Annotated in this window: 40 protein-coding genes, 1 tRNA gene and 2 rRNA genes (2 of these 43 only partly in view); 31 read left to right on the forward strand and 12 right to left on the reverse strand. The window is 43.8% G+C overall.

Going from position 1 to position 57,671, the window contains the following annotated elements:
• From D0907_RS01845 to D0907_RS01855, 3 genes are all read left to right on the forward strand, one after another.
• A 23S ribosomal RNA gene (locus D0907_RS01845) occupies positions 1-2,316 on the forward strand (it extends 568 nt beyond the left edge of the window).
• 121 nt (positions 2,317-2,437) lie between these two features.
• Positions 2,438-2,552: ribosomal RNA gene (gene rrf / locus D0907_RS01850) — 5S ribosomal RNA — on the forward strand.
• Positions 2,553-2,923: 371 nt separating this feature from the next.
• Entirely contained in the window at positions 2,924-3,958 is a 1,035-nt protein-coding gene (locus tag D0907_RS01855) for an IS110 family RNA-guided transposase (protein ID WP_118843859.1), read from the forward strand.
• Between the two features lie 825 nt (positions 3,959-4,783).
• Here D0907_RS01855 and D0907_RS01860 read toward each other — a convergent pair.
• The 8 genes from D0907_RS01860 to cysG all read right to left on the reverse strand — a co-directional run bounded on the left by D0907_RS01860 (position 4,784) and on the right by cysG (position 13,481).
• Positions 4,784-6,046 carry an aromatic amino acid transport family protein gene (locus D0907_RS01860; RefSeq protein WP_118843942.1) on the reverse strand — a complete coding sequence of 421 codons (1,263 nt, stop codon included), beginning with the start codon at positions 6,044-6,046 and terminating at the stop codon, positions 4,784-4,786.
• Positions 6,047-6,199: 153 nt separating this feature from the next.
• Positions 6,200-6,391: a hypothetical protein gene (locus tag D0907_RS01865; RefSeq protein WP_036971594.1), complete on the reverse strand. Its 192-nt coding sequence runs from the start codon at positions 6,389-6,391 to the stop codon at positions 6,200-6,202.
• 157 nt (positions 6,392-6,548) lie between these two features.
• The gene (gene cysQ, locus D0907_RS01870) at positions 6,549-7,319 is read right to left on the reverse strand and encodes a 3'(2'),5'-bisphosphate nucleotidase CysQ (RefSeq protein ID WP_036971592.1); all 771 of its coding nucleotides are present in this window, start codon (positions 7,317-7,319) and stop codon (positions 6,549-6,551) included.
• A 3-nt stretch (positions 7,320-7,322) separates the two neighbouring features.
• Positions 7,323-7,919: an adenylyl-sulfate kinase gene (gene cysC, locus D0907_RS01875; RefSeq protein WP_036971590.1), complete on the reverse strand. Its 597-nt coding sequence runs from the start codon at positions 7,917-7,919 to the stop codon at positions 7,323-7,325.
• A 21-nt stretch (positions 7,920-7,940) separates the two neighbouring features.
• Positions 7,941-9,668: an SLC13 family permease gene (locus D0907_RS01880; RefSeq protein WP_036971588.1), complete on the reverse strand. Its 1,728-nt coding sequence runs from the start codon at positions 9,666-9,668 to the stop codon at positions 7,941-7,943.
• Between the two features lie 32 nt (positions 9,669-9,700).
• The gene (cysN, locus tag D0907_RS01885; protein ID WP_036971586.1) at positions 9,701-11,125 is read right to left on the reverse strand and encodes a sulfate adenylyltransferase subunit CysN; all 1,425 of its coding nucleotides are present in this window, start codon (positions 11,123-11,125) and stop codon (positions 9,701-9,703) included.
• On the reverse strand, positions 11,125-12,024 hold the full coding sequence (cysD, locus tag D0907_RS01890; protein WP_036971584.1) for a sulfate adenylyltransferase subunit CysD: 900 nt from the start codon (positions 12,022-12,024) through the stop codon (positions 11,125-11,127). Before cysD ends, cysN begins: the two co-directional genes overlap by 1 nt.
• Positions 12,025-12,059: 35 nt before the next feature.
• A complete protein-coding gene (cysG, locus tag D0907_RS01895) occupies positions 12,060-13,481 on the reverse strand; it encodes a siroheme synthase CysG (protein ID WP_036971795.1) in 1,422 nt (473 codons plus the stop codon).
• Positions 13,482-13,753: 272 nt separating this feature from the next.
• Here cysG and deoC point away from each other — a divergent pair, with 272 nt between their 5' ends.
• Complete coding sequence (deoC, locus tag D0907_RS01900; protein ID WP_036971793.1) at positions 13,754-14,497, forward strand: deoxyribose-phosphate aldolase; 744 nt, start codon at positions 13,754-13,756, stop codon at positions 14,495-14,497.
• Positions 14,487-14,987, forward strand: coding sequence for a hypothetical protein (locus D0907_RS01905; protein ID WP_036971583.1), 501 nt, complete (start codon positions 14,487-14,489; stop codon positions 14,985-14,987). The genes deoC and D0907_RS01905 overlap by 11 nt, the downstream gene beginning before the upstream one ends.
• 127 nt (positions 14,988-15,114) lie before the next feature.
• Here the strand turns inward: D0907_RS01905 and D0907_RS01910 are convergent, their stop codons facing one another.
• Both D0907_RS01910 and D0907_RS01915 read right to left on the reverse strand, forming a co-directional pair.
• Positions 15,115-16,257, reverse strand: coding sequence for a CsgG/HfaB family protein (locus D0907_RS01910; protein ID WP_075594522.1), 1,143 nt, complete (start codon positions 16,255-16,257; stop codon positions 15,115-15,117).
• Positions 16,258-16,380: 123 nt separating this feature from the next.
• Complete coding sequence (locus D0907_RS01915) at positions 16,381-20,328, reverse strand: two-component regulator propeller domain-containing protein (protein WP_244223138.1); 3,948 nt, start codon at positions 20,326-20,328, stop codon at positions 16,381-16,383.
• 167 nt (positions 20,329-20,495) lie between these two features.
• Between D0907_RS01915 and D0907_RS01920 the strand changes: the two genes are divergently transcribed.
• The 20 genes from D0907_RS01920 (at position 20,496) to D0907_RS02015 (ending at position 47,614) form a co-directional block, all read left to right on the forward strand.
• Positions 20,496-20,572, forward strand: a tRNA-Trp gene (locus tag D0907_RS01920).
• Between the two features lie 132 nt (positions 20,573-20,704).
• Entirely contained in the window at positions 20,705-21,082 is a 378-nt protein-coding gene (gene secE / locus D0907_RS01925) for a preprotein translocase subunit SecE (protein WP_036971579.1), read from the forward strand.
• 4 nt (positions 21,083-21,086) lie between these two features.
• Entirely contained in the window at positions 21,087-21,644 is a 558-nt protein-coding gene (nusG, locus tag D0907_RS01930; protein ID WP_036971577.1) for a transcription termination/antitermination protein NusG, read from the forward strand.
• A gap of 214 nt (positions 21,645-21,858) precedes the next feature.
• Entirely contained in the window at positions 21,859-22,287 is a 429-nt protein-coding gene (gene rplK / locus D0907_RS01935) for a 50S ribosomal protein L11 (RefSeq protein WP_036971575.1), read from the forward strand.
• 4 nt (positions 22,288-22,291) lie between these two features.
• The gene (rplA, locus tag D0907_RS01940) at positions 22,292-22,996 is read left to right on the forward strand and encodes a 50S ribosomal protein L1 (RefSeq protein ID WP_036971573.1); all 705 of its coding nucleotides are present in this window, start codon (positions 22,292-22,294) and stop codon (positions 22,994-22,996) included.
• 319 nt (positions 22,997-23,315) lie between these two features.
• A complete protein-coding gene (gene rplJ / locus D0907_RS01945) occupies positions 23,316-23,810 on the forward strand; it encodes a 50S ribosomal protein L10 (RefSeq protein ID WP_036971571.1) in 495 nt (164 codons plus the stop codon).
• A gap of 81 nt (positions 23,811-23,891) precedes the next feature.
• The gene (gene rplL, locus D0907_RS01950; protein WP_036971568.1) at positions 23,892-24,254 is read left to right on the forward strand and encodes a 50S ribosomal protein L7/L12; all 363 of its coding nucleotides are present in this window, start codon (positions 23,892-23,894) and stop codon (positions 24,252-24,254) included.
• 272 nt (positions 24,255-24,526) lie between these two features.
• Complete coding sequence (gene rpoB / locus D0907_RS01955; protein WP_036971565.1) at positions 24,527-28,552, forward strand: DNA-directed RNA polymerase subunit beta; 4,026 nt, start codon at positions 24,527-24,529, stop codon at positions 28,550-28,552.
• Between the two features lie 97 nt (positions 28,553-28,649).
• Positions 28,650-32,822: a DNA-directed RNA polymerase subunit beta' gene (gene rpoC / locus D0907_RS01960; protein ID WP_036971561.1), complete on the forward strand. Its 4,173-nt coding sequence runs from the start codon at positions 28,650-28,652 to the stop codon at positions 32,820-32,822.
• Between the two features lie 193 nt (positions 32,823-33,015).
• Complete coding sequence (rpsL, locus tag D0907_RS01965) at positions 33,016-33,390, forward strand: 30S ribosomal protein S12 (protein ID WP_002958885.1); 375 nt, start codon at positions 33,016-33,018, stop codon at positions 33,388-33,390.
• Between the two features lie 97 nt (positions 33,391-33,487).
• Positions 33,488-33,958 carry a 30S ribosomal protein S7 gene (rpsG, locus tag D0907_RS01970; RefSeq protein ID WP_036971557.1) on the forward strand — a complete coding sequence of 157 codons (471 nt, stop codon included), beginning with the start codon at positions 33,488-33,490 and terminating at the stop codon, positions 33,956-33,958.
• A 27-nt stretch (positions 33,959-33,985) separates the two neighbouring features.
• Positions 33,986-36,100 carry an elongation factor G gene (gene fusA, locus D0907_RS01975; protein WP_036971554.1) on the forward strand — a complete coding sequence of 705 codons (2,115 nt, stop codon included), beginning with the start codon at positions 33,986-33,988 and terminating at the stop codon, positions 36,098-36,100.
• A gap of 60 nt (positions 36,101-36,160) precedes the next feature.
• Positions 36,161-37,345 (forward strand): elongation factor Tu, encoded by a 1,185-nt coding sequence (gene tuf, locus D0907_RS01980; protein WP_036971551.1) that lies wholly within the window; start codon positions 36,161-36,163, stop codon positions 37,343-37,345.
• A gap of 545 nt (positions 37,346-37,890) precedes the next feature.
• Entirely contained in the window at positions 37,891-39,480 is a 1,590-nt protein-coding gene (locus tag D0907_RS01985) for an alkaline phosphatase (RefSeq protein WP_118843943.1), read from the forward strand.
• A gap of 11 nt (positions 39,481-39,491) precedes the next feature.
• On the forward strand, positions 39,492-41,291 hold the full coding sequence (locus D0907_RS01990) for an alkaline phosphatase (RefSeq protein WP_118843944.1): 1,800 nt from the start codon (positions 39,492-39,494) through the stop codon (positions 41,289-41,291).
• Positions 41,292-41,361: 70 nt separating this feature from the next.
• Positions 41,362-42,078, forward strand: coding sequence for a hypothetical protein (locus D0907_RS01995; protein ID WP_118843945.1), 717 nt, complete (start codon positions 41,362-41,364; stop codon positions 42,076-42,078).
• Positions 42,079-42,247: 169 nt separating this feature from the next.
• Positions 42,248-42,913, forward strand: a complete 666-nt coding sequence (locus D0907_RS02000; protein WP_074989869.1) for an SDR family oxidoreductase — start codon at positions 42,248-42,250, stop codon at positions 42,911-42,913.
• A 139-nt stretch (positions 42,914-43,052) separates the two neighbouring features.
• A complete protein-coding gene (locus D0907_RS02005; protein ID WP_036971539.1) occupies positions 43,053-43,433 on the forward strand; it encodes a hypothetical protein in 381 nt (126 codons plus the stop codon).
• Positions 43,430-45,766 carry a fatty acid cis/trans isomerase gene (locus D0907_RS02010; protein ID WP_036971537.1) on the forward strand — a complete coding sequence of 779 codons (2,337 nt, stop codon included), beginning with the start codon at positions 43,430-43,432 and terminating at the stop codon, positions 45,764-45,766. The genes D0907_RS02005 and D0907_RS02010 overlap by 4 nt, the downstream gene beginning before the upstream one ends.
• Before the next feature lie 99 nt (positions 45,767-45,865).
• Positions 45,866-47,614 carry a response regulator gene (locus D0907_RS02015; protein WP_118843946.1) on the forward strand — a complete coding sequence of 583 codons (1,749 nt, stop codon included), beginning with the start codon at positions 45,866-45,868 and terminating at the stop codon, positions 47,612-47,614.
• Positions 47,615-47,632: 18 nt separating this feature from the next.
• Here D0907_RS02015 and D0907_RS02020 read toward each other — a convergent pair whose 3' ends face one another.
• Positions 47,633-48,256 carry a DUF4097 family beta strand repeat-containing protein gene (locus D0907_RS02020; RefSeq protein ID WP_118843947.1) on the reverse strand — a complete coding sequence of 208 codons (624 nt, stop codon included), beginning with the start codon at positions 48,254-48,256 and terminating at the stop codon, positions 47,633-47,635.
• Between the two features lie 128 nt (positions 48,257-48,384).
• Here D0907_RS02020 and modF point away from each other — a divergent pair, with 128 nt between their 5' ends.
• A complete protein-coding gene (modF, locus tag D0907_RS02025) occupies positions 48,385-49,842 on the forward strand; it encodes a molybdate ABC transporter ATP-binding protein ModF (RefSeq protein ID WP_257473669.1) in 1,458 nt (485 codons plus the stop codon).
• 24 nt (positions 49,843-49,866) lie between these two features.
• On the opposite strand, the gene D0907_RS02030 is transcribed toward modF, so the two are convergent.
• A complete protein-coding gene (locus D0907_RS02030; RefSeq protein WP_118843948.1) occupies positions 49,867-50,745 on the reverse strand; it encodes a TraB/GumN family protein in 879 nt (292 codons plus the stop codon).
• Positions 50,746-51,271: 526 nt separating this feature from the next.
• On the opposite strand from D0907_RS02030, the gene ilvG reads away from it, so the two are divergent.
• The 5 genes from ilvG to D0907_RS02055 all read left to right on the forward strand — a co-directional run.
• Complete coding sequence (gene ilvG / locus D0907_RS02035; protein ID WP_118843949.1) at positions 51,272-52,921, forward strand: acetolactate synthase 2 catalytic subunit; 1,650 nt, start codon at positions 51,272-51,274, stop codon at positions 52,919-52,921.
• Positions 52,918-53,163 carry an acetolactate synthase 2 small subunit gene (ilvM, locus tag D0907_RS02040; RefSeq protein ID WP_036971521.1) on the forward strand — a complete coding sequence of 82 codons (246 nt, stop codon included), beginning with the start codon at positions 52,918-52,920 and terminating at the stop codon, positions 53,161-53,163. The genes ilvG and ilvM overlap by 4 nt, the downstream gene beginning before the upstream one ends.
• A 109-nt stretch (positions 53,164-53,272) precedes the next feature.
• Positions 53,273-55,129 carry a dihydroxy-acid dehydratase gene (gene ilvD, locus D0907_RS02045; RefSeq protein WP_036971518.1) on the forward strand — a complete coding sequence of 619 codons (1,857 nt, stop codon included), beginning with the start codon at positions 53,273-53,275 and terminating at the stop codon, positions 55,127-55,129.
• Between the two features lie 2 nt (positions 55,130-55,131).
• Positions 55,132-56,685: a threonine ammonia-lyase, biosynthetic gene (ilvA, locus tag D0907_RS02050; RefSeq protein ID WP_065978247.1), complete on the forward strand. Its 1,554-nt coding sequence runs from the start codon at positions 55,132-55,134 to the stop codon at positions 56,683-56,685.
• A gap of 118 nt (positions 56,686-56,803) precedes the next feature.
• Positions 56,804-57,671, forward strand: the 5' portion of a protein-coding gene (locus D0907_RS02055) for an ABC transporter substrate-binding protein (RefSeq protein ID WP_118844777.1). Its footprint extends 137 nt past the window's final position; only the first 868 of its 1,005 coding nucleotides appear in the window; the start codon lies at positions 56,804-56,806; its stop codon lies beyond the right edge, outside the window.

Below are 57,671 nucleotides of genomic sequence, written 5' to 3' on the forward strand. Positions count from 1 at the left end.
GACTTATATTTTGTAGCGAGGTTAACCGATTAGGGTAGCCGTAGGGAAACCGAGTCTTAACTGGGCGTTGAGTTGCAAGGTATAGACCCGAAACCCGGTGATCTAGCCATGGGCAGGTTGAAGGTTGAGTAACATCAACTGGAGGACCGAACCCACTAACGTTGAAAAGTTAGGGGATGACCTGTGGCTAGGAGTGAAAGGCTAATCAAACCGGGAGATAGCTGGTTCTCCCCGAAATCTATTTAGGTAGAGCCTCGGACGAATACTTACGGGGGTAGAGCACTGTTAAGGCTAGGGGGTCATCCCGACTTACCAACCCTTTGCAAACTCCGAATACCGTAAAGTACTATCCGGGAGACACACGGCGGGTGCTAACGTCCGTCGTGAAGAGGGAAACAACCCAGACCGCCAGCTAAGGTCCCAAAGTCATAGTTAAGTGGGAAACGATGTGGAAAGGCCCAGACAGCCAGGAGGTTGGCTTAGAAGCAGCCACCCTTTAAAGAAAGCGTAATAGCTCACTGGTCGAGTCGGTCTGCGCGGAAGATGTAACGGGGCTAAACTATGCACCGAAGCTGCGGATTCAAAATTTATTTTGAGTGGTAGGGGAGCGTTCTGTAAGCCGTTGAAGGTGACCCGGGAGGGTTGCTGGAGGTATCAGAAGTGCGAATGCTGACATGAGTAACGATAATGCGGGTGAAAAACCCGCACGCCGGAAGACCAAGGGTTCCTATCCCATGTTAATCAGGGTAGGGTAAGTCGACCCCTAAGGCGAGGCCGAAAGGCGTAGTCGATGGGAAACGGGTTAATATTCCCGTACTTGGTATAATTGCGATGGGGGGACGGAGCAGGCTAAGCAAGCATGGCGTTGGTTGTCCATGTGAAAGTGAGTAGGTTGAGAGTTTAGGAAAATCCGGACTCTTAAGACTGAGACACGAGACGAGCACCTAAGGGTGTGAAGTTGTTGATGCCATACTTCCAGGAAAAGCCTCTAAGCTTCAGATTATACCGAATCGTACCCCAAACCGACACAGGTGGTCAGGTAGAGAATACTAAGGCGCTTGAGAGAACTCGGGTGAAGGAACTAGGCAAAATCGTACCGTAACTTCGGGAGAAGGTACGCTCCGATTGGTGATGAGACTTGCTCTTTAAGCTGATTGGAGCCGCAGTGACCAGGTGGCTGGGACTGTTTATTAAAAACACAGCACTGTGCAAAATCGCAAGATGACGTATACGGTGTGACACCTGCCCGGTGCCGGAAGGTTAATTGATGGGGTTAGTTTTCGGACGAAGCTCTTGATCGAAGCCCCGGTAAACGGCGGCCGTAACTATAACGGTCCTAAGGTAGCGAAATTCCTTGTCGGGTAAGTTCCGACCTGCACGAATGGTGTAACCATGGCCACGCTGTCTCCACCCGAGACTCAGTGAAATTGAAATCGCAGTGAAGATGCTGTGTACCCGCGGCTAGACGGAAAGACCCCGTGAACCTTTACTACAGCTTGGCACTGAACATTGAACCTACATGTGTAGGATAGGTGGGAGGCTTTGAAGCAGAGACGCTAGTCTTTGTGGAGCCGTCCTTGAAATACCACCCTTGTAGTTTTGATGTTCTAACGTTGGCCCCTAATCGGGGTTACGGACAGTGCCTGGTGGGTAGTTTGACTGGGGCGGTCTCCTCCCAAAGAGTAACGGAGGAGCACGAAGGTTGGCTAAGTACGGTCGGACATCGTACGGTTAGTGTAATGGTAGAAGCCAGCTTAACTGCGAGACAGACACGTCGAGCAGGTACGAAAGTAGGTCATAGTGATCCGGTGGTTCTGAATGGAAGGGCCATCGCTCAACGGATAAAAGGTACTCCGGGGATAACAGGCTGATACCGCCCAAGAGTTCATATCGACGGCGGTGTTTGGCACCTCGATGTCGGCTCATCACATCCTGGGGCTGAAGTCGGTCCCAAGGGTATGGCTGTTCGCCATTTAAAGTGGTACGCGAGCTGGGTTTAGAACGTCGTGAGACAGTTCGGTCCCTATCTGCCGTGGGCGTTTGAGAATTGAGAGGGGTTGCTCCTAGTACGAGAGGACCGGAGTGAACGAACCGCTGGTGTTCGGGTTGTCATGCCAATGGCATTGCCCGGTAGCTACGTTCGGAACTGATAAGCGCTGAAAGCATCTAAGCGCGAAGCAGGCCTCGAGATGAGTTCTCACTAGACTTTTAAAGTCTCTGAAGGGCCGTTGAAGACTACAACGTTGATAGGCAGGATGTGGAAGTGGTGTGAGCCATTAAGCTAACCTGTACTAATTACCCGTGAGGCTTAACCATACAACGCCAAACGCGTTTTATGACAGCGTAACAGACAGAAGTTAGTATACTAAAGTAGATTTACGATTATCAGAATTCCGAATTTTAGTTAATTGCAGATGCGATTAACGACCAGAATATGCTTGGTGACAATAGCGTTTTGGACCCACCTGACCCCATGCCGAACTCAGTAGTGAAACGAAACAGCGCCGATGATAGTGTGGCATTTGCCATGTGAAAGTAGGACATCGCCAGGCTCCTAATTAAAGAAACCCGTTGCAGCAATGCAGCGGGTTTTTTGTTGCCTGTAGAAAAATAAAATACCCAACCAAGACCCCTACGACCTATATCTTTGTAAGCATCGTGTGGCATTGACCATGTGAAAGTAGGACATCCTACTGCGTAGCGCACCATGGCTCCTAATTAGAGAAACCCGTTGCAGCAATGCAGCGGGTTTTTTGCGTTCAGGGCTAAATCGTCCAGTATCATACTGAGATTGCATACAGAGATAAAAGACGCATCAGCGCAAGATGAAGAGACGTAGGAGATGTATGGACTCCTCCCCTAAATAGGGTAAGTACGGTATAAAGAAATTGCAAAACCACTTTTACCAATAAGGAATCCATACATGTCAAAATTTAACTTAATTTGTATCGACTTGGCAAAAAATGTTTTTCAAGTCGGTCAATTTTTTCATCAAAAACTACAAAGTAATAAAGCGGTAAGCAGAAAAGAGCTACTGTCGATACTCACCACGTCTCCTCGTTGTAAAGTTGTTATGGAATCATGTGGCGGTGCTCATTATTGGGCACGCAAAGCGCGTAGTGTTGGTCATGAAGTCGTGATTCTAGACCCTCGATTTGTCAAAGCATTTAGGATTGGCCAGAAAACAGATGCAAACGATGTTATTGCAATAGCTGCGGCTTCTTTCTCACCCAATGTTCGCCCGTGTAAATCACTGACACAAGCACAGCAAAGCCTACAGTCGATAGAGCGAATGCGTGCGTTAGCTGAAAAGCAGAAACGGCAGTTGGCGAATCAAATCAGAGGCTTGTTACTTGAATTTGGAATTGTAATCAAGCAATCAGAATGCGCGTTTAGGCAGGCTATCCCTGAGATTTTAGAAGATAGCGATAATGGGTTAACCGCTGGTTTAAGGCAGTGTATAGCGCAGTGCTATGAATTATTTAAAGCCCAATCAACATTAAAAGAAACATTAAATGAGTTACTGACAGGCTTAGTAAAACAAGATGAGCAATGTGAACGCTTACTGGCTCTTGAGGGCGTAGGGCCTATCACTGCGGTTGGTTTATTAATTAGCTTAAGTGACACAACCCATTTTACGAGCGGACGTAATGCAGCAGCCAATATTGGCGTCACCCCACGTCAGCACTCAAGTGGTGGAAAAGTGCGAATAGGCCATATAGCCAAATACCGCGGAGAGATGATATTACGAAGTCACTTATTTCTGGGGGCCAGAGCGGTCATCAATCAGTTAAAGCATCGCGAGCCAAAAACGAAAAAAGAGCAATGGCTCAAAGCATTAGTTGAAAGACGCGGTGTGAAGTGCGCCGCCATTGCGTTAGCAAATAAAACAGTTCGGACGGCGTATGCCATGCTGAAAAAGGGCACGCGTTATGAACCAAGCCTACTAGCAAATTAACATTTAGTCTTCGATAACAGAAATAACTGTATTGACCAAGAACCTGCGTTAAGCGGTTAGACCCACCCTTGATAGCCTGTAAAGTGATTAGTGTGTTAAAACACCGAGTAGGAGAAGAGGCACAAGGGCGCGAATACATCATAGGGCCGAGGTAGCTCCTCATTATGAGCCCGCATATAAGTACGCAGTCTAACAAAATTAACGAAGGGTATTGTGCAATAGGAGGAGTCCATATAAGGCACTTTAGTGCCGAAGTGTCTGATATGCCCTTCACACATAACCACTGACATTCACGGCTAAAGCCGTTCCCACGCTTCTTAATCACAATGACAGAAGTGCAAGGGGCTCTAAATCGCTCATTTCACTTCTGGCTCAAACAATTAGGACGTAGGAGGCACTTGAGTGCCGAAAGTGTCTGATATGCTCTTCACACATAACCAGAGACATTCACGGCTAAAGCCGTTCCTACGCTTTGTAATCACGATGTTCAATCACGCTTTCCATGTTGTTTAATCATGATGACAAGGTTGAAGGCTCTAAAATTGGCTACTTCACTTTACGCTAACCTAATTAGCGCGTAGGAGGCACTTTAGTGCCGAAAGTATCTGATATGCCCTTCATACAACACCCCTGACGTTCACGATGAAAGCCGCTCCTACGCTTCTTAATCACGATGACAGAAGTGCAAGGGGCTCTAAAATGGGTTACGCTAATCCGTCTCTCATTAATGAGCAACACAACAACGCGGTGCTTGACGAATAAATACGAAAAAGCCCAGCAGGTTTCCCCGCTGGGCTTTTATATTTATATATTCAGTACTTACTGTTATTTAATCATGCTGTAAATAAGCGCAAGAACAGCAAGAGAGCCAATAGCTAGCACAAATAAAGTACTTAAGCGGTGCCTGTATTTTTGCAGGCTAGGGACTTTATACACGGCAATCATGGGCATAATGAATAAGATCATGGCGATAATTGGGCCTGATAGCTGGTCCATCATGTCTAAAATACTTGGGTTGATCACCGAGCAATACCAAATAGCGAAGAACATGATAACAGTGCCAATCTTATCAACGAGTTTAGGGTTCATATGTGCTTGCTTACTGACAAGACCATTGAAACTTTCGCGGGCTCCTAAAAAGTGGCCTAAGAAAGATGACGTAATGGCGATAAACGCTACCAACGGGCCTAGTGTGGCAATGAATGAGTTATCAGTAATATTGGCAAGAAACGACAAGATAGAAACGTTTTCGGCCTTAGCTTGCAGCATTTGTTCTGATGATAAAGACAACACACACGAAAATACAAACAGCAATACAAATACGATTAACAATAAGCTGGTGCGCTTCAGAATTGCTTCTGACTTCATTTTAGCATTATTGCCGTAATGAGCTCGCTGTACATGGACAAAACTTGAGATTGCAGCGGCATGGCTGAATGAGAACACAATAATAGGAATTGATAACCAGAGCGTTTTCATAAAGCCTGAAAACTCAGGAACTGATACGTCAGGCATCTGCCAGCTTGGGATCAAATACAACGATAAGAAAAACAGAATACCGACGAGTGGATAGACCAAAATAGCAAAAGCACGCAACATGAGTGCTTCTCCACCTAGCATTAAGCTAATCATACCACCCACTAAAATGCCTGATAGCAGCACGCGTGGTGGTGATTCCATACCTAATTGATTAACGATAAAGCTGTCTACGGTATTGGTTAGGCCAACGCCATAAATAAGTAAAATAGGAAAGATAGAAAGAAAATATAAAAGAGAAATTAGTCGCCCAGCATTCATGCCAAAGTGCTCTTCTACCACATCGGTAAAGTCAGCATCTGGTTGCTTTGATGATAATACAAAACGAGCTAAGCCACGATGAGCTAAGTAAGTCATAGGAAAGGCTAAGCACGCCATAATCACTAATGGCCAGAACCCGCCTATACCGATATTAATGGGTAAGAATAAAATGCCGGCACCCACTGCTGTGCCAAATAAACTTAATACCCACTGGGTGTCGTGAAGATTCCATTTCGAGTTACTACTTGTTGTCGATGCACTAAACTGCGCAGCATCTTGTTGTGTGTTCATTAGCACTCCACTATTAGAATAATAATTGTCGCGCAGCATATAGAAAAGCAACTAAGAATGCATGTTTTAGCGTTGTATTTAGATAACTATGCTGTAAGGAGAGACTTACAAAAGGAAATGCTGGGCTAGTTTAGTTAAGCCCAGTTGTGGTGTTTACTCTGCTGCTGCAAGTGCGCGGGCTTTTATATCAGCAGCAAATGCTAAGCCTTTTTTAAAGCGAGCTTCAGCAGCTGTGATTTCACTTTCATCGCCATTAGCAGCAAGCACACCTTGTGATAGTGCTTTGTAAAGAGAAGTGATTTGCGCTTGGTAAGCTGCCTCAATGGCTTTTTCAACAGTCGTCATCGTCATTCCTTTAATAGATTAAGAGGGCAAAATATTATCGGAACACAGGCATAAAGGCTAGTTTAACGTTAATTTAGAGAGGGTAAGTTTTGCTGGGTTTCGCTTCGCGTTACCCAGCTTATGTAGTATTTCACTCTATAACATCGACTGCTAAAGACTAGTCCTGTAACGCCGATACTACAAAATACGGATTCAGATATTCTTCTTTACTGTTATACAGCAGTGGACTGCCATCGAGTTTGCTAACCGTTGCTCCTGCTATTTCGGCAATCGCATGGCCTGCGCCTGTATCCCACTCGCAGGTTGGGCCTAAGCGTGGGTAAATATCGGCGCTGCCTTCGGCTACTAAACATAGTTTTAGTGAGCTGCCTTTTGAGACCATTTCTACGTCATCGAATTGTTTTACAAATTCAGCTAGGTCAGGGGAAGGGTGTGAGCGACTGCCAACAACACGAATAAGCCCTTTATTTGGCTTGCGGGTAACTTTAAGTTCGATGCGTTCATCGCCCTTATCTTTAAATGCACCAATGGCGTTGCTTGCAATATATGAGACACCCAATGCAGGTGCATCGACAACGGCTAAAATAGGCTTACCGTTTTCAATAAGCGCAATATTTACCGTAAACTCACCATTCTTTTTGATGAACTCTTTTGTGCCATCAATCGGGTCGACTAGCCAATAACGTTGCCAGGTTTGACGAACATCCCAGCTAATATCTGCACTTTCTTCACTTAGAATCGGAATGTCTGGCGTTAACTGTTTTAAGCCATTAACAATCACTTTATGAGCTGCTAGATCGGCGTCGGTTACTGGGCTTTCATCGGCTTTGTATTCGACGTTAAAATCTTTTTCGTAAATACCCATAATGGCATTTCCTGCTTGGCGCGCCAGCAGTAAGATTTCTTCTAGCAGTTCCGTATGATTCATGATTTAACCTATAATTTGCTGTTGTTTTAGATACGCTACCAGTTCTTGCACCGATTGGTCTAGGGTGTTTTTGCTCGTATCGATTTTAATTTCGGGTGATGTTGGAACTTGGTAGTCTGAATCAATACCTGTGAAATGCTTAATTTCACCCGCACGTGCCTTTTTATAAAGCCCTTTAGGGTCACGAGTTTCACATACGTCGAGTGGGGTATCTAAAAACACTTCGATGAACTCACCATCATCTACCAAGTTCCTTACCATATCGCGTTCACTTTGGAAGGGTGAAATAAATGCGGTGAGTACCACAAGACCAGCATCGACCATGAGTTTCGCTGTTTCGCCTACGCGGCGAATATTTTCAACACGATCTTCATCAGTAAAGCCTAAATCTTTACATAACCCATGGCGTACGTTATCACCATCAAGTAGATAGGTGTGAACACCAAGTTGGTTTAGTGCGTTTTCTAGCGCATTGGCCACGGTGCTTTTACCAGAGCCAGAAAAGCCAGTGAACCATAAAATAGTCGGCTTATGCTTTTTTTGCTCACTACGTTGTGCTTTAGTGATTGCGTAGTTATGCCAAACGATATTCTCATTCATTGTATCTGTTCTCGTTGTTTGTTATTGAAATGGGAAAACCAGTGGTATCAATGTAAGTACCGTAATCGAATAGATAATCGATAAAGGAAGGCCCATGGCAATGTAATCTTTTAAGCGGTAATTTCCCGCACTGTACACCATAAGGTTGGTCTGATAACCAAATGGTGAGATAAAGCTGGCCGATGCACCGAAGGCCACGGCCATAATAAAGGGCAGTGGGGAAACATCAAAGCCAATAGCCAGCGCATACGCAACAGGAAATGAAAGTGCGGCGGCTGCATTGTTGGTAATCAATTCGGTAAACATGACCGTCATTAAGAAGATAGCAATAAATGCCCCGTAAGGGCCAAAGTCACCTAACACATAAAGCATGCCATTCGATATTTCACCAGCTAAACCGGTGCCAATCATGAGTTTGGCGAGTCCAATCGCACTGCCTACAACCGCCAGTAATTCGATAGGGAAGCGACGTTTAACTTCACTGAGCTTAATTGTGCCGCTGAGCATTAGGCCAATGAGTAACACCAATAAGCCTTTTACTAAGGGGACTAAACCGATAATGCTTAACGTTAAAACCCCTGCAAAACTAGCCAACACAATGTTTGATTGCTTTGCTTTTAAATGTGTTTGTAAATCGAGACCCGAAATATAAACAAACTCACGCTTTAAGTTTGGGAGTGTGTAAAATGCTTTACCCGGCGCGAGAATCAAGGAATCACCAGCTTGTAATTGCACTTTACCTAGGCCTCCTTGTAAACGGTCATGACCTCGACGAATTGCAATTACTGCCGCATGAAACTGTTCGCGAAAGCGAATTTCTTTAATCGTTTTGCCAATGTATTTAGAGGAGTGACTCACGACCACTTCAACAAGGTGTTCAACATCTTTCTCGTGCTTGTCATGAACCACTTTTAAGCCATCAAATTGAGTCAGTAAAGGAACAGACTTTATATCGCCGACAAATAATAATACGTCACCTTCTTTGATTACTTGTTTTGGGGTGACGGCACAAATACGTTTGTCACCACGAATGATTTCAGCAAGGAAGAGATCTTTTAATTCACGCAGACCATTTTCTTCAACACTTTTACCAATCAGCTTTGAATCAGCTTCTACTTTGCCTTCTAAGTAAAATGGCACGACTTCTTGGTTATTTTTACCGTTATCGGGTAGGTATTTAAGCATTACAATAATGGTGATCAGGCCCACACTTAATGCGCCTAAACCAACCAGTGTAAAATCAAAAAAACCTAAGGGAGCCATGCCTGCTTCAACAGCAAAACCATTGACGATTAAATTAGTTGAGGTGCCAATTAAAGTAATTGTGCCACCGAGTATTGCGGTGTACGACAAAGGCAGTAATAGTTTTGATGGCGAATGTGTCGGGCTCTCTTTTATGGCACTAATAAGAGATGCCACAACGGCTGTGTTATTAGTAAACGATGACAAAAAGGCGGTCGATAAGCCAAGCTTAGTGACAGAGCTTGTCAGGCTACCTTTTGATAAGGATTGGGCAAGTTTCTGTACCAATGTGGTTTTTTCTACCGCAATTGATACCAATACTAAAAGTATCAGGGTGATTAACGAGGGGTTGGCATAATTAACAAGCATATCCTCAAGGCTAATAAGCCCAGAAAGATAGCTAATTCCAATGGCGCTCACAAATAACCATGCTGGTTTTAATCGTGTGCCAAATAGGCACCCGACTAATACCAGCATAATGCCTGTTAATACCAGCTGTTGATACATGCTTTTTACTTCCTATAACAGGCGAATTGTGATTATTTAAGCTTAGTTATATCAAGCGCTTGCCAATGAGGGAAGTGCTTGCGAACAAGTGCATTAAACTCAACTTCAAAGTCGCTAAAGCCACTTTGTTGCTCTTCAGTGCTTAATAACTGTTCGATCATACCTGCTGCAACCGTTAAATTTGATAGGCGATCGATTAAGATAAATGCCCCTGTTTCATGGTTGTCGTGATACTCATCAGCCAAAATTGTTTCTGTAAGCTCGAGGGTTACAATAGCAATTTCGTTTAGCTGCAGAGAGTCTGCTTGGCCATGTTCTAAGGTATTTACATCAATCGTGTGATCAATTTTTTTCACCACCGCTGAAGTATTTTTGCTGCCTAACTTAAAGTTATAGTTTTTACCTAACACCAAGGGGGATTCATGCATCCACACAAGTTTGGCTTGAATACGGTTTGTTACAGCGGCTTTAGATGCGGCAGGTACAATTACATCACCACGACTGATATCAATTTCGTCGTTAAGCGTTAATGTAACTGCTTGGCCTGCTTCGGCTGTATCAAGGTTCCCATCGAAGGTGACAATCTCTTTGATACTTGAGCTTTTTCCTGATGGTAATACTTTTACGGCATCACCTACACTGAACGTACCTGAAGTGAGTGTTCCTTGGAAACCGCGGAAATCTAAGTTAGGGCGCACAACATATTGCACAGGTAAGCGTGCTTCAAAGCCAGTATCAATTTCAGCCGCAGGGGAATCTTCGAGTAATTCAAGAAGCGGTTTGTCGGTGTAATAAGGTGTATGTTCAGAGCGTACTACAACGTTGTCGCCTTTCAGTGCTGACATAGGTACGAACTTAATATTTGTGACGTTTAACTGCTCTGCAAACTTAAGGTAATCGGCTTTGATTTTCTCATACACGGTTTCGTCAAAATCGACGATGTCCATCTTATTGATAGCAACAACAAATTGTTTAATCCCTAAAGAGTCACAAATAAAGCTATGACGCTTAGTTTGTACCTGCACGCCATAACGTGCATCGACTAGGATAATTGCCACATCGCTGGTTGATGCACCTGTCACCATGTTGCGGGTGTATTGCTCATGTCCAGGCGTATCCGCAATAATGAATTTACGTTTTGCTGTTGAGAAATAACGATACGCAACATCAATCGTGATGCCTTGTTCTCGCTCAGCTTGCAAGCCATCAACGAGTAGGGCTAAGTCAAGCTCTTCACCTGCATTACCAACTTTTTCGTTGTCTTTGTGAAGGGCTGCAAGTTGATCTTCATAAATTTGGTGGCTGTCATGCAGAAGGCGGCCGATTAACGTTGATTTACCGTCATCAACACTGCCACATGTCAGCATACGTAAAAGGCTTTTGTCTTGTTGACGCGCAAGGTAGGCGTCGATGCCTAGCTCTCTTACTTCATTAATCGTGTCGTTAGTTTTAGACATTAGAAATAACCCTCACGTTTTTTCTTTTCCATAGAGCCTGCAGAGTCGTGATCAATCACGCGACCTTCACGCTCAGATGATGTTGATAACAACATCTCTTCAATGATTTCAGTTAATGAGCTGGCGGTTGATTCCACAGCACCAGTAAGTGGATAACAGCCAAGGGTACGAAAACGGACCGACTTCATTTGCGGTACTTCGCCTTCTTCAAGCGGCATGCGCTCATCATCAACCATAATGAGAGTGCCATTGCGCTCAACAACAGGGCGTTCTTTGGCTAAATATAGCGGCACCATTTCAATGTTTTCTTGGTAGATGTATTGCCAAATATCAAGCTCAGTCCAGTTAGATAAAGGGAATACACGAATACTTTCACCCGGGTTAACTTGGCTGTTGTAAGTATTCCACAGCTCTGGACGTTGATTTTTAGGATCCCATCTGTGGTGCTTATCGCGGAAAGAATAAACACGCTCTTTGGCACGTGACTTTTCTTCATCGCGGCGAGCACCGCCGAATGCAGCATCAAAACCATATTTATCAAGCGCTTGTTTTAAGCCTTGGGTTTTCATGATATCGGTATGCTTCGCTGAGCCATGAACAAACGGATTAATATCAATCGCTAAACCTTCAGGGTTTTTATGGACGATTAAATCAAAGCCATATTCTTTGGCTAAACGATCGCGAAACTCGATCATTTCCTTAAATTTCCAGTTGGTATCAACATGCAAAAGAGGAAATGGAATTTTTGCTGGGTAAAATGCCTTACGTGCTAAGTGTAATAACACCGATGAATCTTTACCGATTGAGTAAAGCATAACCGGGTTTTCAAACTCAGCAGCAACTTCGCGCATGATCTTGATACTTTCAGCTTCTAATTGCTGAAGGTGTGTTAAAGCCATTGTTAGTCGTCCTACTAAAATGATTAAAAGTTAAATTACGCTACGCCTGTTAAAGGCTGGGCAAAGCTGCTGGTTTGTGCCGTTTGGCCAAACCAAGCAAGTTGATGATGCAGTGATGCAACTTCGCCAATAATTAATAACGCTGGTGAAATAATACTGTGCCGTGAAATTAAATCGGCTAATTCACCTAGCTGCCCCGTCACGACACGTTGTTCTTTACGTGTGCCGTTTTCAATGATGGCCACTGGTGTATCTGCACCGCGACCATGTTTTAATAATTGTGCTTGGATATGAGGTGACTTAATCACCCCCATATAAATCGCTAAGGTTTGATTAGGTTTAGCAAGCGACTGCCAATCGAGTTCTTGACCCTCTTTTTTACAGTGCCCAGTAACGAATTGGATGGCTTGTGCATGGTCTCTATGTGTTAATGGGATACCCGCATAAGCACTGCAACCGGCTGCAGCAGTAATACCAGGAACAATTTGATAGCGGATCTGGTTGGCAGCAAGCACTTGTACTTCTTCACCGCCACGGCCATAAATGAATGGATCGCCCCCTTTAATGCGGCATACTTTTTTACCCTGTTTAGCAAAATCAACTAACATTTGATTGGTATCTTCTTGTGCCACACTATGATCGCCCAAGCGCTTGCCAACACACACTAAGTCGGCATCGCGACGCACTAGTTCCATAATTTCATCAGACACAAGGTAGTCATACACAACAACATCGGCTTGTTGCATTAATTGCAGGGCTTTTAACGTTAATAGCTCTGGGTCACCAGGGCCTGCGCCCACAACATATACTTCACCTTCGGGCTCAGGCTTGGCTTCGAGTAGTTGCTCTAGTTGCGCCGACGCTGCGGTGGTGTCGCCTGCTTGCACTTTACTCACAACCGATGAATCAAACACACCTTCCCAAAACTGGCGACGGTCGGCGAAATGTTTAAAACGTTGCTTTACTTTGTCGCGAAAACTCCCGACTAAAGTAGCCAAAGGGCCAATATGTTGTGGAATAAGCGTTTCGAGCTTTTCACGTAAGCGACGTGCTAAAACAGGGGCTGTCCCCGCGCTTGAGATAGCAATAGTGATAGGGTCACGGTCAACAATCGAGGGAAAGATAAAACTACACTTAGGTTGATCATCAACGACATTAACGAAAATATTGCGTGCGTTAGCAAGCTCAAAAACCGTGCTGTTAACTGCGTCGTTATCTGTTGCGGCAATAACCAACATTTGTTTATCTAAATGGTGCTCTTGAAATATGTCGTTAATTAGCGTGACTTCACCCGTGTTTGCAAGGGTTATAAGCTCATCACAAAATTCAGGGGCTACTAACGTCACGTGTGCGCGCGCTTTTAAAAATGCGCGGCATTTGCGTAACGCAACATCTCCACCGCCGACTACCAATACGGGCCTGTCGTCTAATTTGGTAAAGATAGGTAAATATTGCACGTTGTTTATACCCCTAAAAAACATCACAGAAACTGCTTATTGCAGACAAGCAGAATATAGTGCGTATTGTTAAGTAAAAAATAATTAAAACCCAATTTATATAACTAAAAGTTATATTGGGTGGTTCTATTTGGCTTAAGACTTAGTTAACAAGGGATTGCGGCGAGTTACAAGAAAATAACTAGGCTTATGGTGATTCGTTATGAGTTATAGCCAGAACATAAAAATTTGCTACTATGGGTCACTATTATGGCAACACAAAAATAAGATTTATGAAAAACATGCAAACAATCGCAGCCCAAGCTGTGGCACTCATGGACTTAACAACCCTCAATGACACCGATACGGCACAAACAATTGAAGATCTTATTGCCAGTATTCAGCCAAAGTTAGGCGTACCTGCGGCGGTGTGTGTTTATAGTCAGTTTGTTAGTGATGCCAAATTAGCGTTGGCAGAGCGTGCGCTAAAGCAAGTAAAGGTGGCCACCGTCACCAATTTTCCAACAGGAGAGCAGCCTTTAGAACAGGTGATAAATGAAACCTTGTTTGCTATTGAGCGTGGCGCTGACGAAATTGATTTAGTGATCCCATACAAAGCCCTTATTGCAGGTGATGAAGAGAAGGTTTTAACGTACGTCAAATCCTCAAAAGATGCCTGCGGCAATAAAGCCGTGTTAAAAGTGATTATCGAAAGTGGCGAATTAACAGATGAGTTAATAACTAAAGCGAGCCAACTTGCGATTGATGGCGGGGCTGATTTTGTCAAAACGAGTACGGGTAAAGTGGCGGTTAATGCAACCTTAGCTGCAACAGAGATAATTTTAACCGCAATTAAAGCAAGCGGTAAAAACGTCGGTTTTAAAGCCGCAGGGGGAGTGAGAACCGTTGCTGATGCCGCTCAATACTTGGCCTTAGCTGAATCTATAATGGGTGAAGCCTATATAAAGCCTAAACTATTTAGGTTTGGTGCTTCGGGGTTATTAAGTGATGTATATGCGACATTAAATGAATCGTGATAGTGAGCAAGAAAAAATAGCCCTTGAGCATGGCGCCGCAAAATTATTTTTGCGCTGTTATGAAAAAGAGTTTGGGATCAAAATGCGCAATATTTGGCATAATACACCAAGTAAGCCTGATGTGAGCTGCTATAAAGGTGAGCAGCGTCTCGATATTGAAATTGCGCATTTATACGCCAGTGAAACAGAGGCGATGGCCGTATTAGGACGGCCCTTGTCAATTGGTATGCAGCGCGACCTTGCTGAGATGGCACTTGAGCCAAGCGATCAGCGTTTACATTGTGCACTGCATCGGTTACTCGCGCAAAAAGCGAAAAAACAGTATGAATCAGAGCATCCATGGTTATTGATCCGTAATGCCAGCACTATTTGGCACTTAGATGATTTTAAGGCCGTGCTCACTCATCTCGATGTACCAAAAGGGCATCCATTCCAGCAAATTTGGTTATTGTGTGACTTTTATCGTGGTGAACTAGTACAAATTTTATAAATGGAAGATGTTAGCAAAAATGAGAATAAACCGTTCAGGGACACCGTCACTCATTTTTGCCAATACAGCCAGTGGTTATTACTGGCTGTATAAGGCTAATTGACGTTATTAAGCTTGGTTACTTCAATTAGTTAAATTTAAACATACTGCCTAAGCTTTCCAGCCCTGATTTATTCGTTTTAGCAATACATTGGGTATTATCGAGTGACTGTTTGGTTTTTTCATCTGCCAAACCTGTGACGGTGAGTTTATTTTCTTGTTGATATTCAGTGAGTGCAATAACCGTTGCGCGATCGTATTTTACATCTTCTGTTTCAAACTCTTCGTAATGAGGTTGGTTTTTTAAGTAGCCCAAGCAGACTAAGTTTAGACGAGACATTGCCAAGTCCATTTTTTCGTAATGGGGCATTCTATGAGTGGGCACTGTGACTGACGGTGTGTTTGCGACGGCGGTTTTTGCGCCAGTTGCTTTTGCTGTCACTCTTAGAGGGGCTGGAGCAGAGTGTCCTGTAGCAATGGTATTATCACTATTGTAGCGATAGTAAGTGCTAGGTACTTTGCTTTCTAAAAACTCGACGGCTTTAACAATCACTTCTCGTAAGGCTTTTTCTTTAGGGGTGTTTGACCATCCGCTGAGATTACCCCCGACGAGTGCGCCGCCAAAGTTAGTGGCTGCTGAGGTGAAGTCAAAGTCCTTACTTCCGCCTTCTACGCTGGTGGCTGCCAGAATACGCGAAGTGCGTGTGTCTATTAAGCGTAGATCAATTGCCATATGCGAGCCTGAGAAGCCTGCCGATACCGAGCTAAACACATCACCAATAAAGCCGCCACTGCCAACACTGGCACCTGAGCTGTCGTCATCAAATTCGGTTACTGCGGCCACAACCACAATTTCAGCTCCTTCAATTTCACCGTAAGCCGCCCCCGATGCAGCGCTTACTCTTCCAGATACCGCTAAATCTTGCTCTGACAAGACGGCATCAAGTGCTTGACGCTCTAATACAATAAAACGGTTCGTACTGACCAGCGCAGTCGTTAATTGATCAGCCATGCCTTCACCAATTTCTTTTCGCCACCATCGTGAATCATTTGATTTATCAGTAAAGCGCGCCACGGCAATACGTGCTTTTGGACCGTTATACTGTTGCTGTGCTACTTCATTCACATTTGGACTGTTTTGATTTGTTGTTGAAGTTGTTGTGCTTTGGCATGCGCATAATGCAGCACTGAGTAAGGCCACCGTAATTATAGGGTATTTTTTAGCGAACATTTGATTTCCTTAACTTATATCCATGCAGTAAATAAACGTCATAACGGGGAGGCAAAGTTATGAACGATAGTATGGATAAGCTATAAAAATCAGTGCTTTATTAATAGTACATATGCGAAGACTTTATTCACTTAGGCGAAAATCAGGCTGTTTCTGATGCTTTTCTCTATATTGCTTCGGCGATACACCAAAGTGTCCTTTGAAGCTGCGAGCAAAATAGCTTTGAGAACTAAACCCATTATTTTCTGCTATTAAGCCTATGGCTAATGAACTTTCTATTAGCTGTTTTGCTGCATACTCAATACGTGTGTTACGTAAATAGTCAGAAGGGGTGAGTGAATACAGTGCTTTCATTTTTAACTGCAGTGCCCGAGGGCTTAAACACAGTGCTGATGCCAGCTGTTCAATTGAAAACTGATCCGACTGATAGTTTTCTCGGACCACCTTTTTAAGCTTCTCTGTAAATACAGAGTCTTTAGTTTGCACCGTAACGTACTCATTATTGTCGCTTTGTATCTCAGAGGTAAGTTGAGCCGCTAAGTGTTGATTTAGTAAATAACGTAAACTGAGTAGGCCTTTTACTTTGCTTAGTAAAATAGACGGTTCAAAGGGTTTACTTAAAAAGTCGTCAGCTAGTAAATCAAGGCCTTTTAAACGGCTAGGCGTGTCAGCTTTGGCAGATAATAATAAAACGGGGATATGACTGGTCGCGTTATCAGCACGAAGCTTCGCAAGCATTTGGTATCCGTCCATGTTAGGCATCATAACATCACTGATAATAAGGTCGGGTAATTCAGACTGACAAAGTGACAAGGCTTGTTGGCCATCGCAAGCACAGATGCAATTGAACTGCTCACTAAATAGTGACAAGAGCAGCTCACTCATATCACTATTGTCTTCAACAATCATGAGTGTTTGCCTTAAGCCAGGTTGGGTGGTGACCGTTGGCAAGTTTTGTTTTGTTGCACTGATAACTGTAGGCAGCGAGACCGTAAAACAGCTGCCCTGCGCTGGCGAGCTAGTTAGTGATATTTCACCGCCATAATCCTCGACCAGTTGTTTCACTAATGTAAGCCCAATACCACTGCCGGTTTCTGAACATGTGTCTAAGCGAGTAAACCTTTCGAATATTTTCACCTGTTGGTCTTTTGCAATGCCAATTCCTGTGTCGGACACGCTGATATGCGCGAGGTTATCGCTTTGATGCAAACACACTCGAACCTCACCGCCTGCCGGGGTGTATTTAAGCGCATTACTGATCAGGTTACTGACGATAGAGTGCGCATGATTAGGCGCGATATTTATAGTGCACACAGTTTCACAGTGATCTTGAAAATTAAATTTAAGCTGTTTTTGGGCGAATAGCGGCGCAAAGTCATCGATGAGATCAGTTAAAAAAGTCGTTAATGAATAAGCGGATACATAATGCACGGCCGTACTGGGTCGTTTGCTCAGTTGCAGTAGTTGATTTATTAAGTCAAGCAAGCGTTGGCAATTACGTTTTATGCTTGCTAATTGCGATTGAGCCTTCGAACTGTGGGTGGACTGCTGTAACTGGCTAATAGGAGCCAGAATCAAGCTCAATGGGGTTTTTAGTTCATGACTTATATTATCTAAGAACTGATCTTTTAATTTATTTAACTCAATTTCTTTTTGTTTTTGCTGTTCGGCCAGCTTGCGCTGATAAATTGAACTAATAACCAGCCATGCTAATGTCATTGCACATAGTGTGTAAGATATATAAGCGACATTGCTTTGCCACCAAGGTGGAACAACCTTCAGTTCGAGTAGGGTGGTATCCTCACTCCACTGCCCATATTGATCCCTTACTTTTAGCTGTAATTGATAATGTCCAGCAGGAAGCTGCGGATAGTTTATTTGACGTTGCGATGCATCATTATATAAAAACTGTTGGTCAAACCCCGCTAGTTTATAGCCATATTGATAATGCTTTGGTGTGGCGGCGTTATTTAATGCACTAAATTTAAAGCCAATAACTCCCGCTGATTTTGCGAAAGAGAACGTGTTTGTCGCATTGATCAGCGTGTCGGTGCTGTGGTCAAAAAAATCAGTGCTAATTTCACGGTTATTAAGCAATAACTCGGTTAATACGGGAGTGGGGGGAGTGTGATCTAAGGTGAGCTTGTCAGGGTAAAACTGATTAAAACCATTAATTCCGCCAAAGAATAGCTCGCCATCTATCGCTTGAAAACTAGCCCCAAGAATGAAGGATTGATGCTGGATTCCATCTTCAGGTAAAAACGGTTGTATGCTGCCCGTTATTGGATGATAACGTGTTAATCCGCCATTGGTAGCTAACCATAAATAGCCTTGTTTATCGGCTAAAATGTCAAAAATATTGTCATTTACTAGGCCATGTTGCTCGCTAATATGCTCGACATCAAAGTTTTGTTTATTGACCTTGTTGAGGCCTTGCATTGTGCCGACCCACAGCGTTTTATCGTCGCTGAGTAATAACGACGTGACCATGTTATGGCTCAGACCTGTGCGTTCATTAAGTAATGTAAATTGCTCTGTTTCGATGGAAAACTTATTGAGTCCCGCACGCGTACCCACCCACAAAGCGTGATCATTCTTATCATACGCAAGTGTGAAAACGGTATTATTGGCTAAGCTGTTATGGGTTGCATTGTGCTGATAATGGGTCACTGTTTCTGAATCTGGATCAAAGCGAGTTAATCCTTGGTTACTACCGAGCCACACTATGCCGTCTTTATCACTTTCAATTGCATAAACGCGATCACTGCTAAGCTGGTGGCTTTGCATGGTATAGCTGACAAAATCATCGCTTTCATCTTGGTATTTAAGAAGCCCGCCGCCGTATGTCCCAACCCACAATTGCTGCCTTTTATCCTCATGTAAGCTAAATATGTTGGTATTGGGTAAGCGGGTTGTATAGTGCTGATAGCCTTGCGGTATCGCACGATTTAAACCCTCGCGCGTGCCAACCCACAACTGGCCATTTTTACGTTTAATAATCGCACGAATAAAATTATGCGTGAGAGAGTGAGGGCTTGACGTTGTGCTTTGATGTCCAAATTGTTGCTGTTTCGGATCGTATCTGTGTATACCAAAACCATCGGTCCCAATCCAAATAATTCCTTGTGGGTCTTGATATATAGAGAGTAAGTAATCATTTTTGAGTCCGTTAGGCTTTTGTACATCATGACGATAGTGTGCAACGTCAGTGTATATATCTGCCCCCGCAGCTAAAAAGTATACGCCTTGCCCATAACTTGTTAGCCACAGGTTATGCTGATTGTCGAGAAGACTGTCAGTGATCCAAACTCCCTTAAATTGCGGCAATTCGGAAGATGTCTCTGTATCGATTGAAAATATATACAGCCCTTGTTTTGCACCGATGAGCAATTGATTTGAACTTAACTTGTTAAGATGCCAAAGTGGCGAGGTGAGGGCGATGTCATGTTTAAATTGTTTGGTTTTAGGGTTAAACGACAGCAGACCATGGCTGGTTGCAAGCCACAGGGTATTTTGTACTGCAATAATGTCTCTGATGACAATGTTTTGTTGTGTATTTTCAGCAACCTGATAAGTCTCAAATTGCTGCGCTGCAATATCAAAGTAGCTGAGTGTGCCTTGTTCATGACCCAACCACATATTGCCACTCTTATCAAAAGCCAAAGACCATATTTTATCATCACTGAGTTGTGGGTTTGTAAAGGTCGAATAGGTGTAAAATTGGCCCGTGGTGGGATCAAGCCGGTTTAGTCCTTTACTGGCTGTTGAAAACCAAAGGTCGTTATCAGTGCCTTTTAAGCATGCGGTAATCCAATTACCGGAAATACTGGTCGCTGAAGTATGTGCTTTAAAGCGTTTAAATTCATAGCCATCAAATCGATTGAGCCCTCCTTGTGTGGCAAACCACTGAAACCCTTGCGCATCAGTGAGACTGCAATTGATGGAGTTTTGACTTAAGCCATGCTCGCTATCAAAGATGCTTAAGTGAAGTGATTGCGCACTTACAACATGACTTTTCAGAACAGCTAAGCTGAAAAATATTAGGCATAATAGGGTGTTTAAATACAGCACAGAGATCCATCTTGTTGGTGTTTTTGTTCCTTTATTAGGCTGATAGTAAACTGCTTTTTAATCAATGTTAATATTGATTTTTATACTAACAGGTGAGATTTTAACTTCTGGGTATCTTTTACTCTTGTGTTAATGAATTGCGTAAGTATAATAGGCATCCACTTTGCAGGGGCGTAGTTCCAATTGGTAGAACAGCGGTCTCCAAAACCGACGGTTGGGAGTTCGAATCTCTCCGCCCCTGCCACTTTTTACACAATAAGTGTGGAGTCTGAAATTAAAAATCGGTTTAAATAAGTCTGTTTTTAAGTTTAGATTTTAATGGATTAACCCTGCCTTCGCGCAGGGTTGTTGTGTCTGTAGTTAAGGTAATAATATTATGAGCACGAATGTAGAAACACCATCAAGTGCGATGGATTCAGTTAAGTGGATTGTAGCGATTGCGCTACTTGCAGGCGCAGTAGTTGGTAATCACATGTATGCAGATCAGTCTGTATTGTTGCGTGCTATTGGTGTAGTGGTCGCTGTTGCAGCGGGTTTAGGCATTGCCTCACTAACAGAAAAAGGTCGTACATTTTTAGCATTTGCTAAAGAAGCACGTATCGAAGTACGTAAAGTTGTGTGGCCAACACGCCAAGAAACAACCCATACGACATTAATTGTAATGGTTGCAACTGTGATTATGGCACTTATCCTTTGGGGATTAGATGGCATTTTATTCCGCGCCGTAGGCTTTTTAACTGGATTGGAGATCTAATCCCATGTCGGATGAGAAGAACGAAAAGAAACTACGTTGGTACGTAGTACAAGCTTTCTCAGGTTATGAGAAGCGTGTTGCACAAACTATTCTTGAGCATATCAAGATTGAAGGTTTGGAAGATAGTTTTGGTGAAGTATTAGTACCAACGGAAGAAGTTGTTGAGATGCGCGCAGGTCAAAAGCGTAAATCTGAGCGTAAATTCTTCCCAGGTTATGTACTTGTACAAATGGACATGAACGATGCAAGCTGGCACTTAGTAAACAGCACTGCACGTGTAATGGGCTTTATTGGTGGTACGTCAGATCGTCCAGCGCCAATCAGCCAAAAAGAAGCAGATCGCATCTTAAACCGTCTTCAAGAGAACTCTGAAGCACCTAAGCCAGCTACATTATTTGAGCCGGGCGAAGTTGTTCGTGTTATCGATGGTCCATTTGCTGACTTCAGCGGTGTTGTTGAAGAAGTGGATTACGAAAAGAGCCGCGTAAAAGTATCGGTACTTATCTTTGGTCGTTCTACGCCAGTTGAGCTTGAATTTGGTCAAGTTGAACAAGACAAGTAAGATAAAAAATTAAAGCAGCCAAAATCGTTTAATATTTTGGCAATATGCTTGAAAAAGGCCGTTGATTAACTTATAATCAGCGGCCTTTTTGTGTTAGGGCAAGTAGTAACTTGTTTTATCACATAAAGTGAGAACCAATTTTTAAACTGGGAAGCCGTTAGAGTACGCGTCCTCGCGCGCACAAGGCTATGACCCACCAAATGAGGTATTTATTATGGCTAAAAAAGTTGAAGCTATTATCAAGCTACAAGTTGCCGCTGGTATGGCTAATCCTAGTCCTCCAGTAGGTCCAGCACTAGGTCAGCACGGTGTAAACATCATGGAATTCTGTAAAGCGTTCAACGCACGTACAGAATCTATCGAAAAAGGCGCTCCAGTTCCTGTAGTGATCTCTGTTTACGGCGACCGTTCTTTCACGTTCGAAATGAAAACGCCACCGGCTGCTTACTTACTTAAGAAAGCTGCAGGTATCAAATCAGGCTCTGGCCGTCCTAACACTGAAAAAGTGGGTACAGTAACTCGTGCTCAACTTGAAGAAATCGTTGAGACAAAACGACCTGACCTTACAGCAGCTGATATGGACGCTGCAGTTCGCACTATCGCAGGTTCTGCGCGTGCGATGGGCTTGAACGTAGAGGACTAAGATAATGGCAAAATTAACTAAACGTATGCGTACAATCCGCGAAAAAGTGGATGCGACTAAAGATTACGAAATCAACGAAGCAGTTGCTCTTTTAAAAGAGTTAGCGACAGCTAAATTCGTAGAAAGTGTTGACGTTGCTGTTAACCTTGGTATCGATGCTCGTAAATCTGACCAAAACGTTCGTGGTGCAACTGTACTACCTAACGGTACTGGTCGTGACGTTCGTGTTGCTGTATTCACTCAAGGCGCTAATGCAGAAGCTGCAAAAGAAGCCGGTGCTGAATTAGTGGGCATGGAAGATCTTGCTGATCTAGTTAAGAAAGGCGAGATGAACTTTGACGTTGTTGTTGCATCTCCAGACGCTATGCGCGTTGTTGGTCAACTAGGTCAAATCTTAGGTCCACGTGGTCTAATGCCAAACCCTAAAACTGGTACTGTAACACCTAACGTTGCAGAAGCAGTTAAAAACGCGAAAGCAGGTCAAGTTCGTTACCGTAACGACAAGAACGGTATCATCCATACTACTATCGGTAAGGTTGATTTCACTGCTGAGCAACTTCAACAAAACCTTGAAGCTCTTATTGTTGCGCTTAAGAAGGCTAAACCTTCTCAAGCAAAAGGTACTTACGTGAAGAAAGTAACTATCTCTACAACAATGGGCGCAGGTGTTGCTGTTGACCAAAACTCTCTAAGCACAACTGTTGCTTAATTAAGAGTTTACATGGCGCGAAATTTGAACTATAATTTTGCGCCATTTTGTTGAGAAAGTTAATTTCAAAACAAGTAAAGAATTCGGGTTGAAGTCCATAATTTCGTACGCCTTCGGGTATAAACGATAAATTGGGCTTCCGTCCAAGACCGTAGGCGGCTTCGGCCTTAATATTTTTACCTACGTAGACGGTGTGAATCCCCAGATAGATTTTTCCTAATCTTCTGGCTCTCGCCGTAAAAAGCATCTCCATCATTGATGGGGAAGAGTAGAACAGGGAAGCCAATATCGGCGACCCATTAAACCAGGAGTAACACCCATGGCTTTAAATCTTCAAGGCAAAAAAGCAATTGTTGCTGAAGTCAACGAAGCAGCCACTGGTGCTCTTTCTGCAGTTGTTGCAGATTCTCGTGGTGTAACAGTTGGTGCTATCACTGCCCTTCGTAAAGAAGCTCGTGCAGCTGGTGTATGGATGAAAGTTGTTCGTAACACTTTAGCTAAACGTGCTGTTGAAGGAACAGATTTTGAGTGCCTTTCTGACTCATTTGTTGGTCCAAGCTTAATCGCTTTCTCTTCAGAGCACCCTGGTGCTGCTGCGCGTATCTTCTCAGATTTCGCGAAGAAGAACGAGAAATTCGAAGTTAAGACCGCTGCATTTGAAGGTAACGTAGTAGACGCAGCTATGCTAGCAACTCTACCTACTTACGACGAAGCTGTTGCACGCTTAATGAGCGCTATGAAAGAAGCGTCTGCTGGCAAATTGTGTAAAACAATTGAAGCAGTACGTGTACAGAAAGCTGAGCAAGCTGCTTAATTTTAAGCTGTTTTTTTGTTCACTTTCGGTGTAATATTTTTTTTGGACTAAAATTAGTCCGTAATAATTAGGAAATTTGTAATGTCTGTAACTAAAGACCAAATCCTTGATGCTATTGCTGAAATGTCAGTAATGGACGTTGTTGCTCTAGTTGAAGCAATGGAAGAAAAATTCGGCGTAACTGCAGCAGCTGCTGTTGTTGCTGGTCCAGCTGCTGAAGCTGCTGAAGAGAAGACTGAGTTTGACGTAATCCTTACTGGCGCTGGCGCTAACAAGGTTGCTGCAATCAAAGCTGTACGTGGTGCAACTGGTCTTGGCCTTAAAGAAGCTAAAGCACTTGTTGAATCAGCTCCTGCACCTATCAAAGAAGGTGTATCTAAAGAAGAAGCTGAAGCGCTTGCAAAAGACCTTACTGAAGCTGGTGCTGAAGTTGAGGTTAAGTAATCTAGCTTACGCTAGGTTCGCTGCCTGATTAATCAGGCAAGGGCTGGTGATTATTTAATCACCGGCCTTTTTGCGCTATGGAGCGATGTTTTCCTATAGTGCAAATAAAATCTAATTTTCTCTTTATTTTCAAGTTGTTACCTGTAAAGGTGTTGAAAGTAGCAGAGTGAACTAGAACAACAATTTAATGTTGTACATCTTGGCATAGATGCCAGTTAAGTCTGTTCTTACAAGAACAGGTCGGGTCAAAGATCAGCAAGCTGAGGAACCCCATGGCTTACTCTTATTCTGAAAAGAAACGTATCCGTAAGGATTTTGGTAAACGTCCACAAGTTTTGGATATACCTTTCTTACTGTCGACGCAGTTAGAATCGTTTAAAAAATTCTTAGTCCCTGACGCTGATGGCGATCACGGTTTGGAAGCTGCTTTCCGTTCTGTGTTTCCGATCAAAAGCTACTCGGGAAATTCTGAGCTTCAATACGTAAGTTATCGTATTGGTGAGCCAGTATTCGATGTAAAAGAATGTCAAATTCGCGGTGTGACTTATTCTGCTCCACTTCGCGTAAAATTGCGTCTTGTGGTGATGGACAAAGAAGCACCAGGCACAGTTAAAGACATTAAAGAGCAAGAAGTTTACATGGGCGAAATTCCGCTCATGACTGATACCGGTACCTTTGTAATCAATGGTACAGAGCGTGTTATCGTTTCTCAGCTACACCGTAGCCCTGGTGTATTCTTTGATAACGACCGCGGTAAAACTCACTCGTCAGGTAAAGTACTTTATAACGCGCGTGTAATTCCTTACCGTGGTTCATGGTTAGACTTCGAGTTTGATGCAAAAGATAACCTATATGTACGTATTGACCGTCGTCGTAAATTACCGGCGTCAATTATCTTACGTGCACTAGAGTTCTCTACAGAAGAAATCTTAGATATCTTCTTCGATACTACTGCGTTTGAAGTAACTGACGGTAAAGTTCTTATGGAACTTGTGCCTTCACGTTTACGTGGTGAAACTGCCGCTTTTGATATCAAAGGCGATGACGGTGAAGTCCTTGTTGAAGCGGGTCGTCGTATTACTGCGCGTCACATCAAGAACATCGAGAAAAAAGGTATTAACCAATTAGAAGTACCGCATGAGTACATCATTGGTCGTGTTGTAGCTAAAAACTACGTTGATGAGTCAACGGGTGAGATCATCGCTAACGCGAATGACGAGCTATCACTTGAGCTAATGGCTGAGTTGGTTAAAGCAGGTCACACTAAGATTGATACGTTATATATCAATGAAGTTGACAGCGGCGCCTACATGTCAGATACCCTTCGTATCGACACAACAAGCAACCGTTTAGAAGCATTAGTAGAAATTTATCGCATGATGCGCCCAGGCGAGCCACCGACGAAAGACGCGGCTGAAGCCTTATTTGATAACTTGTTCTTCTCTGAAGAGCGTTATGATTTATCAACAGTTGGTCGTATGAAGTTCAATAGCCGTGTAGGTTATGACACTGATACAGGCCCTGGCACATTATCGAAAGAAGACATCGTAGCTGTTATGAAAGTGCTTATCGCTATTCGTAACGGTGTTGGCGATGTTGATGATATCGACCACTTAGGCAACCGTCGTATCCGTAGCGTTGGCGAAATGGCTGAGAATCAATTCCGTGTTGGTCTAGTACGTGTAGAACGTGCAGTACGTGAGCGTTTAAGCTTAGGTGACCTTGATGCGGTAATGCCACAAGATCTTATTAACGCTAAGCCAATTTCGGCAGCGGTTAAAGAGTTCTTCGGTTCGTCTCAGTTATCACAGTTCATGGACCAAAATAACCCGCTTTCAGAAGTAACGCATAAGCGTCGTATTTCTGCATTAGGCCCGGGTGGTTTAACACGTGAACGTGCTGGCTTCGAGGTGCGAGACGTTCACGTAACCCACTATGGTCGTGTATGTCCAATCGAAACACCTGAGGGTCCAAACATCGGTCTAATTAACTCATTGTCTACGTACGCACGTACAAACGACTATGGTTTCTTAGAAACACCTTACCGTAAAGTGGTAAACGGTGTTGTAACTGATGAAGTTGATTACCTATCAGCCATTGAAGAAGGTCAGTTTGTAATCGCTCAGGCGAACTCAAACTTGAACGATGACAATGAGTTTGTTGATGAACTAATTCCATGCCGTCACAAAGGTGAATCAACCTTTATGGGCAAAATGGACCAACAATATATGGACGTATCACCACAACAGGTGATCTCTGTAGCGGCCGCGCTTATCCCGTTCCTAGAACACGATGATGCGAACCGTGCATTGATGGGTTCAAACATGCAACGTCAAGCAGTACCGACACTTATCGCGGACAAGCCGCTGGTAGGTACAGGTATCGAGCTTACACTAGCAAAAGATTCTGGTGTAACGATCGTTGCTAAGCGTGGTGGTGAAGTAATGTATGCCGATGCAAGCCGCATCGTTGTAAATGTAAATGAAGATGAGCGCGTTCCAGGTGAAGCGGGCATCGATATCTACAACCTTACTAAATACACACGCTCAAACCAAAATACATGTATTAACCAAAAACCAACGTGTATGGTTGGTGAGCCGGTTACACGTGGCGATGTGTTAGCAGATGGTCCTTCGACTGACTTAGGTGACTTAGCACTAGGTCAAAACCTTCGCGTGGCATTCATGCCATGGAATGGTTATAACTTCGAGGATTCAATCCTACTATCAGAGCGCGTAGTTCAAGAAGATCGTCTAACGACTATCCACATTCAAGAACTACAATGTATCGCACGTGATACTAAATTAGGTCCTGAAGAGATCACAGCAGATATCCCTAACGTAGGTGAATCTGCACTAGGCAAGCTTGATGAATCAGGCGTTGTTTATATCGGTGCTGAAGTAAAAGGCGGCGATATCCTAGTAGGTAAAGTGACTCCGAAAGGCGAAACGCAATTAACACCAGAAGAAAAGCTACTACGTGCGATCTTCGGTGAGAAAGCGTCAGACGTTAAAGACAGCTCTTTACGTGTACCAAACTCTGTAACAGGTACCGTAATCGACGTACAAGTTTTCACCCGTGACGGTGTTGAAAAAGATAAGCGTGCGTTAGAAGTTGAAGACATGCAGCTTCGCGAAGCGAAGAAAGACTTCAACGAAGAGTTCCGTATCTTAGAAGCCGGTGTATTAGACCGTGCTCGTAAGCTACTTGTTGACGCTGGTCTGAACGCAGACACAATTGCATCACTTAATGCTGAAAAGCTGCTTACTCAAAGCCTTGCTCAAGAAGACAAGCAATCAGAGCTTGAGCAACTAGCTGCCCAGTACGATGAGCTTAAAGCTGAATACGATAAGAAGTTTGAAAACAAACGTCGTAAGATCACTCAGGGTGATGACTTAGCACCAGGCGTACTTAAAATTGTTAAAGTATACCTAGCTGTTAAACGTCGTATCCAACCGGGTGATAAGATGGCGGGTCGTCACGGTAACAAAGGTGTTATCTCGACTATCGTACCAGTAGAAGATATGCCATACGATGACAAAGGTCGTACGGTAGACATCGTTCTGAACCCGCTAGGTGTACCATCACGTATGAACATCGGTCAGATCCTAGAAACACACATGGGTCTTGCTGCACGTGGTGTGGGTGAGCGCATTGAAGAAATGATGAAAGAGCAGCGTGAACTGCACGAAATCCGTAGCTTTGTTAAGAAAGTTTACGATTTAGGTGATTGTCGTCAGAAAGTCGATATCGACTCATTCTCTGATGATGAAGTTCGTCGCTTAGCTGAAAACTTGAAAGGTGGTTTACCGATCGCAACTCCAGCCTTTGATGGTGCTCGTGAAAGCGAAATCAAAGACTTACTAGAGCTTGGTGGTTATCCAAGAAGCGGTCAAGTTACACTTTATGATGGCCGTACTGGCGATCAGTTTGAACGTCAAGTAACCGTTGGTTACATGTACATGCTGAAACTTAACCACTTGGTTGATGACAAGATGCACGCGCGTTCAACTGGTTCTTACAGCCTTGTTACTCAGCAGCCGCTGGGTGGTAAAGCGCAGTTCGGTGGCCAGCGTTTCGGTGAGATGGAGGTGTGGGCACTAGAAGCTTACGGTGCTGCATATACACTACAAGAAATGCTAACAGTGAAATCGGATGACGTGAACGGTCGTACTAAGATGTATAAGAACATCGTAGATGGTAACCATAAGATGGAACCAGGTATGCCAGAATCGTTCAACGTATTGTTGAAAGAAATCCGCTCACTGGGTATCAACATCGAGTTGGAAGAAAATTAAGCCATTTAGGTGCGGCATAAGCCGCACCTGTTAGGCCGAATAGAATGTAGGGGCGAGTTATTCGCCCTCAAGATTAACCTCCGACAGGAGAGCTAAGGTGAAAGACTTACTTAAGTTTCTGAAGCAACAAAATAAGACCGAAGAATTCGATGCAATTCGCATTGGTCTTGCTTCGCCAGATATGGTTCGTTCATGGTCATACGGTGAAGTAAAGAAACCTGAGACAATCAACTACCGTACTTTCAAGCCTGAGCGCGACGGCTTATTCTGTGCCCGTATCTTCGGCCCAGTGAAAGATTATGAGTGTTTATGTGGTAAATATAAGCGCCTTAAGCACCGTGGTGTTATTTGTGAAAAGTGTGGCGTTGAAGTAACGCTGACTAAAGTGCGTCGTGACCGTATGGGTCATATTGAGCTTGCTAGCCCAGTTGCGCATATTTGGTTCTTAAAATCATTACCGTCACGTATCGGCTTAATGCTAGACATGACACTTCGTGACATCGAGCGCGTACTTTACTTCGAATCATTCGTGGTAACTGAGCCGGGTATGACAACGCTTGAGCGTGGTCAGCTTTTAGGTGAAGAAGAGTACCTAGATGCGCTAGAAGAGCACGGCGATGAGTTTGAAGCGAAGATGGGTGCAGAAGCAGTATTAGACTTGCTTCGTGAACTTGATCTTGGCCAATTAATTGCTGAAATGCGTGAAGAGTTACCAACAATTAACTCTGAAACGAAGCGTAAGAAGATCACTAAACGTCTTAAATTAATGGAATCGTTCCACCAATCAGGTAACAACCCTGAGTGGATGATCATGACAGTACTTCCAGTATTGCCACCTGATCTACGTCCATTAGTACCACTAGACGGTGGTCGTTTTGCGACATCTGATCTAAATGACCTTTACCGTCGTGTTATTAACCGTAATAACCGTCTTAAGCGTCTATTAGATTTAGCGGCACCAGATATTATCGTACGCAACGAAAAACGTATGTTACAAGAAGCGGTTGATGCGCTACTTGATAACGGTCGTCGCGGTCGTGCGATTACAGGTTCTAACAAACGTCCTCTTAAATCGCTTGCTGATATGATCAAAGGTAAGCAAGGTCGTTTCCGTCAGAACTTACTTGGTAAACGTGTAGATTACTCTGGTCGTTCTGTAATCACAGTAGGTCCTACGCTTAAACTACACCAGTGTGGTCTTCCTAAGAAGATGGCACTTGAGCTGTTTAAACCATTTATCTACGGCAAACTTGAGCGTCGCGGCATGGCTACGACTATCAAAGCAGCGAAGAAGATGGTTGAGCGTGAAGTGGCAGAAGTATGGGATGTATTAGACGAAGTAATTCGTGAACATCCAGTGTTACTTAACCGTGCACCAACACTTCACCGTTTGGGTATCCAAGCGTTCGAACCTGTGCTAATTGAAGGTAAAGCGATTCATTTACACCCATTAGTATGTGCGGCGTACAACGCTGACTTCGATGGTGACCAAATGGCGGTACACGTACCGTTAACGCTTGAAGCACAGTTAGAAGCACGTGCTCTAATGATGTCTACAAACAACATTCTGTCTCCAGCGAATGGTGAGCCAATCATCGTTCCTTCACAGGACGTTGTATTAGGTCTTTACTACATGACGCGTGATCGCATTAATGCGAAAGGCGAAGGTGCAGTATTTAAAGATCCTAAAGAAGCTGAAAAAGCATACCGCAGCGGCAACGCTGAGCTACATGCGCGCGTAAAAGTACGTATCAGTGAGACAATTAAGAATGAAGAAGGTGAAGCAGTTGATTACGTTACTATTGTTGAAACAACAGTAGGTCGTGCGATTCTTTCACTTATCCTACCTAAAGGCATGCCGTTTGAGCTAATCAACCAAGCCCTAGGTAAGAAACAGATTTCTGGCTTATTAAACGAGTGTTACCGTCGTCTAGGTCTTAAAGATACTGTTATCTTTGCTGACCAAGTAATGTACACCGGTTTCCACTACGCAATGAAGTCAGGTGTTTCAATCGGTATTGATGACTTAGTTATCCCACCGGTTAAAGCAGAAATCATTGAATCAGCGGAAGCTGAAGTAACTGAAATCAACCAACAATTCCAATCAGGTCTTGTAACGGCTGGTGAAAAGTACAATAAAGTTATCGATATCTGGTCACGTGTAAATGAAAACTTATCACGTGAGATGATGGCTAACTTATCAAAAGACACGGTAATCAACGCGAAAGGCGAAGAAGAAGAGCAATCTTCATTCAACTCAGTGTTTATGATGGCCGACTCAGGTGCACGTGGTAGCGCCGCTCAGATCCGTCAGTTAGCGGGTATGCGTGGTCTAATGGCACGTCCAGATGGTTCAATCATCGAGACACCAATCACGGCGAACTTCCGTGAAGGTCTAAACGTACTACAGTACTTCATCTCAACGCACGGTGCGCGTAAAGGTCTTGCCGATACAGCACTTAAAACAGCAAACTCGGGTTACTTAACGCGTCGTCTAGTAGACGTTGCACAAGACTTAGTAATCAACGAAGACGATTGTGGCACAGAAGATGGCTTAACAATGAAACCGCTTATTGAAGGTGGTGACGTTGTAGAAGCACTTCGCGAACGTGTACTTGGTCGTGTTGTTGCTGAAGATGTTGTTATTCCTGGTACTAACGAAGTACTTGTTGAGCGTAACATTATGCTTGACGAAAAACTGTGTGACCTTTTAGAAGAGCACTCAGTGGATGAAGTACGCGTTCGTTCAGTTATCACCTGTGATAATGACTTTGGTGTATGTGCTAAGTGTTACGGTCGTGACCTTGCGCGTGGCCACATCATCAATCCAGGTGAGTCAGTAGGTGTTATCGCGGCACAATCAATCGGTGAGCCGGGTACACAGCTTACAATGCGTACCTTCCACATCGGTGGTGCGGCATCTCGAGCGTCTGCTGAGAACAGTGTACAAGTTAAAACTAACGGTACATTGAAGTTACACAATGCGAAGTACGTATTAAACACAGACGGTAAGATTGTTATCACGTCTCGTTCAACAGAGATCACTATCATCGATAGCTTTGGTCGTGAGAAAGAGCGTTATAAAGTACCTTACGGTGCCGTGTTAACAGTACAAGATAATTCGGAAGTTCAAGGTAACGATATCGTTGCGACTTGGGATCCGCATAGTCACCCAATCGTTCTTGAGCATAAGTCAAAAATCTCGTTCAGCGATATTGATGACTCAAATACCGAAGCACAAACAGATGAGTTAACTGGTTTAACACGTGTGGTTGTTAAAGACTTAGGTAAAGTAAATGCGAAAGAACCTAAACTAATCATCGAAAGCGATGAGCGTGGTCTGCAAGAAACACGTCTTCCTTCATTCACAACGATTGAAGTAACAGACGGCGCGACAGCAAACCCAGGTGACGTACTTGCACGTATTCCGCAAGAAGGTTCGAAGACTCGTGATATCACGGGTGGTCTACCTCGCGTAGCTGACTTATTCGAAGCACGTAAACCGAAAGATCCTGCAATTCTTGCAGAAATCACCGGTACAATTAGCTTCGGTAAAGAAACGAAAGGTAAGAAGCGTCTTGTAATCACGCCAGCAGAGGGTGACGCATACGAAGAGATGATTCCTAAATGGCGTCAACTTAACGTGTTCGAAGGTGAGCAAGTGTCTAAAGGTGAGGTTATCGCCGATGGTCCAGAATCACCACATGACATCTTACGCCTACGTGGTGTAACTCATGTTGCAAACTATATCGTTAACGAAGTGCAAGAGGTTTACCGCTTGCAGGGCGTTAAGATCAATGACAAGCACATTGAGACAATTATTCGTCAAATGCTACGTAAATGTATCATTCTTGACGGCGGTGACACTGAGTTCTTAGCCGGTGAACAAGTTGAAGTGGCACGCGTTAATATCGCGAACCGCGACCTTGAAAAGCAAGGCAAGATCCCAGCTAAATTTGAAATCCAGTTAATGGGTATCACTAAAGCGTCACTTGCAACAGAATCTTTCATTTCAGCAGCCTCGTTCCAGGAGACAACACGTGTCCTTACAGAAGCCGCTGTAAATGGTAAGAGCGATGAGCTTCGTGGTCTGAAAGAGAACGTAATCGTGGGTCGTCTGATCCCAGCCGGTACTGGCTTTGCGTATCACCAAGACCGTTTGAACCGTCGTAAGCAAGGTGAAATCATCGAAGAGCAGACTGTTAGCGCTGAAGAGGCAACTCAAGCATTAACTGACGCACTTAATGCTGATATCTCTGGAAACCAATAATCTCAACTTAATCAATAGATTAAGTAGTCGCGAGGCAGTTATCTGCTGCCTTGCGATGAGTTAAGGTTGACAGGTTAAACTTTGCTCATTAAAATTCCGCCACCCATTTGCCTGCACGTTTTGTAACGAGCATGTAAACAGGGCGGATTTTTTTATTTTTTCAGTAGTAATTTTAATTTCAGGAGCTATTTAAATGGCAACTATTAACCAGCTAGTGCGTAAGCCACGTCGTAGCAAGGTTACTAAAAGTAACTCAGCTGCGCTTAAAGCGTGTCCGCAAAAGCGTGGTGTATGTACTCGCGTATATACAACTACACCTAAGAAACCAAACTCTGCATTACGTAAAGTAGCGCGTGTACGTTTAACAAACGGTTTCGAAGTAACATCTTACATTGGTGGTGAAGGCCACAACCTACAAGAGCACAGTGTAATCCTAATCCGTGGTGGTCGTGTTAAAGACTTACCAGGTGTGCGTTTCCACACTGTTCGTGGTGCACTTGACTGTGCAGGCGTAAGCGACCGTCGTCAAGCTCGTTCTAAATACGGTGCTAAACGCCCTAAGGGCTAATGGTTCTCCGTTAGTAAGGCCAAGCACTAAATTTTTAAATTAATTGTTTTGGGTATTGACTCTAAAAGAGCAAACCTGAAGATACCGGAGATACAAAATGCCTAGAAGACGCGTAATAGGTCAACGTAAAATTCTTCCAGATCCTAAGTTCGGATCGGAACTTCTTGCTAAATTCGTTAACGTAGTAATGTTAGACGGCAAGAAATCTACTGCTGAAAAAATCGTTTATGGTGCGTTAGACGTGGCTGCTGAGAAATCAGGCAAGTCGCACCTAGAAATCTTTGAAGCTGCACTTGATAACGTTCGCCCACAGGTAGAGGTTAAATCTCGCCGTGTTGGTGGTTCAACGTACCAAGTACCAGTTGAAGTACGTCCAGTACGTCGCAACGCATTAGGTATGCGTTGGTTAGTAGACGCTGCACGTAAGCGTGGCGAAAAATCTATGGGCTTACGTTTAGCTCAAGAAATCGTTGACGCTGCTGACAACAAAGGCACTGCGGTTAAGAAACGTGAAGACGTTCACCGTATGGCTGAAGCGAATAAAGCATTCGCTCATTACCGTTGGTAATCTGCCCTTAACCTTTAAGAGGATTTTATGGCACGTACAACTCCACTTGAGCGCTATCGTAATATAGGTATTTGTGCTCACGTAGATGCAGGTAAAACCACCACAACAGAACGTGTTCTGTTCTACACCGGTCTTTCTCATAAGATTGGTGAAGTACATGATGGCGCTGCAACTATGGATTGGATGGAGCAGGAACAAGAGCGTGGTATCACAATCACTTCTGCTGCAACAACGTGTTTCTGGAAAGGGATGGACGCGCAGTTTGACGACCATCGTATCAATATTATTGATACTCCAGGGCACGTAGATTTCACTATCGAAGTAGAGCGTTCTTTACGTGTACTTGATGGTGCGGTAGTTGTTCTTTGTGCTTCATCAGGTGTACAGCCGCAAACTGAGACAGTTTGGCGTCAAGCGAACAAATATGAAGTTCCTCGTATGATCTTCGTAAATAAAATGGATCGCACTGGCGCTGACTTCTTAACGGTTGTTAGCCAGGTGAAATCTCGTCTTGGAGCAACGCCTGTTCCAATTCAGCTACCAATTGGTGCTGAAGACGATTTTAAAGGTGTTATTGACCTCATTAAGATGAAAGCCATTAACTGGAATGCCGAAGATCAAGGCATGACTTTCTCTTATGAGGCCATTCCGGCAGACCTTCTTGAGCTTGCAGAAGAATGGCGCTCTCACTTAGTTGAAAGCGCTGCTGAAGCGTCAGAAGAGCTAATGGATAAATATCTAGAAGGTGAAGACCTGACCGAAGCTGAAATTAAATCAGCGTTACGTCAGCGTACATTAGCAAACGAAATTGTTCCCATGACGTGTGGTAGCGCATTTAAAAATAAAGGTGTTCAAGCTGTGCTTGATGCTGTTATTGAATATATGCCTGCGCCAACACAAGTGAAACAAATCCAAGGTATCATTGAAGATGGTACTGAGGAAGAGCGTCCTGCTGATGACAACGCACCGTTTGCCGCACTTGCTTTTAAGATTGCGACAGACCCGTTCGTTGGCACCTTGACCTTCTTCCGTGTTTACTCTGGTACTGTTAAACAGGGTGACGCGGTATACAATCCAGTTAAAAGTAAGCGTGAGCGACTTGGTCGTATCGTTCAGATGCATTCAAACTCACGTGAAGAGATCAAAGTAGTCTATGCAGGCGACATCGCAGCGGCTATTGGTCTTAAAGACGTAACAACAGGTGAAACACTGTGTGATCCGAACTCTATTATTACGCTTGAGCGTATGGAGTTCCCAGAGCCAGTTATCTCTGTTGCGGTTGAGCCTCGCACAATCGCTGACCAAGATAAGATGGGTATTGCACTAGGTAAACTAGCAGCAGAAGATCCATCTTTCAGAGTACAAACTGACGAAGAATCAGGCCAGACTATTATTTCTGGTATGGGTGAACTTCACCTTGATATCATTGTCGACCGTATGAAACGTGAATTCAGTGTTGAATGTAACGTTGGTAAGCCGCAGGTTGCATACCGTGAAGCTATCCGTTCAACTGTTGAAGTTGAAGGGAAGTTCGTACGTCAATCAGGTGGTCGTGGTCAATATGGTCACGTCTGGCTTAAACTTGAACCGATGGATATTTCGGACAACGACGCCCCAATTTACGAATTCGTTAACGAAGTCGTTGGTGGTGCCGTTCCAAAAGAATACATCCCTGCGGTAGATAAAGGCATCCAAGAGCAAATGGCTCAAGGTGTGCTGGCAGGCTACCCATTACTTGGCGTTAAAGCGACTTTATATGATGGTTCATTCCATGATGTAGACTCGAATGAGATGGCATTTAAAATTGCAGGTTCAATGGCGATGAAGAAAGGGGCGCTTGAAGCAAACCCTGCTCTTCTAGAACCAGTAATGAAGGTTGAAGTTATCACTCCTGAAGCAAACATGGGTGATGTAGTTGGTGACTTAAACCGTCGCCGCGGCATGATCGAAGGCATGGAAGAAGCATTCGGTGGTCTTAAGCAAATTAATGCACAAGTGCCACTTTCTGAAATGTTTGGTTATGCAACTGATCTGCGATCTGCAACACAAGGCCGTGCATCTTACTCTATGGAGTTTTTAAAGTATGCAGAAGCCGCTAAGAATGTTGCAGATGCAATAATTGCAGCTCGCGCTGTTATATGATTTAGCTTGTCTGGCCCAATAGTGGGTCAGGCGTTAATTTCTTTATAGGAATTTTTTAAGATGGCAAAAGAAAAGTTTGAACGCGTAAAACCGCACGTAAACGTTGGTACAATCGGCCACGTTGACCACGGTAAAACTACCCTAACTGCAGCAATCACTAACGTACTTGCAAAAGTATACGGTGGTACAGCTAAAGACTTCGCATCAATCGATAACGCTCCAGAAGAGCGTGAGCGTGGTATCACAATCTCAACTTCACACGTTGAGTACGATACACCAACTCGTCACTACGCACACGTAGACTGTCCAGGACACGCCGATTATGTTAAAAACATGATCACAGGTGCTGCTCAAATGGACGGCGCAATCCTAGTAGTTGCTGCGACTGATGGTCCTATGCCACAAACACGTGAGCACATCCTACTTTCTCGTCAGGTTGGCGTACCTTACATCATCGTATTCATGAACAAATGTGACATGGTTGATGACGAAGAGCTACTTGAGCTAGTAGAGATGGAAGTTCGTGAACTTCTTTCTGAGTACGATTTCCCAGGTGACGACTTACCTCTAATCCAAGGTTCAGCACTTAAAGCCCTAGAAGGCGAAGAGCAATGGGAAGCGAAAATCATTGAACTAGCTGAAGCGCTAGATTCATACATCCCAGAGCCAGAGCGTGACATCGATAAGCCATTCATCATGCCTATCGAAGACGTATTCTCAATCCAAGGTCGTGGTACAGTTGTAACTGGCCGTGTTGAAGCTGGTATCATCAACGTGAATGACGAAGTTGAAATCGTAGGTATCAAAGAAACTACGAAGACAACATGTACAGGTGTTGAGATGTTCCGTAAGCTTCTAGACGAAGGTCGTGCGGGTGAGAACATCGGTGCACTTCTACGTGGTACTAAGCGTGAAGACGTTGAGCGTGGTCAAGTACTTTGTAAGCCTGGTTCAATCAAGCCACACACTAAATTCACTTCAGAAGTATACGTACTTTCTAAAGATGAAGGTGGCCGTCATACTCCATTCTTCAAAGGTTACCGTCCACAGTTCTACTTCCGTACAACTGACGTAACAGGTGACGTACAGTTACCAGACGGCGTTGAAATGGTAATGCCTGGTGATAACATCAAGATGACTGTAGAGCTAATCGCTCCAATCGCGATGGACGAAGGTTTACGCTTCGCTATCCGTGAAGGTGGCCGTACAGTTGGTGCTGGTGTTGTTGCAACTATCGTTGAGTAATCAACTATAGTGATGCATTAAGCATTCAAGAAAAACCCGAGCTTAGTCTCGGGTTTTTTTATGGATGAGAAAATAGATATTAGATATTAGAAATTAGATATTAGAAGTTAGATATTAGAAGGTAGATATTAGAAGTCAGTTACCGAGCGGGGGTTACTTACTGGTGTGATTAAACATCAAAAAGTTTGCTTGAGGTTAACGTGGCTTTATTTTGTTCTCGCTACTCGCTACTCGCTACTCGCTACTCGCTACTCGCTACTCGCTACTCGCTACTCGCTACTCGCTACTCGCTACTCGCTACTCGCTACTCGCTTCTCGCTTCTCGCTTCTCGCTTCTCGCTTCTCGCTTCTCGCTTCTCGCCATTATTAACCACCTTAAAACAGTGCTTCTTTCTTTTGGCTGTTAATCAGTTGTTTAATATTTTCGTCATTAAAAGTCACTTATTCAGTCATAAATACTTCCTACCATAAGCTCGCTAATTATCCATGTGCAGCTTAATTAGTCGCATACAATTCTTAAAATAACGTACTAACGGAACGTAACGATGAAAATGAATAAAATTGCCTCAGCAATTGGCTTTACGTTGGCATTGTCAGCGACGGCGAATGCCGGTGTGTTACCAGATAGTCAAAAACAAAATGAGTGGTACAGTGCCGCTGAAGCTAAATTAATCAAGAAAGAACAGGTAGCTCAGTCAGAACAGGCATTTAAAGCGAAGAATGTGATCTTATTTGTGGGTGATGGTATGGGGGTGTCGACACTCACTGCATCACGCATCATGGCAGGTCAAATGGGCGGTAAGTCTGGCGAAGAAGGTTTTTTAAGTTTTGAAGAGTTCCCTTACTCTGCGCAAATTAAGACTTACAACGTGGATGCACAAACACCTGATTCAGCGGGGACGATGACGGCGATTATCTCAGGAGTTAAGACTGACGTTGGCGTGATTGGTGTTAATGAAAATATTGAGCGTGGCAAGTGTGCGACAGTTGCTGGCAATGAATTAATTACCGCGACTGAACTGGCTGAAATTAAAGGCCTAGCAACGGGGGTAATATCAACGGCACGAATCACACACGCGACACCTGCTGCAACTTATGCAAAATCGGCGGATCGTAACTGGGAAGATATTTCTGATATGCCGGCTGATGCCGTTGAAGCTGGTTGTGAAGATATTGCATCTCAACTTGTTAACTTTGAGAAGAATTTAGAAGCACGTTTTGTCGGTACTGACGTGGATGGTTTAGAGGTTGTGATGGGCGGTGGTCGTCGTCACTTTTTACCGAAAGATGCGGCATTCAATTCAGCTGATGCTGTTAGTGAAGTCGAAGGGGACCGCACAGACGAGCGAGACCTAACTGCAGAATGGAAAACACTCTACCCAGAGGGTCAGTATGTCACGGATCAAGCTGGTTTCGATTCACTAAATGCAGATACAAAACGCGTGTTTGCACTATTTAATGAGTCACACATGCAGTATGAAGCAGACCGTAGTAACGATATTGCGGGCGAGCCTTCATTATCACAAATGACCTCTAAAGCTATCGACATTCTTAAAAATAATGATAAAGGATTTTTCTTAACGGTTGAGTCAGGACGTATTGACCATGCTCACCATGCGGGAAATGCTTACAACGCATTAAACGACACCGTTGAATTTGCAAAAGCAGTGCAAGCGGCTGTTGAAAACACTAACCCAGAAGAAACGCTTATTTTAGTCACCGCAGATCACAGTCATGTATTTACCATTGCGGGTTACCCAAAACGCGGTAATCCAATACTGGGTCAAGTGGTTGCCGTTGGTAAAGAAGCGCCGACTCTAGCTGCAGACGGTATGCCGTATACAACAGTCGGGTATGCAAATGGTTTAGGCTTTCGTGATTTAGGCGATGAGACTGATGCAGATGCGTCATATAACGACGCTGCATTTGCTGGCCGTGTTGACTTAACGGGTGTTGATACAACGACCCCAGGTTACCACCAAGAAGCCACTGTGCCATTAAGTTCTGAGACACATGCGGGCGAAGACATTTCATTGCATGCAAAAGGTCCAGGTGCGCAGTTAGCGCAAGGCGTTGTGGAACAAAATGTAATTTTCCACATCATAAATCAAGCTCTAGAACTAATTGAAGAATAATGGCGATGACAATGAAAAAACTAAATTTAATTTCTCTTGCTGTAGTAGTGGCATTAGCGGGTTGTTCTGATGATGATGACAAAGGCCCAATTGAAACAATCACAGTTGAAAACACCTTAGCTGTCGGGTCTGAGCAGTGTGTAAATGGTGGTACAGAAACCGTATTGGGTGAAGATACAAACCGCAATGGTGAGCTAGACTCAGCAGAAATCATAGAGACAACGGTTGCGTGTAATGACCCAGCCACATCACTGACCGCACAGCAGCTTGCGCCACTGACGAGCAATGATTGGTTTAAGGCCGCAAAAGTTAAGATGGCGGCAAGCGAAGACAGCATCGCTGCGGTTGCTAAAGAGTCAGGGAAAGCGAAAAACGTCATTCTATTTGTGGGTGATGGTATGGGGATTTCTACCGTGACAGCGGCACGCATTATGGCGGGTCAGCTTGAAGGCAAGCTGGGCGAAGAGCATCAACTGAGTTTTGAAGCGATGCCGTTTTCTGGTTTTGCAAAAACATACAACGTTGACGCACAAACGCCGGATTCTGCGGGTACGATGACAGCAATGGCATCTGGTGTTAAAACAGATGCAGGTGTTATCGGCGTTGATGAAGATATCGAACGTGGTAACTGTGCGACGGTTGCGGGTAATGAGCTGGTAACAGCAACAGAGCTTGCTGAAATGGCAGGCAAATCGACCGGGATTGTATCAACAGCGCGAATCACACACGCCACACCTGCCGCCACCTATGCAAAATCGGCTGACCGTAACTGGGAAGATGTATCTGATATGCCAGAAGCGGCTGTCGCTGCGGGATGTGAAGATATCGCCTCGCAACTCGTTAACTTCGAAGCAAACCTTGAAGCACGTTATGCGGGATTAGATGTTGATGGCTTAGAAGTCGTGTTGGGCGGTGGTCGTCGTCACTTCTTACCTAAAGATGCCGCGTTTAACTCTGCGGACGCTGTAAGCAGTGTTGAAGGTGACCGTACGGATGGTCGCGACCTAACTGCTGAGTGGAAAGCGAAATACCCAGCGGGTCAATATGTTATGGACCAAGCAAGTTTTAATGCTGTGAATGCAGACACAACTGAGCGTTTATTTGGTTTATTCAATGAATCACATATGCAGTATGAAGCCGATCGCGCTAACGATATTGCTGGTGAGCCTTCATTATCTGAAATGACCGCAAAAGCAATTGACGTGCTTGATAACAATGACAAAGGTTTCTTCTTAACCGTTGAAGCGGGTCGTATTGACCATGCTCACCATGCGGGCAATGCGTACAACGCATTAAGTGATACGGTTGAGCTTTCAAAGGCTGTTCAAGTTGCATTGGATAAAACCAGCATTGAAGATACTTTGATCATTGTTACGGCTGACCACAGCCATGTGTTCACGATTGCTGGTTATCCAAAACGTGGTAACCCAATTTTAGGTAAAGTCGTGCCTGTGGGGAGTGATGAGCCATCACTCGCAGCGGATAATATGCCATACACTACCGTAGGATACACTAATGGCGGTGGCTTTCGTGACTTAGGTGATGAAACCGATGCGGATGCTGGCTATAACTTTGCACCCGTGACTGGGCGTGTTGATCTCACCGATGTTGATACAACCACACCGGGTTTCCATCAAGAAGCGGTGGTACCGCTTAGCTCTGAAACACACGCAGCAGAAGATGTCGGTGTGTATGCAGTAGGCCCAGGAGCCCATTTAGTTACTGGTACGAATGAGCAAAGCCTTATTTTCCATGTGATGGATTATGCGGCTGACCTTGTGAAACAAGCTGATGCTAAATTAGCCCAATAAATGTTAGCAGAGAGCCCTTAGGGGCTCTCCTTACATCGAATACAACACCTTTAAAAGAAAAGAGACTCCCGTGAAAGCTGCGATATTAATTGCTTCATTACTTAGCCCACTCGCTGTTGCAGGTCAGTGCGATATAAACACCGGTTATGCGAAAGCAAACTATACTGTCACAACCGATACTGTTGCTAACAAACAGCACACAGAAAACGCCTTTACGCTTTGGCGTACGCCTCATCAAGTGGCTAAGCAAAACCCACAATTTATCGAGTTGTGGCAACAGTTACGTAATCAGCAAATGCGACCAATCCGTTACTTTCAACACGCACAGCGTGGTATTGAATATCAGCCTTCTGAGGTTCAGGGCGAACAGGATTGGAGTGCCAAATATCAGTTGGTAAGCAATGCACTGCTCGAAAAAATGACTTTAAAAAACAGTGCAGGCGAAGGTTGTGAGCTGACTGAACATTATCAATACCAGCAAGCAGAGACAAAAATAGAGTTAACGTGGCTTGCTAATCAGCAGCTGGTTAAAGAAATGCGTATTTCATCGCCTTCTTATAGTCGCATAGTTGCTTTAACCACGGTTGAGCACAATAAAGACGCGGTAACAGCACAATTTGCCAAGTGGGATAACTTTCAAACGACAGATTATGCCGACATTGGTGATAATGAAAGCGACCCCTTTTTAGCCAAGATGATTAATTTAGGGTTTGTAGAGCATGGCGCGACTGGTTTTTATGATGCGCAAGGTAATCAATTGCAAAGTGAGCATCAGCACCATCATTAACATGCCTTGCTAAACGTTGCCGCTGAATGTATTAAAGCGGCACACCCTTACAGCACGTCTTTGGCTGTACGATTTATCATTTAAAGTACACAGTTCAATAAGCACCAGCCCTTGGTTTTTTGTTATCAGTCCCAAGGTATAGGGTATACGCTAACGAAGGAGCAGACGAATGACAAAACATGTGGTTGTAACGGGTGCCAATAAAGGTATTGGTCTTAATTTCTGTAAGCACTATTTAGCACTAGGAAACCGTGTTACGGCGGTTGTTCGCACGCCAAGTGAAGAGCTAAAAGCGCTCGATGTGAAAATAATCAGTGATATTGATGTCGCTAATCCAGACGATGTAACAACACTTGCCAATCATCTTCATGGCGACAAAATAGATATTTTGATCAACAACGCGGGTATTTTTCATAACGAAACCCTCGATGAGATGGATTTTGCTGCAATTGAAAAGCAAATAAGTGTGAATGCCATCGCGCCTGTTCGTATTACTCACGCGTTATTACAAAACTTAGGGATTGATGCCAAAGTAGCGATGATTACATCACGAATGGGCTCAATCGCTGATAACGGCTCGGGAGGCTATATAGGCTATCGTATGTCAAAAGCCGCACTCAATGCTGCGGGAGTGAGTTTGGCTCATGAGCTTAAAGATAAGCAGATAGCCGTTGGGCTATTTCATCCCGGGTTTGTACAAACAGAGATGGTAAATTTTGCAGGAGATATCAGCCCAGAGACAGCCGCTGAACGTTTAATAAAGCGCATCGATGAGCTAAACCTTGATAATAGTGGTGGTTTTTGGCACTCAAATGGTGAAACTTTACCTTGGTAAAGAGTGAGAAAATAAGTCATTAACAGTAAAGCAGTTAGCAATAAAAAAGCGGTTAACTGCTGATAACTTTCGCTAATTTTTGCTCTTTTTGTTTGCTATACTTCTACAATGACAGCCATATTGATGTAGAGAACAGCACATGGAACTAGAGCAAAATAGCGATTTAACCCTTCCCCTTTTTTATTTCGATGAGCATCTCAATAGTCGTGACATTGAGTCGCCTGATTTACTTTTACACGTCACGTTAGATGAAAATCTACTTACCCAGCTTTGCCAGAATCCTGCTGTTGATAGTAGTGTGGCTATTGCCTTAACTGATTATCGACTCGAAGCATTGGCTGAACAATATCAGTCACTGATAAAGGGTGAGCACCATGCTCAGCTAACCCTTGTTCGTGGGCCACTATTAAGTGCAATGCTCAGCGCTGAGGGCGACAGCAGTTTTGTATCGCCTCAAGTCGATATGATGCCAACCTTTGACTTAGGTGATGACCTAGAGGATAGCGAGGAAGAAGGATGAAAAAAACCTTCACGACACTATTTGGCTTAATCTTATTAAGTGGTTGCGCTTATTTAGGGGCAGCGCACTATGATGAGCTATTTGGTAAAGAGCAACCTCAACAGCGTGTTGTTGCAGCATCAACCCCACAAGGTGCTGAGTTTCTGGCAGATGTAAAGCCAGTGCTTGATAGTCGCTGTGTGGTGTGTCATGGCTGTTATGATGCGCCGTGTCAATTGAAGTTATCCTCGGTTGAGGGCATCGACAGAGGCCTCAGTAAAGAACGTGTTTACGATGGAACGCGCTTGCTGGCCCAAGAGCCTAGCCGATTGCTGTTTGACGCACTCGATACCACTGAGTGGCGAGAAAAAGGTTTTACACCGGTGCTTAATGAGCGTGTGCAAACTGAAGAAGCGAATTTGGCTGCCAGTGTCCTTTACAATGCGTTAGTGCTTAAACAAAGTAGCCCGCTTCCGACACAAGCAATCTTAGGTGATGAGTTTGATTTTAGTCTCGATCGTGAGCAAACATGTACAACCATGAATGAGTTCGATGCGTTTGCAAAGGACAACCCGCACAGTGGGATGCCATATGGTTTGCCGGGTATTTCAAGTGAAGAATTTCAGCGTTTAGCAAAATGGTTAAAGCAAGGGGGCTATCTGGCACATATTGAGCCGCCAGAAAAAAACGTACTTAAACAAGTTGAGCGCTGGGAAGCGTTTTTAAACCAAGAGGGTTTAAAGCATCAACTTGCAGCTCGGTATATTTATGAGCACTGGTATTTAGCCCATATTTATTTCCCCGAACAGGGAGATAAACACAGCTACTTTAAACTCGTTCGCTCATCAACCCCACCGGGCCAAGACGTTAAAGTGATTAGTACGCGTCGTCCTTACGAAGATCCCAAGGTATCTCGGGTTTATTATCGTTTGATGCATGACCGTTCAACTATTTTGGCAAAAACACACCTGCCGCTTGCTCTTAATGATGAAAAACTTGCGCGTTTGCACGCTCAATTCATCGAAACAGAGTATCAGGTTGATAAGCTGCCAAGCTATAAACCGGATGTTGCTTCAAATCCATTTAAAGCATTTGCGGCCATCCCGGTAAATTCTCGTTATCAGTTTATGCTTGATGAAGCTGAACTGATCATTATGGGGTTTATTAAAGGCCCTGTATGTCGTGGTCAAATAGCCCTTAATGTTATTAACGATCAATTTTGGGTTGCCTTTGCAAAACCTGAAATGGCAGCAACCCCTAAGGTGGGTGAACTGTTATTACAGCATGAAGATGCACTGGCATTGCCCGCTGAAGAAGAAAGTAACGCACTGCCTATTTCAAGCTGGGTGAAATACTCAAAGAGTCAAAATAAGTATCTCTCTGCTAAAGTGGCTTTGGCCAACAAAATGTTCGCTAATGGCCAGCACTTAACCACCGATTTACTGTGGCGTGGCGATGGTCATAATCAAAATGCGGCACTCACCGTTTTTCGTCATTTTGATAGTGCAACCGTGGTTAAAGGCTGGATAGGCCAACAGCCTAAAACAGCATGGGTGCTTGATTATGCTTTGTTTGAGCGCATTCACTACTTGCTGGTGGCTGGCTTTGATGTGTATGGCAATATAGGCCATCAATTATTAACGCGTTTATACATGGACTTTTTACGCTTAGAGGGTGAGGGCAATTACTTAGCGTTACTACCAGAGAACAAACGAGAAGAAATCAAAGCCCAATGGTATCGTAAATCACCGCCAAGTCTCACGAGCTTTTTTGAAGATGAACTGTCCTTTAGTCAGCCATCGGGCATTGAATATAAAACCACAGACCCACAGGCGGAATTATTCAACATCCTTAAAGCAAAGTTAAAGCCTATATTGAGTACGCGTTATGATTACACGCAAGTACCAGAGCCTCTCTCGCAGATTAATGAGTTACCGGTAAAAGCGATTAACTTATTGCCACAAATTTCATTTGTGTTAGTGAAAGAGGGGGCGGATGCGCATAAGGCATATACCATTATTCACCATAATGCTCATTATAATATTTCGAGCTTATTGAACGAAGAAGGTCAGCGTGCCTATGATGAAGATACTGTGACGATTGTGCCTGGTTTTATTGGTGACTACCCTGAAGCGATTTGGTACTTACACAATACTGAGCAAGTTAATGCGTTCGCATCAGGCCTTGCTAAAGTCACTGATGAAGCAGCGTACAGAGACTTGAAAAGTGAGTTTTCCATTCGTCGAACGCACCCGCAGTTTTGGCAATACAGTGATATTTTGCACCACGTTGCCAAGCAATATCGCGGTGTTGAGTTTGGGCTATTTGATTATAATCGGCTCGAAAATAGATAAAGTAATTGATAGTGTTAACCGATAGTTTAAAGCCCACCTAGAGTGGGCTTTATTGTGAAATGTGAACTACAATTATGCTTAAAAATAAATGAGTAATACATGTTGAAGCTAGTTAAGGATATCCGACAACGATATCGGTGGGGGTTATCAGCCATTGCTATTTTGATAACCATCTCTGCTGCCCTAATGCAGACTCTTTTTTATGTGCAAAAAGGGGATGCGAAGGTGATCAACATTGCCGGTAAGCAGCGGATGCTTTCACAAAAAATAGCGCTGCATGGAAATGCCTTGATCTATCAGGATTCAGAGCGTCTAAAAGAGCAACATCGTAGGTTGTTACAGCAGGCTGTAGAACAATTTGTGTCAGGACATCAGTTTTTACTTGAACAAGAAAATGGCGAATTTATTCATTTAAACTCTGCACTCGAAGCGCATTACTTTTCTCCTCCAAACCAACTTGATGCGCATGTTAAGCGCTACATAAGTCAGGCTCAGCAGTTATTAAATAGTCGCACTAACTCCAGCAATATAGACAGTTCTATTTTTGTGAGCGAACAATTAGAGGCGCTGCTAACTAAGTTAGATCAAGCGGTAAAATTACTCGAGCAAGAATCGGTGTATAAAGTCACGATTATCTCGGTACTTGAGGTGGTGTTTTGGCTTGCTGCTATTGTGTTGTTAATCATAGAGCTTATTTTTATTTTTAAACCAATGGAAAAGCTGATTGCAAATACCATTCAGAAATACCAACAACAAAAAGAGTATGCAGAGCGGGTTAATAAAAATAAAGAGCGGTTTATTGCGCGAACAAGTCATGAGTTCAGAACCCCCTTGCAAGGTCTTACCTCGTCGATAGAAGCGCTTGATATTAGCGATAATCAACAACTGACGAAGCAACAAGCCATATACTGCGTTAACCGTTTGGTAGCTATGCTCGATGAGCTACTCGATTTACAACAGCTATCATCAGGCGACTGGCAGCTAAAGCCACATTCAAGCAACTTACTAACCACCTTGAATCAAGCTATTGCGCCTTATAAGTACGCGTGTAACGATAAAAATATTACGCTCAGTGTGAATATGTCTGAGGCATTAGACAAAGACGTGGTGACTGATCACGCAAGGCTACAACAAGTGCTTTCTGAGCTTATCAATAATGCGGTTAAGTTCACCCCTAAACAAGGTCGAATTGCCGTGAATGCGATTTGCAAAGGTCACAAACAGGTAATTCTGGAAGTGCAAGATAATGGCACCGGTTTTGAGCATCCTCCTGCTGAGCTGCTTGACTTTGAGCATGATAGCGAACAGCATTTTCAGGGCTTAAAAACAGGCCTGTTACGGGTTATGCATATTGTAAAAGCACTGAATGGCAAGATTGAGTTTCAAAACGTTCAGCCTCATGGGGTTAAAGTCGTTATTCATTTGGATCTCGAAAATGCCCCCAAATCTGAAATGCCAATGCAGCTACCAACAAACCTGCATTGCTTAATAGTTGAAGATAATCCTCTCAATGCCACAATTTTAGGGCGTATTATTAGTCAGTTTGACTTTAGTTATGACATTGCGAGTAATGGCTTAATTGCGACAAGTATGACAGCTGAAAAAAAATACGATGTGATATTTATGGATTTAAACATGCCAGTTATGGATGGTTTTAAGGCAACAGATATTATCCGCAATGAACAATCGCTATTAACGCCGATACTTGCCGTAACAGCCAACACCTCGAATGAGGACTTGCAACGAATTTATGACTTAGGCGCCGATATGCATGTGTATAAGCCGATTTCAGTCGAGTCAGTGCAAAAAGCCCTCGGCGCATTATTCACAGAGGGCAAACAGGGATAAGTTGTTTAAAATGAAGAGTTAGTGTCTAACTTTTATGTCACCAACGCCGACTTCTACATCAATGTTGTACTGACCGTTGCCTTGGTAACTTGACTGTGAGCTCACCACTTTACGGTGCGTGTTAGACTCATTTTTTAAGCCACGAATTTTGGTATCACCAACACCTGACTCTAATTCAATGCGTTTGTAGTCATCAAGTGCACTATCGATCCGCACTGCACCGACACCCAGTTCAATCTCAACCGAATTGCTCAGTTCATTAATCTCAATGTCACCCACACCTAATTCAACATCAATCGCCATTGATTTTGGCATTTTAACTAACCAATTTTGTTGAATGTCATCGTTATCTAATTTCAAACTTAATAGATTAGCGCGTTGAGAGTGGTTCAGTTCGATGCCTGACAAGTCAATCTCTGAGCCAAACCAGCCTTTATCATTTTTTGGCTCAATACGAATGGTGACGTGTACTTCGCTGCCGTCATAGCTTTGTACTTCTAAGCTGCCCACCGGAAAATCGATATCAAGCTGACTGGCATTATTAATCGCAAACGTGTGATTGAGTTCACGTGAATCTTTTGCCATTGCTTGTGAGGTTGTCAGTATTAAGCCCACTGCTGCTACACCCAGTAATTTTTTCATTGTATGTTCCTGTTAATGACCTTTTATACCTTAGTCGCAGCGGTGATTAAAAAAGGTTTAAACGGTTTTTAATTTTTTATTGAATGCGGTAACGTCGAACTAAACATAACGTGGAATGAGGGTTCAAAGTGCAACAAACGCAGTTGGTTAATGTTAAAGCCAGCCTAAAAGGGCAGGGCAATGATGTATATTGTGTAGACAATTTAAGCATGACAGTATCAGCATCGCAGCACTGGGTGTTACTAGGTGCAAATGGTGCCGGAAAGTCGGCAATAGCCGCTGTTATCGCTGGGTTTGCTACTATCGAACAAGGCCAGTACACAAATAGTTTTGAGCGCGTCGCGCTGGTATCGCCAGATAGACAAAAGCAATTACTTGCAGAAGAGTTAAACAAAGATCAGGACGATATTATTGAAGGGGTGTCTTCATTCAGTCGTGTCAGCGATCTCATTTTAGCAGGTCGAAGTCCTCAACAAATCGACAATCAGCTGCTCAATCAGCTATTAGAGACCTTTGATTTTGAAAGTAAACTACATAAAGCGTTTCGTGATTTATCGACCGGTGAAACACGTAAATTAATGCTGATCCAAGCGTTAATAGGTCAGCCTGAGCTATTGGTACTTGATGAGCCCTTTGATGGCTTAGATGTAGCAGCGATGACTGAATTGAACCATCAGTTAGCAAAGTTAAGTGAAACAACGACGATGGTTTTTGTGCTTAATCGCTTATCTGAGATTCCAGACTGTGTTGATCATTATGCGTTTATAAAAGACGGTAAAGTTACTCATCAATTAGCGCAGCCAAGTGCTGAACAGCGAGATGATTTACTTAAACTATTGCATCTAACACACACCGATTTAGAGATACCAGAGGCTGATAGTGACCATCAAGCGCCACCGCTTATTGACCCTATCCTGGTTAAACTCACGAATGCGTCGGTCAGCTTTGGCGGAAAAGCTATTTTTGAAAAGCTTAATTGGCAAATTAATCAAGGCGAGCATTGGCAATTAACCGGCAAAAACGGTTCTGGTAAAACCTGCCTATTAAACCTCATTACTGGCGATAACCCACAGTGTTATAACAACGACATCAAGGTATTTGGTTATCAGCGGGGGAGTGGCGAAAGTATTTGGCAAATAAAGCAGCATATTGGTTATATTTCTAATGCGTTACACATGGACTACCGTGTGGGTACTTCGGCATTGAATACGATTATTTCTGGTTTTTATGACAGTATTGGCCTTTATCAAAAAGCGAGTGATAAACAGCTGACTATAGCTAAAAATTGGCTAGCACTACTTGGCTTAAGTGATAAACAAAACAGTTCATTTACTCAGTTGTCATTTGGTGATCAACGCCTGTTGTTGATTGCCCGCGCGATGGTTAAGCATCCTAACTTACTCATTCTCGATGAGCCATGTTTAGGACTTGATGAGGCAAACAGACAGCGGGTTTTATTATTAATCGAAAAAATTTGCAGCGCAAAAACCAGTACCGTGATTTATGTTAACCACCATGCAAGCGATCACATTGCAGGAATAGCGCATTATTTAGAGATGGAAAATGACATAAAAAAAGCGCCTTAGGCGCTTTTTGGACATGCAATTGATTTAAATGCGTGTCACCGTAAAGCCTTTATCGGCTAGCTGTTTAAGTAAACCGTGCTGCTCAGGCAAATGCAGTGCCCCGACTGCTATAAATAGCTTTTCTTTACCGATACGCTTAGATAATTGCTCAACCCAGTTGTTGTTGCGATCAATTAGCATCACTTGTTCACTGAGTTCACCATACTGTGAGTCATCAAAACTTTCGTTATAAAATTGAGTGAGAGTTTCCATATCACCCGACTTCCACGCGTTTATTAAACCAAAGAAATAGGTGTCGGCATCGGCGAGTTGCGCGAAAGTTTCTTCAATCATTTTATCATTCATGATTGCTAAGTGTTCAAACATTTCCATTTGTTGTTCTAGCGTTTCAAGCTCACCCACTGAAATTTTATGGTCTTTAGCGTAAGCAAGGACTTGCTTGTCAATTCCGTATTGGTCAGAAAACCCCACTTTTTGAAACTCCATTTGCATCATGGTTATCATGACGGCCCACGGTGCTAAGTTTTTAAACATAGCAATATCTATGGACTTATCAGCAAAGTATTTTTGCAGTTTGGCATAGTTAGCTTCAGAGAGTTCTGACTGTAATGTTTTGCCGTCTTTTAGCATCATAAAAGGCAATGAGCGACGTTGCATATCGACAGGAGATATCGCACTGATATCGACTTCAACGATGACTTTATCGGTCTTATCAAGTGCATTGGTTACTTTGCTTGGCAGTCCTTGCATACTTTTATCACCGACATGCACCGTGCCGAATAAATATGAGGCAATGCCGTTTTTCTCTACTTTCCAAAGTCCTGGTTCAGCAAATACTTGCTGACTAAAGCCCAGTAGTAGTAGAACAAAAAACAGGGCATTAATACGCTGTATGAATTTCATAACTTTCCTTTTCATGCTGTTGTTGTTTTCAATACTAAACTAATTTTCACAGAGAGGTTTAATAAAATGAGAACAACCCGAAAAAAATTACCTATGAAAGCTAAAAATTAATCAATCATTTAATTGGTTATAACGAGGTATGAAATTTCAATAGCTAGCTATATGTGAATTTTTAATCTTAAATATAGTTAATGTTGGATATTTATTTCTTTAATTTCGTTTTTTGTGATGTTTTTTGAATTGATTTTTATGTTGACTTGAAGGGCTGGGCGCGGTACTAATAGAAAAAGGCAGCGGGATGGCTAGATTTCCGCAACAAATGACACGAATTTGGTATCAGTAAATGCTTACAAATAAACTATCTCTAATCCTAATTAACGTCGTGGTGATTATTATTACCGCGGGGGCTACTTAGTGCTTAGAGAAAAGTGAAGCATTAAAAAAGCCCCCCGCACTTAACAGTCCGGGGGGCTTTTTGTTTTAACCGCAAAAAATACACAATGTCACTGAGGAATGAGGATTTAAGATGACAGGCGCAGAGTTAACAATCGATTTATTAGCCAAACATGGCGTAAAGGATGTCTTTGGTTACCCGGGTGGTGCCATCATGCCTATTTACGACGCTTTGTATGGCGCGCCAGTCAAACATTATTTGACCCGTCATGAACAAGGCGCTGGCTTTGCCGCTGTAGGTTTTGCACGTAGTACGGGTAAGTTGGGAGTGTGTTTTGCAACGTCAGGCCCGGGTGCGACTAACCTTATCACGGCATTGGCTGATGCGATGATGGATTCGGTGCCATTATTGGCGATAACGGGGCAAGTGCCTACCGCAGCGATTGGCTCAGATGCATTCCAAGAGATTGATGTACTCGGTATGTCGTTGTCTTGTACAAAGCACAGCTACATGGTTGAACGCCCTGAAGATTTAGCTGAAATACTGCAAGAAGCCATCCACCTAGCGCAAACAGGGCGTCCGGGTCCTGTGTTAGTCGATATTCCTAAAGACATTCAAATGGCACAGGTGCCATTCCATCCTTGGTTAGCGGCAGAAGATACGTTGCCAAAACTTGACCCCAACCAAGTTGCCATTGCGAATCAAATATTAAGTGAAGCACAACGACCCGTTGCCTATGTGGGGGGCGGTGTACAAGCCGCAGATGCACAAAACGAGCTTATGCAGTTTTTAGAAAAAACCCACATGCCAGCGGTAACAACGTTAAAAGCGTTGGGGAGTGTGTTACCTGATTACGAGTACGACCTTGGCATGCTAGGTATGCACGGTGGCAAAGCGGCTAATTTAGCAGTACAAGAATGCGATGTTTTAGTGTGTATTGGTGCGCGCTTTGATGACAGAGTTACGGGCAACCTAAGTAAGTTTGCCGCAAAAGCTAAAGTTATTCATTTGGATATCGATGCAGCAGAAATCGGTAAACGAAAGCCTGTAAAAGCGTCTCTCGTCGCTGACTTAAAAACGTCTCTACCGCAACTCGATTGCTTTGTAACCCCAGATGAGTGGCTTTTACATATTGAAAGTATGATGAAAGAGCATGCGTGGCGTTATGACTATCCGGGTGAAAAAGTATTTGCGCCTTACCTGCTAAATCAACTGAGCCAAAAAATGCCGAAGACCGGTGTGGTGTGCTGTGATGTGGGCCAGCATCAAATGTGGGTTGCACAGCATATGAAGTTTTCGCACCCCAGCAATCATTTAAGCAGTGGCGGGGCGGGTACGATGGGCTTTGGTTTGCCTGCGGCAATAGGTGCACAAGTGGCACGCCCAAACGATTTTGTTATTACGGTCTCGGGTGATGGCTCAATCATGATGAACATTCAAGAGCTGGCGACAATTCGCCGTAATAATTTATCAGTAAAAATACTTATCTTAGATAACCAGCGTTTAGGCATGGTACGTCAATGGCAGCAGTTATTTTTCGAGGGGCGTTATTCTGAGACCAATCTTTCAGATAACCCTGATTTTGTTCAACTCGCTGCAGTGTTTGGTATCCCAGGTCAAACTGTGACAAGAGCGGATGAAGTTGACACGGCGATTGATGCACTTGTGAATAGTCAAGGTCCTTACATTTTACATGTGTGTATCGATGACAAAGAAAATGTATGGCCGCTTGTACCACCCGGTGCAGCCAATGATGAGATGATGACGGAGACTGTAAAATGAAACACACCCTAACGATTGCACTCAAAAATCAAAGTGTCGCTGTTGAGCGCTTTTTACGCGTTGCCCGTCATCGCGGTTTTGATCTAACAAAAATGAACTTAGAAATGGCAGAAGATGCATTCAGAGTGACTATGACAGTGGTTAGCGATAAACCCATTCATTTATTAACGTCGCAGTTAAATAAATTGGTCGATGTAAAGCATGTGACGCTTGAGAGTCAGCTGCAACAGCAAGCAATTTAATCACAGACAAATTCAACAGGTAACTAGAGCAGCACAGACTATGCTTTAGTAAGAAATAAATTAGGAATGAGGAAGTCAGTGGCACGCCACTGCAACAACAGAGGTAACTATGGCTAAATTACGAAGTGCAACAACAACAGAAGGTCGTAAACGCGCAGGCGCACGTGCATTGTGGCGTGCAACAGGAATGACAGATAAGGACTTCGGTAAGCCAATTATCGCTGTTGTGAATTCATACACGCAGTTTGTTCCAGGGCATGTTCATTTAAATCAACTCAGTGAGTTAATGGCCGAAACGATTACTGAAGCGGGTGGTGTACCAAAAGAATTTAATACCATTGCGATTGATGATGGGATTGCGATGGGCCACGGCGGTATGCTGTATTCGCTACCTTCTCGCGATCTGATTGCTGACTCAGTAGAGTACATGGTTAACGCGCATTGTGCCGATGCGATGATCTGTATTTCTAACTGCGACAAAATCACCCCAGGTATGATGCTGGCTGCATTACGCTTAAATATTCCGGTTATCTTTGTGTCAGGTGGACCGATGGAAGCAGGTAAAACCCGCCTTGCTGATATCGACATTAAACTCGACTTAGTTGATGCCATGGTGAAAGGTGCCGATAGCTCAGTCAGCGACGAAGACTCAGACAAAGTAGAGCGCTCAGCGTGCCCAACGTGTGGTTCATGTTCGGGGATGTTTACGGCTAACTCAATGAACTGCTTATTAGAAGCAATTGGTTTGGCATTGCCTGGTAACGGCACAACACTTGCCACTCATAAAGACCGTAAACAGTTATATGTTGAAGCAGGCGCACGCATCGTTGATTTATGCCGTGAGTATTATCAAAAAGATAATGCCGACGTATTACCACGTGCCATCGCCAATCGCACCGCTTTTATGAATGCAATGGTGGTGGATATTGCAATGGGTGGCTCATCAAACACGGTGTTACATTTATTAGCCGCAGCCCAAGAAGCGGGTGTCGATTTTGATATGTCACATATTGATGAGCTTTCACGCAAAACGCCTTTTTTATGTAAAGTTGCACCTGCCACAAGCAAATATCATATTGAAGACGTGCACCGCGCTGGTGGCATGATGGCAATTATCCGTGAGCTAGGTAAAGCGGGTTTAGTTGATTTGTCTGTGGATCACGTTGCAGGGATGACGATGGCGGAGTTAGTTGAGAAGTGGAATGCCACAGATCCAAACAATGCCGTTGCACAAAAATTCTATAAAGCAGGCCCAGCGGGTATCCGCACCACGAAGGCGATGAGCCAAGAATGTCGTTGGCCTGAACTGGATAACGATCGTGAAAATGGCTGTATTCGCAGTGTTGAAAATGCGTTTCGTCAAGATGGTGGCTTAGCGGTGCTGTCGGGAAATTTAGCGCTGGATGGTTGTATTGTTAAAAGTGCCGGTGTTGTTGAAGAAATGCTGCATTTTGAAGGCCCAGCAGTGGTTTACGAATCACAGGATGATTCAGTTGAAGGTATATTAAATGGTGAAGTAAAAGCGGGTGATGTTGTGGTGATCCGCTATGAAGGTCCAAAAGGGGGCCCAGGTATGCAAGAGATGTTGTACCCGACCAGCTACTTAAAATCGGTAGGTTTAGGTGAAAAATGTGCATTGATCACTGATGGCCGTTTTTCGGGTGGTACCTCTGGTTTGTCGATTGGTCATGTCTCGCCTGAGGCTGCCAGCGGGGGAGCAATTGCGTATGTAGAGAACGGCGATAAAATTATTATTGATATCGCCACCCGCGAAATCACCTTAGCCCTGAGCGATGAAGAGCTTGAAGCACGTAAGCAAAAGCAATTAGCACGTGGTAAAGAGGCCTTTAAACCACGCGATCGTGAGCGTTATGTATCATCGGCACTAAAAGCGTATGCATTATTGGCAACCAGTGCAGACAAAGGGGCGGTCCGTGATTTAGCTAAGCTTGAGGAGTTAAGTTAATCATGGTTTCACAGGAGCTCGATTATTTTCGCGCTATCATCCAAGCAAATATGGAGCCGCTTGCAAAGGTTACTGAGGTCAGTGAAATGGCCGAACTTAGCGCAAGGCTCGGTAATCATGTGTGGTTGAAGCGTGAAGACCAACAACCCGTTTATTCGTTTAAATTGCGCGGTGCATTCCATAAGTTGAGTAAGTTGCCAAAGGGCTCTGATGTGGTCACTGCATCGGCTGGCAACCATGCTCAAGGCGTTGCGTTAAGTGCATCGTTTTTAGGGCACAAAGCGACAATTGTTATGCCGGTAACCACACCCGAAATTAAAGTGAGTGCAGTGCGCGCGCTAGGTGGTGAGGTTGTATTACATGGTCATCACTTTGATGCAGCAAAAGCCCACGCGTTAGCGCTAACAGAGCAGCGCAATGGCGTATTTGTGCCTCCTTTTGATGACCCCGATGTCATTATTGGCCAAGGCACAGTTGCACGAGAACTGATGCAGCAGCTAAACGACCTTGATGCCGTTTTTATTCCTGTTGGCGGTGGTGGCTTGTTGGCGGGAATGGCTGTGTACATAAAATCATTGCGACCTGATATCAAAGTAATTGGTGTTGAAGCGGATGAAAGTGCGTGTTTAAAAGCAGCATTAGAGGCGGGGAAACCTGTGGAGCTTGACCGCGTTGGTAGTTTTGCTGATGGTGTAGCGGTAAAAATAATCGGCACCGAAACGTTCCGCTTAGCACAAAAGTTTTGTGATGAAGTTGTGACCGTGAGTGGCGATGAGATTTGTGCTGCTATGCAGGATATCTTTGTTTCTACCCGTGCAATTGCTGAGCCTTCAGGGGCTTTATCGACAGCGGGTTTGAAAAAATGGTGTCAGCAAAGCGGTGTAAAAGGCTTAAATGTTGCTGCTATTTTATCGGGCGCGAATTTAAATTTTGACCGTTTACGCTACGTTGCTGAGCGCACTGCGTTGGGTGAAAAGAACGAAGCATTACTCGCCGTCACCATCAAAGAAGAAAAAGGCAGCTTTAAGCAATTTTGTGCTTCGTTAGGTGGCCGAGCTATTACAGAGTTTAATTACCGTTATGCAGGACCGGGTGAAGCACAAATATTTGTGGGTATTGCACTTCGCCAAGGTCAGCAAGAGCTAGATGAGTTAAAAGCAGTACTCACTGAAAATGGCTATACATTTTGTGACCTGTCAGATAACGAATTGGCTAAATTACACATTCGTTATATGGTGGGTGGAAAAGCCCCAGCGCAATTACATGAGCGATTATTACGTTTTGAATTTCCTGAATACCCAGGTGCATTAGCGCGATTTTTAGATACGTTAGGCAGTAACTGGAATATTACGTTATTCCATTATCGCAATCATGGTGGCTCTGTAGGTAATGTACTTGCTGCATTTGCTATCGAACCGAGTGATTACGACGTATTTAACGAGCATTTAAATCGTCTTGGTTATAATGTTCAGGATGAAACCAATAATCCATGTTTCACGCAATTTTTAACGACTCAAGGTCAAAAGTTGAGTGAAGCTAAAGCTGCCAATCAATAAACTGGGCTCCATCGAGGAGCCTTGATTTTTTGCATATTTTTCCTATAGTTATTGCACGATTGTAAAGCAAGGACGATGCGTGCGAGGAATGCGTTATTACTTAGGGTTACTCTGTTTAATGCTAAGCATAAGTGCCAATGGCTCAGACAAGGTGACCTTGCAACTAAAATGGACTCATCAATTCCAGTTCGCTGGCTATTACATGGCAGCAAAAAAAGGCTTTTATAAAGACGCTGGACTTGATGTCACTATTTTACCCGCAGATCCTAACAACCCTAACACGTTTGATCAGGTGTTAAATGGTCAAGCCGACTTTGCTATTACGCATTCTGGTATTTTGCAACAACGTGTGCAAGGTGCCCCCGTTGTTGCCTTAGCGGCTATGCTGCAGTTCTCCCCCTATTGTTGGATGGTTAAAAATAACTCTGATATTTTCCAGCCGCGTGATTTTGCGGGTAAAAAACTCAGTAAAATTAGCTCACTTGAAAACGCAGAGTTGTTAGTCATGCTGCAAAGGGCGGGGCTTGATTATCAAAGTTTAATGGCTGCAAGCCAAAAAGGCGGAATAGAGCAGTGGTTAGCTGGCGAACTTGATGCTGTGCAAGTGTATGTAACTAATGAGCCGTATACTTTAACACTGCGTGGTGTTGGGCACCGATTAATTTGTCCACAAAAATTTGGCCTGAATGTGTATGGCGATATTTTATATACCTCGCAGGCTATGCTTAAAAATAAACCGGATATAGTTGAGCGTTTTTATCAAGCAAGTTTAAAGGGATGGCGTTATGCACTGCATAATATGAATGAGAGTATTAATGTCACTCAGCGTGATTATGCCCCGCACAAAAGTATGCAGGAACTTGCATATGAAGCCGATGTACTCGCTAACTATATTCAGCCTCCGGGCAGCAAGTTGGGGAGCATGTCGATGGCTAAATGGCGACTTATCGCTGACCTTTACAACATCGATCAAGACGAATTTGATC

The organism is Pseudoalteromonas lipolytica (assembly GCF_003515105.1).
Classification (GTDB): domain Bacteria; phylum Pseudomonadota; class Gammaproteobacteria; order Enterobacterales; family Alteromonadaceae; genus Pseudoalteromonas; species Pseudoalteromonas lipolytica.

Excerpts from the sequence above, each read along its gene's own strand:
- D0907_RS01855 (WP_118843859.1), top strand. The coding sequence starts at position 2,924 with ATGTCAAAATTTAACTTAATTTGTATCGACTTGGCAAAAAATGTTTTT.
- D0907_RS01860 (WP_118843942.1), bottom strand. The coding sequence starts at position 6,046 with ATGAACACACAACAAGATGCTGCGCAGTTTAGTGCATCGACAACAAGT.
- D0907_RS01865 (WP_036971594.1), bottom strand. The coding sequence starts at position 6,391 with ATGACGACTGTTGAAAAAGCCATTGAGGCAGCTTACCAAGCGCAAATC.
- cysQ (WP_036971592.1), bottom strand. The coding sequence starts at position 7,319 with ATGAATCATACGGAACTGCTAGAAGAAATCTTACTGCTGGCGCGCCAA.
- cysC (WP_036971590.1), bottom strand. The coding sequence starts at position 7,919 with ATGAATGAGAATATCGTTTGGCATAACTACGCAATCACTAAAGCACAA.
- D0907_RS01880 (WP_036971588.1), bottom strand. The coding sequence starts at position 9,668 with ATGTATCAACAGCTGGTATTAACAGGCATTATGCTGGTATTAGTCGGG.
- cysN (WP_036971586.1), bottom strand. The coding sequence starts at position 11,125 with ATGTCTAAAACTAACGACACGATTAATGAAGTAAGAGAGCTAGGCATC.
- cysD (WP_036971584.1), bottom strand. The coding sequence starts at position 12,024 with ATGGCTTTAACACACCTTCAGCAATTAGAAGCTGAAAGTATCAAGATC.
- deoC (WP_036971793.1), top strand. The coding sequence starts at position 13,754 with ATGAAAAACATGCAAACAATCGCAGCCCAAGCTGTGGCACTCATGGAC.
- D0907_RS01905 (WP_036971583.1), top strand. The coding sequence starts at position 14,487 with ATGAATCGTGATAGTGAGCAAGAAAAAATAGCCCTTGAGCATGGCGCC.
- D0907_RS01910 (WP_075594522.1), bottom strand. The coding sequence starts at position 16,257 with ATGTTCGCTAAAAAATACCCTATAATTACGGTGGCCTTACTCAGTGCT.
- secE (WP_036971579.1), top strand. The coding sequence starts at position 20,705 with ATGAGCACGAATGTAGAAACACCATCAAGTGCGATGGATTCAGTTAAG.
- nusG (WP_036971577.1), top strand. The coding sequence starts at position 21,087 with ATGTCGGATGAGAAGAACGAAAAGAAACTACGTTGGTACGTAGTACAA.
- rplK (WP_036971575.1), top strand. The coding sequence starts at position 21,859 with ATGGCTAAAAAAGTTGAAGCTATTATCAAGCTACAAGTTGCCGCTGGT.
- rplA (WP_036971573.1), top strand. The coding sequence starts at position 22,292 with ATGGCAAAATTAACTAAACGTATGCGTACAATCCGCGAAAAAGTGGAT.
- rplJ (WP_036971571.1), top strand. The coding sequence starts at position 23,316 with ATGGCTTTAAATCTTCAAGGCAAAAAAGCAATTGTTGCTGAAGTCAAC.
- rplL (WP_036971568.1), top strand. The coding sequence starts at position 23,892 with ATGTCTGTAACTAAAGACCAAATCCTTGATGCTATTGCTGAAATGTCA.
- rpoB (WP_036971565.1), top strand. The coding sequence starts at position 24,527 with ATGGCTTACTCTTATTCTGAAAAGAAACGTATCCGTAAGGATTTTGGT.
- rpsL (WP_002958885.1), top strand. The coding sequence starts at position 33,016 with ATGGCAACTATTAACCAGCTAGTGCGTAAGCCACGTCGTAGCAAGGTT.
- rpsG (WP_036971557.1), top strand. The coding sequence starts at position 33,488 with ATGCCTAGAAGACGCGTAATAGGTCAACGTAAAATTCTTCCAGATCCT.
- fusA (WP_036971554.1), top strand. The coding sequence starts at position 33,986 with ATGGCACGTACAACTCCACTTGAGCGCTATCGTAATATAGGTATTTGT.
- tuf (WP_036971551.1), top strand. The coding sequence starts at position 36,161 with ATGGCAAAAGAAAAGTTTGAACGCGTAAAACCGCACGTAAACGTTGGT.
- D0907_RS01985 (WP_118843943.1), top strand. The coding sequence starts at position 37,891 with ATGAAAATGAATAAAATTGCCTCAGCAATTGGCTTTACGTTGGCATTG.
- D0907_RS01990 (WP_118843944.1), top strand. The coding sequence starts at position 39,492 with ATGAAAAAACTAAATTTAATTTCTCTTGCTGTAGTAGTGGCATTAGCG.
- D0907_RS02000 (WP_074989869.1), top strand. The coding sequence starts at position 42,248 with ATGACAAAACATGTGGTTGTAACGGGTGCCAATAAAGGTATTGGTCTT.
- D0907_RS02005 (WP_036971539.1), top strand. The coding sequence starts at position 43,053 with ATGGAACTAGAGCAAAATAGCGATTTAACCCTTCCCCTTTTTTATTTC.
- D0907_RS02010 (WP_036971537.1), top strand. The coding sequence starts at position 43,430 with ATGAAAAAAACCTTCACGACACTATTTGGCTTAATCTTATTAAGTGGT.
- D0907_RS02015 (WP_118843946.1), top strand. The coding sequence starts at position 45,866 with ATGTTGAAGCTAGTTAAGGATATCCGACAACGATATCGGTGGGGGTTA.
- D0907_RS02020 (WP_118843947.1), bottom strand. The coding sequence starts at position 48,256 with ATGAAAAAATTACTGGGTGTAGCAGCAGTGGGCTTAATACTGACAACC.
- D0907_RS02030 (WP_118843948.1), bottom strand. The coding sequence starts at position 50,745 with ATGAAATTCATACAGCGTATTAATGCCCTGTTTTTTGTTCTACTACTA.
- ilvG (WP_118843949.1), top strand. The coding sequence starts at position 51,272 with ATGACAGGCGCAGAGTTAACAATCGATTTATTAGCCAAACATGGCGTA.
- ilvM (WP_036971521.1), top strand. The coding sequence starts at position 52,918 with ATGAAACACACCCTAACGATTGCACTCAAAAATCAAAGTGTCGCTGTT.
- ilvD (WP_036971518.1), top strand. The coding sequence starts at position 53,273 with ATGGCTAAATTACGAAGTGCAACAACAACAGAAGGTCGTAAACGCGCA.
- ilvA (WP_065978247.1), top strand. The coding sequence starts at position 55,132 with ATGGTTTCACAGGAGCTCGATTATTTTCGCGCTATCATCCAAGCAAAT.